The 55996-nt window shown below is 67.7% G+C and carries 56 protein-coding genes (2 of these 56 running past the window's edge); 22 read left to right on the top strand and 34 right to left on the bottom strand.

The features are described 5' to 3' along the window. Nucleotides 1-149: the 5' portion of an NAD(P)/FAD-dependent oxidoreductase gene (locus ACORJG_RS15070; protein ID WP_427790294.1), read on the bottom strand. 1066 nt of this gene lie to the left of the window's left edge; the window shows 149 of its 1215 coding nt (coding positions 1-149); its start codon is at nucleotides 147-149; its stop codon lies beyond the left edge, outside the window. 47 nt (nucleotides 150-196) lie between these two features. Between ACORJG_RS15070 and greA the strand changes: the two genes are divergently transcribed. Beyond that, entirely contained in the window at nucleotides 197-679 is a 483-nt protein-coding gene (gene greA / locus ACORJG_RS15065; protein WP_427790292.1) for a transcription elongation factor GreA, read from the top strand. 14 nt (nucleotides 680-693) lie between these two features. On the opposite strand, the gene ACORJG_RS15060 is transcribed toward greA, so the two are convergent. From ACORJG_RS15060 to groES, 3 genes are all read right to left on the bottom strand, one after another. Beyond that, nucleotides 694-2334 carry a leucyl aminopeptidase gene (locus tag ACORJG_RS15060; protein WP_427790290.1) on the bottom strand — a complete coding sequence of 547 codons (1641 nt, stop codon included), beginning with the start codon at nucleotides 2332-2334 and terminating at the stop codon, nucleotides 694-696. Between the two features lie 281 nt (nucleotides 2335-2615). After that, nucleotides 2616-4262 carry a chaperonin GroEL gene (gene groL, locus ACORJG_RS15055; RefSeq protein ID WP_427790288.1) on the bottom strand — a complete coding sequence of 549 codons (1647 nt, stop codon included), beginning with the start codon at nucleotides 4260-4262 and terminating at the stop codon, nucleotides 2616-2618. A 58-nt stretch (nucleotides 4263-4320) separates the two neighbouring features. Further along, the gene (groES, locus tag ACORJG_RS15050; protein ID WP_427790286.1) at nucleotides 4321-4608 is read right to left on the bottom strand and encodes a co-chaperone GroES; all 288 of its coding nucleotides are present in this window, start codon (nucleotides 4606-4608) and stop codon (nucleotides 4321-4323) included. A gap of 239 nt (nucleotides 4609-4847) precedes the next feature. Here groES and ACORJG_RS15045 point away from each other — a divergent pair, with 239 nt between their 5' ends. Next, nucleotides 4848-5303 carry a hypothetical protein gene (locus ACORJG_RS15045; protein ID WP_346529301.1) on the top strand — a complete coding sequence of 152 codons (456 nt, stop codon included), beginning with the start codon at nucleotides 4848-4850 and terminating at the stop codon, nucleotides 5301-5303. Nucleotides 5304-5423: 120 nt separating this feature from the next. Here ACORJG_RS15045 and pgi read toward each other — a convergent pair whose 3' ends face one another. After that, the gene (pgi, locus tag ACORJG_RS15040; protein WP_427790284.1) at nucleotides 5424-7028 is read right to left on the bottom strand and encodes a glucose-6-phosphate isomerase; all 1605 of its coding nucleotides are present in this window, start codon (nucleotides 7026-7028) and stop codon (nucleotides 5424-5426) included. Between the two features lie 165 nt (nucleotides 7029-7193). On the opposite strand from pgi, the gene ACORJG_RS15035 reads away from it, so the two are divergent. Then, nucleotides 7194-7670, top strand: coding sequence for a hypothetical protein (locus tag ACORJG_RS15035; RefSeq protein ID WP_427790282.1), 477 nt, complete (start codon nucleotides 7194-7196; stop codon nucleotides 7668-7670). Between the two features lie 90 nt (nucleotides 7671-7760). Here the strand turns inward: ACORJG_RS15035 and ACORJG_RS15030 are convergent, their stop codons facing one another. From ACORJG_RS15030 to ACORJG_RS15015, 4 genes are all read right to left on the bottom strand, one after another. Then, a complete protein-coding gene (locus ACORJG_RS15030) occupies nucleotides 7761-8435 on the bottom strand; it encodes a thioredoxin family protein (RefSeq protein WP_427790280.1) in 675 nt (224 codons plus the stop codon). 21 nt (nucleotides 8436-8456) lie between these two features. After that, complete coding sequence (locus ACORJG_RS15025) at nucleotides 8457-10676, bottom strand: protein-disulfide reductase DsbD family protein (protein ID WP_427790278.1); 2220 nt, start codon at nucleotides 10674-10676, stop codon at nucleotides 8457-8459. 113 nt (nucleotides 10677-10789) lie between these two features. Next, nucleotides 10790-11257 (bottom strand): OmpA family protein, encoded by a 468-nt coding sequence (locus ACORJG_RS15020; RefSeq protein WP_303719500.1) that lies wholly within the window; start codon nucleotides 11255-11257, stop codon nucleotides 10790-10792. A 125-nt stretch (nucleotides 11258-11382) separates the two neighbouring features. Then, the gene (locus tag ACORJG_RS15015) at nucleotides 11383-11751 is read right to left on the bottom strand and encodes a DUF3482 domain-containing protein (RefSeq protein WP_427790276.1); all 369 of its coding nucleotides are present in this window, start codon (nucleotides 11749-11751) and stop codon (nucleotides 11383-11385) included. Nucleotides 11752-11890: 139 nt separating this feature from the next. On the opposite strand from ACORJG_RS15015, the gene ACORJG_RS15010 reads away from it, so the two are divergent. Both ACORJG_RS15010 and ACORJG_RS15005 read left to right on the top strand, forming a co-directional pair. Continuing rightward, nucleotides 11891-12850 (top strand): diacylglycerol/lipid kinase family protein, encoded by a 960-nt coding sequence (locus ACORJG_RS15010; RefSeq protein WP_427790274.1) that lies wholly within the window; start codon nucleotides 11891-11893, stop codon nucleotides 12848-12850. Then, nucleotides 12850-13638, top strand: coding sequence for a metallophosphoesterase family protein (locus tag ACORJG_RS15005; protein WP_427790272.1), 789 nt, complete (start codon nucleotides 12850-12852; stop codon nucleotides 13636-13638). Before ACORJG_RS15010 ends, ACORJG_RS15005 begins: the two co-directional genes overlap by 1 nt. A gap of 90 nt (nucleotides 13639-13728) precedes the next feature. On the opposite strand, the gene ACORJG_RS15000 is transcribed toward ACORJG_RS15005, so the two are convergent. From ACORJG_RS15000 to ACORJG_RS14990, 3 genes are all read right to left on the bottom strand, one after another. Continuing rightward, nucleotides 13729-13905: a DUF1328 domain-containing protein gene (locus ACORJG_RS15000; RefSeq protein ID WP_427790270.1), complete on the bottom strand. Its 177-nt coding sequence runs from the start codon at nucleotides 13903-13905 to the stop codon at nucleotides 13729-13731. 104 nt (nucleotides 13906-14009) lie between these two features. Then, entirely contained in the window at nucleotides 14010-14420 is a 411-nt protein-coding gene (locus ACORJG_RS14995; RefSeq protein WP_427790268.1) for a hypothetical protein, read from the bottom strand. Then, on the bottom strand, nucleotides 14420-14764 hold the full coding sequence (locus ACORJG_RS14990) for a glycine zipper domain-containing protein (RefSeq protein ID WP_427790266.1): 345 nt from the start codon (nucleotides 14762-14764) through the stop codon (nucleotides 14420-14422). Before ACORJG_RS14990 ends, ACORJG_RS14995 begins: the two co-directional genes overlap by 1 nt. Before the next feature lie 171 nt (nucleotides 14765-14935). Between ACORJG_RS14990 and ACORJG_RS14985 the strand changes: the two genes are divergently transcribed. The 8 genes from ACORJG_RS14985 to ACORJG_RS14950 all read left to right on the top strand — a co-directional run bounded on the left by ACORJG_RS14985 (nucleotide 14936) and on the right by ACORJG_RS14950 (nucleotide 26360). Next, nucleotides 14936-15589 (top strand): fumarylacetoacetate hydrolase family protein, encoded by a 654-nt coding sequence (locus ACORJG_RS14985; protein WP_427790265.1) that lies wholly within the window; start codon nucleotides 14936-14938, stop codon nucleotides 15587-15589. Then, on the top strand, nucleotides 15586-16233 hold the full coding sequence (gene maiA / locus ACORJG_RS14980; protein ID WP_427790263.1) for a maleylacetoacetate isomerase: 648 nt from the start codon (nucleotides 15586-15588) through the stop codon (nucleotides 16231-16233). Before ACORJG_RS14985 ends, maiA begins: the two co-directional genes overlap by 4 nt. Nucleotides 16234-16303: 70 nt before the next feature. Further along, nucleotides 16304-17203 (top strand): aldo/keto reductase, encoded by a 900-nt coding sequence (locus tag ACORJG_RS14975; protein ID WP_427790261.1) that lies wholly within the window; start codon nucleotides 16304-16306, stop codon nucleotides 17201-17203. Between the two features lie 95 nt (nucleotides 17204-17298). Further along, entirely contained in the window at nucleotides 17299-19992 is a 2694-nt protein-coding gene (gene mutS / locus ACORJG_RS14970) for a DNA mismatch repair protein MutS (protein ID WP_427790259.1), read from the top strand. Between the two features lie 46 nt (nucleotides 19993-20038). After that, entirely contained in the window at nucleotides 20039-22729 is a 2691-nt protein-coding gene (gene glnD / locus ACORJG_RS14965) for a [protein-PII] uridylyltransferase (RefSeq protein WP_427790258.1), read from the top strand. Between the two features lie 30 nt (nucleotides 22730-22759). Beyond that, nucleotides 22760-24457: a murein biosynthesis integral membrane protein MurJ gene (murJ, locus tag ACORJG_RS14960; protein WP_427790256.1), complete on the top strand. Its 1698-nt coding sequence runs from the start codon at nucleotides 22760-22762 to the stop codon at nucleotides 24455-24457. A 173-nt stretch (nucleotides 24458-24630) separates the two neighbouring features. After that, nucleotides 24631-25668, top strand: coding sequence for a tryptophan--tRNA ligase (gene trpS, locus ACORJG_RS14955; protein WP_427790254.1), 1038 nt, complete (start codon nucleotides 24631-24633; stop codon nucleotides 25666-25668). A gap of 5 nt (nucleotides 25669-25673) precedes the next feature. Continuing rightward, nucleotides 25674-26360: a GNAT family N-acetyltransferase gene (locus ACORJG_RS14950; protein ID WP_427790252.1), complete on the top strand. Its 687-nt coding sequence runs from the start codon at nucleotides 25674-25676 to the stop codon at nucleotides 26358-26360. 9 nt (nucleotides 26361-26369) lie between these two features. Here the strand turns inward: ACORJG_RS14950 and ACORJG_RS14945 are convergent, their stop codons facing one another. Continuing rightward, nucleotides 26370-27263 (bottom strand): hydrogen peroxide-inducible genes activator, encoded by an 894-nt coding sequence (locus ACORJG_RS14945; RefSeq protein ID WP_427790250.1) that lies wholly within the window; start codon nucleotides 27261-27263, stop codon nucleotides 26370-26372. A gap of 229 nt (nucleotides 27264-27492) precedes the next feature. Here ACORJG_RS14945 and ACORJG_RS14940 point away from each other — a divergent pair, with 229 nt between their 5' ends. Both ACORJG_RS14940 and ACORJG_RS14935 read left to right on the top strand, forming a co-directional pair. Continuing rightward, nucleotides 27493-28047: a peroxiredoxin gene (locus tag ACORJG_RS14940; RefSeq protein ID WP_427790249.1), complete on the top strand. Its 555-nt coding sequence runs from the start codon at nucleotides 27493-27495 to the stop codon at nucleotides 28045-28047. Nucleotides 28048-28302: 255 nt separating this feature from the next. After that, complete coding sequence (locus tag ACORJG_RS14935) at nucleotides 28303-28836, top strand: carboxymuconolactone decarboxylase family protein (protein ID WP_427790247.1); 534 nt, start codon at nucleotides 28303-28305, stop codon at nucleotides 28834-28836. A gap of 76 nt (nucleotides 28837-28912) precedes the next feature. On the opposite strand, the gene ACORJG_RS14930 is transcribed toward ACORJG_RS14935, so the two are convergent. From ACORJG_RS14930 to ACORJG_RS14865, 14 genes are all read right to left on the bottom strand, one after another. Further along, entirely contained in the window at nucleotides 28913-29332 is a 420-nt protein-coding gene (locus ACORJG_RS14930) for a helix-turn-helix domain-containing protein (protein ID WP_427790245.1), read from the bottom strand. A 104-nt stretch (nucleotides 29333-29436) separates the two neighbouring features. Then, nucleotides 29437-31026: an apolipoprotein N-acyltransferase gene (gene lnt, locus ACORJG_RS14925; protein WP_427790243.1), complete on the bottom strand. Its 1590-nt coding sequence runs from the start codon at nucleotides 31024-31026 to the stop codon at nucleotides 29437-29439. Next, nucleotides 31023-31478: an rRNA maturation RNase YbeY gene (gene ybeY / locus ACORJG_RS14920; protein ID WP_427790241.1), complete on the bottom strand. Its 456-nt coding sequence runs from the start codon at nucleotides 31476-31478 to the stop codon at nucleotides 31023-31025. The genes lnt and ybeY overlap by 4 nt, the downstream gene beginning before the upstream one ends. Next, a complete protein-coding gene (locus ACORJG_RS14915) occupies nucleotides 31475-32485 on the bottom strand; it encodes a PhoH family protein (RefSeq protein ID WP_427790239.1) in 1011 nt (336 codons plus the stop codon). Before ACORJG_RS14915 ends, ybeY begins: the two co-directional genes overlap by 4 nt. 104 nt (nucleotides 32486-32589) lie before the next feature. Continuing rightward, entirely contained in the window at nucleotides 32590-33993 is a 1404-nt protein-coding gene (gene miaB / locus ACORJG_RS14910; RefSeq protein ID WP_427790237.1) for a tRNA (N6-isopentenyl adenosine(37)-C2)-methylthiotransferase MiaB, read from the bottom strand. 70 nt (nucleotides 33994-34063) lie between these two features. Continuing rightward, nucleotides 34064-34534, bottom strand: coding sequence for a Fur family transcriptional regulator (locus tag ACORJG_RS14905; RefSeq protein ID WP_427790235.1), 471 nt, complete (start codon nucleotides 34532-34534; stop codon nucleotides 34064-34066). A 37-nt stretch (nucleotides 34535-34571) separates the two neighbouring features. Beyond that, a complete protein-coding gene (gene rimI / locus ACORJG_RS14900) occupies nucleotides 34572-35006 on the bottom strand; it encodes a ribosomal protein S18-alanine N-acetyltransferase (RefSeq protein ID WP_427790233.1) in 435 nt (144 codons plus the stop codon). Then, nucleotides 35003-35704 carry a tRNA (adenosine(37)-N6)-threonylcarbamoyltransferase complex dimerization subunit type 1 TsaB gene (tsaB, locus tag ACORJG_RS14895; protein WP_427790231.1) on the bottom strand — a complete coding sequence of 234 codons (702 nt, stop codon included), beginning with the start codon at nucleotides 35702-35704 and terminating at the stop codon, nucleotides 35003-35005. The genes rimI and tsaB overlap by 4 nt, the downstream gene beginning before the upstream one ends. Nucleotides 35705-35760: 56 nt before the next feature. Beyond that, nucleotides 35761-36123, bottom strand: coding sequence for a helix-turn-helix domain-containing protein (locus tag ACORJG_RS14890; protein ID WP_427790229.1), 363 nt, complete (start codon nucleotides 36121-36123; stop codon nucleotides 35761-35763). A gap of 60 nt (nucleotides 36124-36183) precedes the next feature. Beyond that, complete coding sequence (locus tag ACORJG_RS14885; protein WP_427790227.1) at nucleotides 36184-36768, bottom strand: helix-turn-helix domain-containing protein; 585 nt, start codon at nucleotides 36766-36768, stop codon at nucleotides 36184-36186. 61 nt (nucleotides 36769-36829) lie between these two features. After that, nucleotides 36830-37387, bottom strand: a complete 558-nt coding sequence (locus tag ACORJG_RS14880) for a NifU family protein (RefSeq protein ID WP_427790225.1) — start codon at nucleotides 37385-37387, stop codon at nucleotides 36830-36832. A gap of 122 nt (nucleotides 37388-37509) precedes the next feature. Then, nucleotides 37510-37977, bottom strand: a complete 468-nt coding sequence (locus ACORJG_RS14875; protein ID WP_427790223.1) for a universal stress protein — start codon at nucleotides 37975-37977, stop codon at nucleotides 37510-37512. Nucleotides 37978-38184: 207 nt separating this feature from the next. After that, entirely contained in the window at nucleotides 38185-43047 is a 4863-nt protein-coding gene (locus tag ACORJG_RS14870) for an NAD-glutamate dehydrogenase (protein ID WP_427790221.1), read from the bottom strand. A gap of 429 nt (nucleotides 43048-43476) precedes the next feature. After that, nucleotides 43477-44646, bottom strand: coding sequence for an AI-2E family transporter (locus ACORJG_RS14865; RefSeq protein ID WP_427790219.1), 1170 nt, complete (start codon nucleotides 44644-44646; stop codon nucleotides 43477-43479). Between the two features lie 127 nt (nucleotides 44647-44773). Between ACORJG_RS14865 and ACORJG_RS14860 the strand changes: the two genes are divergently transcribed. Next, the gene (locus tag ACORJG_RS14860) at nucleotides 44774-46297 is read left to right on the top strand and encodes a helicase HerA-like domain-containing protein (RefSeq protein WP_427790217.1); all 1524 of its coding nucleotides are present in this window, start codon (nucleotides 44774-44776) and stop codon (nucleotides 46295-46297) included. 76 nt (nucleotides 46298-46373) lie between these two features. Continuing rightward, the gene (locus tag ACORJG_RS14855; RefSeq protein WP_427790215.1) at nucleotides 46374-46733 is read left to right on the top strand and encodes a DUF3060 domain-containing protein; all 360 of its coding nucleotides are present in this window, start codon (nucleotides 46374-46376) and stop codon (nucleotides 46731-46733) included. Between the two features lie 7 nt (nucleotides 46734-46740). Here ACORJG_RS14855 and ACORJG_RS14850 read toward each other — a convergent pair whose 3' ends face one another. Both ACORJG_RS14850 and timA read right to left on the bottom strand, forming a co-directional pair. Beyond that, nucleotides 46741-47886: an MltA domain-containing protein gene (locus ACORJG_RS14850; RefSeq protein ID WP_427790213.1), complete on the bottom strand. Its 1146-nt coding sequence runs from the start codon at nucleotides 47884-47886 to the stop codon at nucleotides 46741-46743. After that, nucleotides 47886-48503 (bottom strand): TIM44-related membrane protein TimA, encoded by a 618-nt coding sequence (gene timA / locus ACORJG_RS14845; RefSeq protein WP_427790211.1) that lies wholly within the window; start codon nucleotides 48501-48503, stop codon nucleotides 47886-47888. The genes ACORJG_RS14850 and timA overlap by 1 nt, the downstream gene beginning before the upstream one ends. A 254-nt stretch (nucleotides 48504-48757) precedes the next feature. Here timA and secB point away from each other — a divergent pair, with 254 nt between their 5' ends. Together secB and ACORJG_RS14835 are read left to right on the top strand one after the other, a co-directional pair. Then, nucleotides 48758-49285: a protein-export chaperone SecB gene (gene secB / locus ACORJG_RS14840; protein WP_427790209.1), complete on the top strand. Its 528-nt coding sequence runs from the start codon at nucleotides 48758-48760 to the stop codon at nucleotides 49283-49285. 143 nt (nucleotides 49286-49428) lie between these two features. Next, entirely contained in the window at nucleotides 49429-49728 is a 300-nt protein-coding gene (locus ACORJG_RS14835) for a putative quinol monooxygenase (protein ID WP_427793074.1), read from the top strand. On the opposite strand, the gene dnaQ is transcribed toward ACORJG_RS14835, so the two are convergent. Genes dnaQ through ACORJG_RS14810 form a run of 5 tightly spaced genes read right to left on the bottom strand, consistent with a single transcriptional unit; the run spans nucleotide 49686 to nucleotide 53356 of the window. Next, nucleotides 49686-50411 (bottom strand): DNA polymerase III subunit epsilon, encoded by a 726-nt coding sequence (dnaQ, locus tag ACORJG_RS14830; protein ID WP_427790207.1) that lies wholly within the window; start codon nucleotides 50409-50411, stop codon nucleotides 49686-49688. The genes ACORJG_RS14835 and dnaQ overlap by 43 nt on opposite strands. A 5-nt stretch (nucleotides 50412-50416) precedes the next feature. Further along, nucleotides 50417-51058 (bottom strand): dephospho-CoA kinase, encoded by a 642-nt coding sequence (gene coaE / locus ACORJG_RS14825; RefSeq protein ID WP_427790205.1) that lies wholly within the window; start codon nucleotides 51056-51058, stop codon nucleotides 50417-50419. Continuing rightward, a complete protein-coding gene (locus ACORJG_RS14820; protein WP_427790203.1) occupies nucleotides 51055-51894 on the bottom strand; it encodes a shikimate dehydrogenase family protein in 840 nt (279 codons plus the stop codon). Before ACORJG_RS14820 ends, coaE begins: the two co-directional genes overlap by 4 nt. Continuing rightward, nucleotides 51891-52490 carry a Maf family protein gene (locus ACORJG_RS14815; protein ID WP_427790201.1) on the bottom strand — a complete coding sequence of 200 codons (600 nt, stop codon included), beginning with the start codon at nucleotides 52488-52490 and terminating at the stop codon, nucleotides 51891-51893. Before ACORJG_RS14815 ends, ACORJG_RS14820 begins: the two co-directional genes overlap by 4 nt. Next, nucleotides 52487-53356 (bottom strand): pyruvate, water dikinase regulatory protein, encoded by an 870-nt coding sequence (locus tag ACORJG_RS14810; RefSeq protein WP_346529387.1) that lies wholly within the window; start codon nucleotides 53354-53356, stop codon nucleotides 52487-52489. The genes ACORJG_RS14815 and ACORJG_RS14810 overlap by 4 nt, the downstream gene beginning before the upstream one ends. A 484-nt stretch (nucleotides 53357-53840) precedes the next feature. On the opposite strand from ACORJG_RS14810, the gene hemE reads away from it, so the two are divergent. The 3 genes in view from hemE to ACORJG_RS14795 are tightly spaced (at most 10 nt apart) and all read left to right on the top strand, a layout consistent with a single transcriptional unit that may run on beyond the window. Next, the gene (hemE, locus tag ACORJG_RS14805) at nucleotides 53841-54875 is read left to right on the top strand and encodes a uroporphyrinogen decarboxylase (RefSeq protein WP_427790198.1); all 1035 of its coding nucleotides are present in this window, start codon (nucleotides 53841-53843) and stop codon (nucleotides 54873-54875) included. Continuing rightward, nucleotides 54872-55951 carry a ferrochelatase gene (hemH, locus tag ACORJG_RS14800; protein ID WP_427790196.1) on the top strand — a complete coding sequence of 360 codons (1080 nt, stop codon included), beginning with the start codon at nucleotides 54872-54874 and terminating at the stop codon, nucleotides 55949-55951. The genes hemE and hemH overlap by 4 nt, the downstream gene beginning before the upstream one ends. A 10-nt stretch (nucleotides 55952-55961) precedes the next feature. Further along, nucleotides 55962-55996: the beginning of a CopD family protein gene (locus tag ACORJG_RS14795; protein ID WP_427790194.1), read on the top strand. Its footprint extends 433 nt past the window's final position; the window shows 35 of its 468 coding nt (coding positions 1-35); the start codon lies at nucleotides 55962-55964; its stop codon lies off the right edge, out of view.

The raw sequence follows: 55996 nt of genomic DNA, 5'->3' as shown, positions 1-55996 counted from the left end.
CCGCGTCCGGCCATCAGGAATTTGCGCGCGACCGAGGGCATCCGCTCATGCACGATGACGCGTAGGCCCGCTTGAGCCAAACGTTCGGCGGCCATCAGTCCGGCGGGACCGGCGCCGATCACGGCGACTGTGGAGGAGGAGCGCGTCATCGACGCCTTTCTAGCCGGAATGACCGCCGCGGCCTATGCTGGCGGACATGAGCGTCGCCTTTACACGGGAAGAAGATCTGGAAGCCACGGCGGCGGACCTGCCGGACCGGCCGATCTCGCCACATCCGAATCTTGTCACGCCGCAAGGGCTGGCCCAGATCGAGGCCGAGCTGGCGGCTGCACGCGCGGCCTATACGGCGGCGCAGGCGGCAGGCTCCATCGAAGCCGACCGCACCGCCATGGCGCGGGCGACGCGCGACCTGCGCTACTGGTCCGCGCGCCGGGGCACGGCCCAGCTGGTCGAGGCGCCGCCGGACGGCAAGGTGCGCTTCGGCGACACGGTGACGATCGAGCGCGAGGACGGGCGCACCCAGACCTGGCGCATCGTCGGCGAGGACGAGGCCGACCCGACACAGGGCAGCGTCAGCCACGTCTCGCCCCTGGCCCGCGCCCTTATGGGCAAGCGCGAGGGGGATGAGGCGACGGTCGCGGGCCAGTCGGTCGAGATCGTCGCCATCAAGGAAGGCTAAGGCTGGGAACGGCTTCAGTAGCCGCCCGTGCCCTTCTCCTTCGCCACGGGCTGGAAGTCGCGCACGAAGCGTTCCAGCAGGCGCACGCTATAGCCCGCCGAACCGGCCGGTTTGACATCGTTGGCCGCGCCGAAGGCCATGTTGGCGATGTCCAGATGCGCCCACGGCGTCTCGGGCCGGGCGAAGGCGCCGATGAAGTGAGCGCCGGTTCCTGCGCCCGCTCCGCCGTCGCCTGAGTTCTTGATGTCGGCGATGGTCGAAGAGGTCGCCCGCACATAGTTGGGGTGCAGCGGCAGGCGCCACAGGGTTTCGCCTGTCGCATCGCCGGCGGCCTTCAGCTGATCGGCCAGGGCGTCGTGACGACTGAACAGACCCGCATAGTCGCCGCCCAGAGCGCCGCCGACCGCGCCGGTCAGGGTGGCCACATCGACGATGGCGGCCGGGTTCATCGTGGTGTCGGCCCAGACCACGGCGTCGGCCAGCACCAGACGGCCCTCTGCGTCGGTCGAGATGATCTCGATCGTTTTTCCATTCATGGCGGTCAGGACATCGCCGGGACGGATGGCGTTTCCGCCCGGCATGTTTTCCGACAGGGCGGCGACGGCGACCACATCCACCGCCGCCCCGCCCTTGGCCAGAGCCAGCACGGCGCCGACGACGCTGGCGGCGCCGGACATGTCCATCTTCATATTGCCCATGTTCGCGCCCGGCTTCAGCGAAATACCGCCGGAATCGAAGGTGATGCCCTTGCCCAGCAGCGCCACCGGCCCGGCCGAAGACGCGCCCTGGCCGCGATAGCGCACGGCCAGCATGCGCGGCGGCCGCGCCGACCCCTGACCCGAACCGAGGATGGCGCCCATGCCCAGCCGCTCCATGGCGGGCACGTCCAGCACGGTGATCTCGACCCCGGGAACACCGGCGAATGCGGCGCGGGCGCGATCGACGAAGGTTTCCGGATAGATGACGTTAGCCGGTTCATTGGACACGTCGCGCGTCCAGGCCATGGCCTCGACCAGAGCCGCGCCGCGACGATAGTGCGCCTGTGCGTTGGCGGCGTCGTCGGCCACGACGCTCAGGGCGCCCGGCGCCGGACGGTCGCGGCCGGTGGTGACATAGAGGTCCGAGCGATAGTGGCCGATGCCCAGACCGGTCGCCAGTTCCGACGCCATGTCGGCGGACAGGCCCGAGGTCAGCGCCGTCAGGGCGCCCGGCTGGCTGTTGAGCGCACGGCCTGCGACGATGCCGGCGGTCTGGATGTCTGCTGCCTTGGGCGCCTCGCCCAGACCGACGATCAGGATGCGGTCCCAGCCGCCGACGCCGTGTAGACTCAGGGTCTGGCGCGCCTTGTAGTCGAAGCGCGCGGCGCTCAGGGCTGCGGCGATCGCCTGACGCGTGCCTGCATCCAGAGCCGCGCCCCGCGTGGCCAGTTCGGCCTCAGACGCCAGCGGCAGGACCAGAGAACCGGACGGCGAAGCGGCGGAGACGAAGGTGACGGCGCGCGCCTGAGCGGGCGCGGCGCGCGCAGGCCAGTCGGGGCGCTCGGCAGCAGGCGCGGCGCGGCGCGATTGAGCCTCCGCGGAAACGGCGACGCTCAGACCGGCTGCGGCGATCAGCGCGGCTGCGGCGAAGGACGGAATACGGGTGGTGCGGCGCATCGATCAGGGCCCCCTCTGTGACGATGAAGCCGTCTTTATGGCTGTGGGCGAGGCGTCGGGGCAACGGCGCCGCTGGCGCCAGGGGAAAAGCGCGACGCCTTGTCGCGCTGGGTCGGTGTGGTCCTGAAGGTGCTCCAAAGAGAAAGGGCGGGACCTTTCGATCCCGCCCTTCCGTCGTCTTGGCTTTGAGAAGCCGGACTTGCTTAGAAGTCCATGCCGCCCGCTGGATCGACGTTAGTCGATCCAGCCACTTTGAGTGATGGGCGTCACGATGGACTTCCTTAGAAGTCCATGCCGCCCATGCCGCCCATGCCGCCCATGTCGGGGGCGCCGCCGGCTGAAGCCTTCTTCGGCGCATCGGCGATGGCGGCTTCGGTCGTGATCATGATGCCCGCGACCGAACCGGCCGAGGCCAGAGCCGAACGAACGACCTTGGCGGGGTCGATGACGCCCATTTCAACCAGGTCGCCGTACTCTTCGCTCTGGGCGTTGAAGCCGAACTCGGCCTTGTCCGATTCCAGCACCTTGCCGACCACGATCGAGCCTTCGACGCCCGAGTTTTCCGAGATCTGACGGATCGGAGCCTGCAGGGCGCGGCGGACGATATTGACGCCGGCGGTCTGGTCGGCGTTGTCGACCTTCAGCGCGGCCAGCACCTTGGAGGCCTTCAGCAGGGCCACGCCGCCGCCCGGGACGATGCCTTCATCGGCAGCAGCACGGGTTGCGTTCAGGGCGTCGTCGACGCGGTCCTTCTTTTCCTTCACTTCGACTTCGGTCGAGCCGCCGACGCGCAGGACGGCGACGCCGCCGGCCAGCTTGGCCAGACGTTCCTGCAGCTTTTCCTTGTCGTAGTCGGAGGTGGTGTCTTCGATCTGACGCTTGATCTGGCCGACGCGGGCCTCGATGCCGTCCTTCTCGCCCGAACCTTCGACGATGGTGGTGTCGTCCTTGGTGATCTGGACCTTCTTGGCCTTGCCCAACATGTCGAGCGTGACCGTTTCCAGCTTGATGCCGAGGTCTTCAGAGATCACCTGGCCGCCGGTCAGGATGGCGATGTCTTCCAGCATGGCCTTGCGGCGATCGCCGAAGCCCGGAGCCTTGACGGCGGCGACGCGCAGGCCGCCGCGCAGTTTGTTGACCACCAGGGTGGCCAGGGCTTCGCCTTCGATGTCCTCGGCGATGATCAGCAGGGGACGGCCCGACTGAACCACGGCTTCCAGCACCGGCAGCATGGGCTGCAGCGAGGTCAGCTTCTTCTCGTGGAGCAGGATGAGCGGCTCTTCGAGGACGGCCTCCATCTTGTCCGGGTTGGTGATGAAGTAGGGCGACAGGTAGCCGCGGTCGAACTGCATCCCCTCGACGATGTCGACGGTGGTTTCGGCGGTCTTGGCTTCTTCAACCGTGATGACGCCTTCGTTGCCGACCTTGGCCATGGCCTGGGCGATCAGGTCGCCGATTTCAGCGTCGCCGTTGGCCGAGATGGTGCCGACCTGGGCGATTTCCGAATTGTTGGAGACCGGCTTGGAGTTCGACTTGATCTCTTCCAGCACCGCTTCGACAGCCTTGTCGATGCCGCGTTTCAGGTCCATCGGGTTCATGCCGGCGGCGACGGCCTTCAGGCCCTCTTGCACGATGGCCTGAGCCAGAACCGTGGCGGTGGTGGTGCCGTCGCCCGCCTTGTCGTTCGCCTTGGAAGCGACTTCGCGGATCATCTGGGCGCCCATGTTCTCGAAGGCGTCTTCCAGCTCGATCTCTTTGGCCACCGAGACGCCGTCCTTGGTCGAGCGCGGAGCGCCGAACGACTTCTGGATCACGACGTTGCGGCCCTTGGGCCCCAGGGTCACCTTGACGGCGTCAGCCAGGATGTTGACGCCTTTCAGCATCTTGTCGCGGGCGTCAGTGTTGAACTTTACGATTTTAGCGGCCATGCGGGCTGCTCCTATCTAGATGTTTTTACGAGAGAATTCCGGAAACCCAGGACGCGTCTTACGACAGCACGCCCAGGACGTCGGATTCCTTCATGATGATCAGGTCGTCGCCGTCGATCTTCACTTCGCTGCCCGACCACTTGCCGAACAGGACGCGGTCGCCGGCCTTCAGCTCCAGGGCGACGAACTTGCCGTCTTCGTCACGGACGCCGGGGCCCACGGCGACGACTTCGCCTTCCTGGGGCTTTTCCTTGGCGGTGTCGGGGATGATGATCCCGCCCTTGGTCTTGGATTCTTCTTCAACGCGCTTGACCAGCACGCGGTCGCCGAGCGGACGAAACGCCATCTGAGTAACTCCCGTTAGGATGTTGGTTCCAGCCCTCGGAGCCCACGACTTTGGCAGTCGCCCTCCCCGAGTGCTAACGATCCGGGAGTTAGGCAGGGGGACGGGGGGCGTCAAGGGCAGGGCGAACCGAAATTCGGCGCCTTGATGAAGCGAAAATGAACAGACGCCCCCGGGCTTGTTCAGACAGGTCCGCTTAAAAGGGGGACAACGGATCAACCGGCTTTCGAAAGGAGCCCGCCATGAAGACCCTGTCCAAGATCGGCGTTGGCGCTATCGCCCTGACGATGCTGGCTTCGACCCCGGCTGCCGCCCAGAACTATCGCGACCGTGATCGCGACAACACCGGTCGCGACGCCGTTCTGGGCGCCGTGGTCGGCGGCGTCGCCGGGGCCCTGCTGGGGCAGGGCGACGGGCGCTATGTCGCGGGCGGCGCCCTGGCGGGCGCGGCGCTGGGCGCGGCGTCTTCCTCGAACAACGACAGCTGCGGCTATTACCGCGGCGGCCGCTGCTACCGGAACCAGGGCCACTGGGAGCGCGAACACGGCATCAACAGCCGCGACGGCTATTACAACGGCCGCTATGAGCGCAACGACGGCCGCTATTACCGTGATGGCCGCTACTGGCGGAACCAGGGCGAGTGGCGCAGCCATCAGAACCGTCGCGACCGCGACTATCGCTATGATCGCCGCTGGTAAGCGTTTCGCGATGACATGAACGAAGGCCCGGTTTCGTGACCGGGCCTTTTGCATAAAAGGTCAGGCCTGCACAGGCGACAGGTTCGCGGTCGACTGAACGTGCTGCCGCGACGATCGCCATCACGTCGTCAGTCTGTTCAAAAGGTCCGCCGTGGATGGATCCAGATCAGGCGACGGCGCGCCGCTTGCCGCGTCCTTCAAAAGCGCTCTGGCCAGCACCTTGCCCAACTCCACGCCCCACTGGTCGAAGCTGTTGATATCCCAGATTGCGCCCTCAACGAAGGTTTTGTGCTCATAAAGGGCCACCAGCGCGCCGAGGGCCTGCGGCGACAACCGCTTCAACAGAATCGTCGTCGACGGGCGATTTCCGGGAAACGCCTTGTGCGGCGCCAGGCGGTCCGCTTCGGCCGCAGAAGCGCCTGAAGCGATCAGTTCGGCATGGGCCTGAGCCTCGCTTTTGCCAAGCATCAGCGCCTGGGCCTGGGCCAGGGCGTTGGCCCACAGATAGGTCGAGGGCGTCTCCTCACAGGTGCGGGCGACGACGATGAACTCGACCGGGACGACCTGCGGCCCCTGATGCAGTTGCTGGAAGAAGGCGTGCTGGCCGTTGGCGCCCGGTTCGCCGAAGACGATCGGACAGGTCTGGCGGCCGACGGGCGAGCCGTCGCGACGCACCTGTTTGCCGTTCGATTCCATCTCAAGCTGCTGCAGAAAGGCGGGCAGGCGACGCAGGGCATGGGCGTAGGGCGCCACGCTGCGCGCCCCGCGATGCAGGCCGTCGACATTGTAGATTTCGGCCAGCGCCAGCAGCACCGGAGCATTCTTCTCCAGCGGCGCTTCGAGAAAATGGCGGTCCATATCCTTCGCCCCGTCCAGAAACGCCTGAAACGCCTCCCACCCCAGGGCGATGACGCACGACAGGCTGACCGCCGACCACAGGGAATAGCGCCCGCCGACCCAGTCCCGGAAGGCGAAGGTGCGGCCGCAGCCGAAGGCCTGCGCCTTTTCCGGCGCAGCGGTGACGCCGATGAAGTGTTTGGCCAGCCCCTCGGCCGGCAGGGAATCGGACAGCCACGTCTTGGCGGCCTGCGCGTTCAGCAGGGTTTCCTGGGTGGTGAAGCTCTTGGAGACGACAATGACCAGGGTGGTTTCCGGATCCAGCCCGGCCATGGCCTCGGCCATGTCGCGCGGGTCGATATTGGCGACGAAGCGCAGGTCGATATCCGGGTCCAGCGGCCGCAGGGCGTCCCAGATCAGGCGCGGCCCCAGATCCGAGCCGCCGATGCCGATATGAAGCACCGTGCTGAAGCGGCGTCCCGTAGCGCCTGTCTCATTTCCGCACCGCAAAGCTTCGGCATAGGCCTTCATTTTGGCGCGCACGGCCTCGACCTCGGCCGACACCGGCTCGCCCAGCGCCTGGAAGGACGCGCCGTCCGGCGCGCGCAGGGCCGGATGCAGCACCGCCCGCCCTTCGGTCAGATTAACCGCCTCACCCGCGAACAGGGCGTCGCGGCGTCCCTCAACATCCCTGGCCCGCGCCAGCGACAGGGCCGCCTCGAATCCCGCCCTGGTCCAGCTCTGCTTGGACAGATCCAGATGCAGCCCCGCCGCCTCCAGCGTCATTCGCGACAGCCGGTCAGGATCAGCCGTAAACTGGTCCTGGATGCGGGAATCCGCGTCCCGACGGGCGACGGCCTCCAGTTCAGTCCAGGCGACATGCGGCATCTTGGTCTCCCAAAGGGGCCTTGTTCGGAAGCGATCCGCATTCTGGCCCGGTGTTTGCAGGCTCTGGTTTACGGCTCAGGCCGAGAAGAGTTCAATCCAAGACTGGGTCAAGCAGGATTTCCTGTCGGAAGCCGATTGTCCCCGATCCTTTGTGAAAGGCACGCCATGTCCTGCGGAATAGTCCTCGCTGTCGCCCTGATGCTGGCCGACCCGGCGGTCGCTGAGGCCGCCGCACTGCCGCCCGTGGCGCCCTCCGCGCCCGTTTCGGTGGCGCAGGAGCCGTTGTTCGCCGATCTGGTCGCTCGTTCAGGCGCGTTGAAGTCGATTGTCGACGGCTGGATGGCCTCGGGCGAGGCGGACCGCTCGGGCTTCTTCACCGGCGCGGCCTATGCGGCGTTCAAGGCCCAGACGACGGATCTGGCCCAGCGCGACATGCAGGGCCACCTGATCCTCAAGGAACGCGGCACGGACAACGATCTGAAATGCATCCTGCGCGGCATTTCGGAAGACATTCCGGTCAAGGTCGCCGCGCTGGAAACCGCCAAAGACGCCGCCGCGCGTAAACTGGCGCTGGACGAGCTGTCCTATCTGCTGAACGACAACGTCGAGGTCATCACCTCACCGCCTCAACCGGAAGCTTGATGTTTGGGCCTGTCGTGCTTTGCGCTGCTTGAGGTCTGTTTTGGGCCTACCGCGCTTTGCGCTGCTTGAGGCCAGATTGGAAGATAAGGATCAGCCTTCGACCGTCTCGGGGTATTTGATGGCGCAGCCGTAGGGCGCGGCATAGGCGGTCTGCACTGCGCGCCCAGCCTTGGCGTCGACCAGGGCGGCGCGGACGAAGTTGTTCGCGTCGTTCAGATCCTCGACCTTGCTGGTCGGGCGGTTGTCGATGCCGCCGACGTAGATCAGCCGCCCTTCCGGGTCGATGACACGCATGTCAGGCGTGGTCTTGGCGTCATAGCGCTTACCGATCTCGCCTGTCGGATCGAGCAGCAGGTGAGTGAAGGCGGCCCTGTGTTTTGCCTTCCACCCTTGCGCCTCTTCACCCTCGACGAAGCCCTGCGTTCCCGGCGCCGAGGAGATGATGGTCAGCCAGATCACGCCGTCGGCCGTGGCCTCGCGTTGCAGGGCCTGCATGGCGCCGGTGTAGTGTTTCTGCACGAAGGGACAGCCTTCGTTGGTCCACTCCAGAACCACCGTCCTGCCGCGAAAATCAGCCAGCGAGCGCTGCTGCCCTTCGGCGTCGATCAGGGTGAAGTCGGGCGCCATCTCGCCGGGGCCGGGCGCTTCGGTCGCTTCAGGCGCGACGGCGGCGGTTTCTGATCGTTCCGGGGCAGCGGCCGACGGCTGTTGGCAGGCGCCGAGCAACAGCAGTGAAGCGGAAGCGGCGGTCAACAGGCGGAACATGGTAATCTCCCCAAAGAAATATCAGGCGGCGGCGTCCTTCAGGACGTCGATGACGACGCCTTCGGTCAGCAGTTGAGGCAGGATACGCGGCTCGGCCTTGCCCGGCGCATAGATCAGATACAGCGGCACGCCCGAACGGCCGTGGCGCTGCAGTTCGGCGGTGATGGCGTCGTCGCGTCGCGTCCAGTCCCCGACCAGATAGACGGCGTTCGCCTGTTCCAGCGCCAGCGCCGTGCGGGCGGACGACAGGGCCGTGCTTTCGTTGACCTTGCAGGTCACGCACCAGTCGGCGGTGAAGTTGACCAGAACCGGCCGCCCCTCGGCGAGAGCCGCCTGCACCGCCTGTTCGGACCAGGCGTCAGAAGACAGATGGGCCGAGGCGCCCGCGCCATCGGCCTTTGCAGGCGCAGCCTTCGCCGCCAGCGCGCCCAGACCCAGCGCCGCGATCAGGGCCAGCAGGGCGCCGATCCCCGCCGGCCGGCCCTTGCCCGGCCCGGCCGCCTGAACCCGGCCATAGAGCCAAAGCGCCAGCGCCAGCATCAGCCCCGCCCCGAACAGCAGGGCGAGCGCATCGGCGGTCTGGCGGCCATAGACCCAGGTCAGCCACAGGGCCGCTCCATACATGGGGAAGGCCAGCAGGTTGCGAAGCGTCTCCATCCACGGGCCGGGTCTGGGCAGGCGGGCCAGCAGGCGCGGATTCAGGCTGATCAGCACATAGGGCAGGGCCAGTCCCAGCCCCAGCATCAGAAACACCGCCAGCGCCATCGGCCAGGGCATGAACAGGGCGGCGCCCAGCGCAAAGGCCATGAAGGGCGCCGTGCAGGGCGCCGCGACCACCACCGCCAGCACTCCGGTGAAAAAGGCGCCCGCCGCGCCGGGCAGGCGCGACAGCGGGCCCTGCCCAGCGCCCTGCAATCCGGCGCCGATCTGGAAGACACCCGACAGGTTCAACGCCACCGCCAGCATCAGCAGGGCCAGCGCCGCCACCACGGCGGGCGACTGCAACTGAAACCCCCAGCCCAGGGCCTGACCGCCCGCCCGCAGGGCCAGCAGCCCTCCGGCCAGAACCACAAAGGTCGCCAGCACTCCGGCCAGAAAGGCCAGTCCGTCGCGACGCGCCTCGGCCGGGTCATGGGCGGTACGGCTGAGCGAGGCGGCCTTCATCGCCAGAATAGGGAAGACGCAGGGCATCAGATTCAGGATCAGCCCGCCCAGCAGGGCGAACAGCGCCGCCTTGGCGAAGTCCGCTGATCCGCCGGCCGCATTCGTCTTGACCTGAAGACCTTCGCCGTCGCCGAGCGCGCCTTCGCCCGCGACGCCGGTCAGGGCTGCGCCCGGTTCAGCGGTGATCTCCCACGCGCCCAGATCGGTGGACAGGACGCCGCTGATGGCGCCGGTCAGGCCGCCAGTGGTCAGGCCGCGTCCCGCGGCGACGCCGAGCGTCAGCCCCTGCGGGCCGCGCTCGCCTGACTGGGGGGCGGCGTGGTCGATCACCCCGCCCTCGAAGGGGAAGAAATAAGCCCATTTCGGCGCCGCGCCCGCCAGCGGTCCGCCGCTGGCCGTCACGATCAGCTTTCCGTCTGTCAAAGCGGCGCGGGCCTCGATCGCGGCGGGGCGGGGGGCGCTGGCGACGACGTCCTGAATCGCCTGACCGAAACGTGCGTCCAGCGGCACGGCGCCCTCGCGCACCGGCAGGTCCAGCGCCAGATCCAGATCTTCGGGCACGCACATCTCGTCGCTGCAGACGTAGAAGTGGGCGGTGACGCGCAGCGACAGGCTCTGACCCGGCGTCGCGGCCGCCGGAATCTCGATCGTCGCCGGCAGGAAGACCACGCCCGAATAGCCGTAGTTCATCAGGCTCTGCAGACGCTGGCGCTCAGGCAGGGGCCACAGGATGTCGCCCGCCGTAACGCCCGCAGGCAGGGACCATGTCAGACTGGTCGGCCCGCCGGAATCGCCCTGATTGCGCCAATAGGTGTGCCAGCCCGGCTTGATCGACTGACGGATGGCGACCACGGCGGTCGAGCCGGGAACGGCCCATGCGCCCATGGGGACCAGTTCCGCCTCAATGCGTTCAGTGCGTTGAGGACCGGGCGAGACCGGCGTCTTGGCGACGGGCGTAGCGCCTGCGGCCAGCGCCTGACGCAGGGCGGCTTCCGATGCGGGCGCAGACGCCGCCGCCGGAAGGGCGGGGACGAGCGCCAGCGCGCACCAGGTCAACAGCAGAAGCAGGATACGCAAGACAATCGCCGCCGGGACTACAGGTCGGGAAAGACGCGACCTTAGCCTGTCGCGCCACCGTCATCCACAGGCCGCGACGGCGGGCCGCAGCCGCATCGGCCTTGCGGTGAAAGTCAGCGCGGCGCGACGACCTCGATCAGAACTTCGGTTCGGCGGCGCAGGGGATCATTGACCCCGCCGACCACGGCGCCCTCGGCCCCGGCCGCCTCGATATCGAAGGCGGGGGCGGGCAGACCGGCGCCCGCCAGCGCCTCGGCCACGGCGCGGGCGCGACGTTCGGAGATGCTCTGGTTGGCGGCCGCCGTGCCGGTGCGCGCGTCGGCCAGGCCCGTCACCTTGACGTGTTTGATCTGACAGCCCTGAAGCTGGTCCGCCGTCATGCCGATGGCCATGCGCGCGGCGTCGGTCAGGGTGGCGCGGTCGGGCACGAAATAGACCTCGAACCGCTTGTCGGCGCAGGCCGAAGGATTGGTCACCAGATCACTGCGCGTCTTGTAGGCGCCGGTCGGGGCGCACCCGGACAGGGCGACGACGGCGATTAGAGCAGCAGCCGGCAAAACGGCGACGGAAACGTGTTTCATCTCAAGCCCCATGCGCCCGCCGTGCGGCGCGCGCCCTGTCCAGCAAAAAGGGCGACCCGCGCCATGCGGATCGCCCTTCAGATTGTCCCGAAAACGCTTCGGGCGCCAGAGGCGTAACGCCGGGATCAGTAACGGCGCTGGCCGTTTTCCCAATAGCATTCGGTCTGGCGGTTATCGTAGCAGTAGTAGTAGCGGCCCTGGTTGTCGCGATAGCGCTGCTGGTTGTTGCGGTCCTGGTTGGAGCCGCGCACCACGCCCGCCGCGCCGCCCGCCAGGGCGCCGAGCGCTGCGCCGGTGCTGGCGCTGCCGCCGCCGACGTTGTTGCCGATGATGGCGCCAGCCACGGCGCCGAGAGCGGCGCCGGTGGCGCCTTGACGCACGGCCTGGCTCGAACCGGCGCCGCCGCCGTAGTACGGATCACTGGCGCAGGCGGTGACCAGAAGTCCGGCGCCGGCAATGGCGATGATCGCCTTGTTCATGGTTCTGTCCTTCATCCCTTAGGGGGCTCCCCTGAAGTTCAAATAACGCAATCGGAAGACGGCGGTTCCGAGGCGAAACGCCACAAGCTTCACTTTAATTCATGCGTGGGGCCTGCGAGGCGGAACTGGCGCGGGGGACAGACGTTCGCCGCCCATGGCCGATACCCTCAACGCACCCGAGAATTCTCCCGCCGATGCGACGCCAGCGGGCAACAAAGCGCGCACCCTGACGGACGCAGTCCGGCTGGAGCGGATCATTCTTCTGGTCAATCCCCTGTCGGGCAGCGTCGGCCCCCATGCGGCGGACGAGGCGAAAGCCCTGCTTGCCGACTATCCCTGTCAGTCCGAGGTGGCGCCGCTGGACGGGTCGCGCATGTCCGAACAGATTGATGAGGCGCTGGCCGCAAAACCTGATGTCCTGTTCGTGCTGGCGGGCGACGGCACGGCGCGTTCGGTCGCTGCGCGGGCCGGAGCTGACGGGCCGCTGGTCGCGCCCCTGCCGGGCGGCACCATGAACATGCTGCCCAAGGCCCTGTACGGCACAGCTGACTGGAAGGCGGCCCTGAAGCTGGCGCTGGAAGACGGCGCGCCTCAGCCCGTTGCGGGGGGAGAGGTCGAGGGCGAGGCCTTCTACTGCGCCGCCATCCTCGGCTCGCCCGCCCTGTGGGCTCCGGCGCGCGAGGCGATCCGCGAGGGCAAGCTGAAGATGGCCTGGACCTATGGCCGCCGGGCGCTGAAGAAGGCCTTCACCGGCCGGGTGCGCTACAGTCTGGACGGCGCCGAGCGCCAGAAGGCCGAGGCTCTGGTGCTGATCAGCCCCCTGATCTCCAAGGCGATGGATAAGGCTGACGGGCTGGAAGCGGCGGCGATGAACACCACGGACGCGGCCCAGGCGTTCCGGCTGGCGGCCCACGCCCTGTTCGACGACTGGCGTCAGGATCCGAACGTGACCGCCAAACCCGCGCGCCGCATCGTGGCTGAGGCGCGCTCGCGCATACCTGCGGTGATCGACGGCGAGCCGATGCTGCTGGGCCGCGAGGCGACGGTGACCTTCCTGCCGCGCGCCTTCATGGCCCTGGCGCCAAGACTTAACGCCGGAGGAGACGGCCTCTAGTGGGGCGGATTCTCCAGTTTTCGGACGTCCACTTCGGCTGCGAGCACCGTCATGCGGTCGCGGCGGCGCTGGACTACGCCCACAGCGCCGGGGCGGACCTGATTCTGGTCACCGGCGACATCACCCAAAAGGGCCTGCCTGCCGAGTTCACCGCTGCGGGCGATTGGCTGAAGGCCATGCCCCAGCCGGTCTTCGTCACGGTCGGCAATCACGACGTGCCCTATTGGGATGTGATGGCGCGGCTGTTCTGGCCCTGGCGCGCCTTTGAGCAGGCAACCGGACATCCGGCCCATGACCATGAGTTCCGCCACCCTGAACTGATGGTGCGCGGCGTGACCACGGCGCGCGGCTGGCAGGCGCGCCTCAACTGGTCCAAGGGCGTCATCGATCTGGACCAGACGCGCCGCGCGGCCGAGGCTCTGCGTCATGCGCCCGGCAACGCCCTGCGTATCCTGGCCTGCCATCACCCTCTGATCGAGATGGTCGGCGCGCCTATGACCGGCGAGGTCAAGCGCGGCGAGGCGGCGGCCCTGATCTTCGCCAAGGCAGGCGTGGATCTGATCGCCACCGGCCATGTCCATGTGCCCTTCGCCCTGCCGATCGGGGTGGGGGATCAATGCTCCTACGCCATCGGCTGCGGGACGCTGTCGCATCGCGAGCGCGGGGCGCCGCCCAGCTTCAACCGCATCGAATGGGACGCCGAGGCGGTAGTGGTGACGGTCGTGGCGTGGGACGGCCGGACCTTCGCCGATCAACAGGTGTGGCGTCTGCCGCGCCGCCGTCCCTGAACTCACGCAGGCCGCCCCCGCGAAGAGCAAGCATGAAAAAGGCCGCGCCCCGAAGGTCGCGGCCTCATTTTTCATAAGCGCAGCGTCAGGTCAGACGCGCGGTCCTCGCCCCTTCACGCCGCCCATCACCAGGGAGACGATGAAAAGGATGACGGCGATAATGGCGATGAATTTGGCGATCTCGAACGACATGCCCGAGATGCCGCCGAAGCCCAGGACGCCTGCAGCCAAGGCGACGATGAAGAAAATAATAGCCCAACGAAACATAGGCTTGACCCTCCGGTTCAGGTGTTGACGGGAGCGGGCTTTCGACCCCTCCCGTCGATAGCGTCGCCTGTTAAAACAACGCCCCGAGGGCTTGGCCGTTCCCGTTAGCGTCGACGCCCCGTGCGGCTGCTGCTGCGGCTTTTTTCAGAAAAGGCCGCGGCCACCATCGTCGCCAGGGCCGGATTGCGCAGGAAGATGAAGCCTCCCGCCAACGCCGCCGCCGCGCCCAGGATCGGACGTTGCTGGAACAGACGCATGGCGCGCACGCCCAGCCCTTCAGGCTCGTCGCCATAGTCGTCATCATCCTCACCGCGCGCCTTGCGCAGGAAGACAAGCGCGACGATGGCCGCGATCAGGGCGAACAACAGAGCGGTCAACGCGGCCGAGATCAGCGGCGAAACCACCAGCAGCAACAGATAATAGACCGTAGCCCCAAGGGCGACGATGGACACGAAACTGGCGCCGGCGGCGATGAAGGTCGCAACCGCGCGTTTGATCAGCCCCTGCCCCACCATCAGCGGCGACGACCGGCGAGCAGCAGGCCCAGAACCACGCCGACGCCCAGGGCAATGGCGGTCGACTGGATCGGACGTTCCTGGACGCGTTCGACGACATAGCGCTGGGCTTCGTCGAACCGTTCAGCGGCGTCGTCATAATACTCGCGGCCGCGCACCTTGGCGTCTTCGTAATAGCCGCGGGCCTTTTCACGCAGTTCCTCGCCCTGTTCACGCAGGCGAGCCTCGGCGTCAGAAGCCTTTTCTTTCAGACGCTGGGTTTCCTCGCGAGCGCCGGCCTTGAGGTCCTCCTTCAGGGTCTTGAGATCGTTCTTGATGTCTTCGCGAGCCTTGGACGTGGCCATGATGCGCTCCGCTCCTTGTGTAAGCTTGACGATTAAATAGAGAAGCCCAGACCGGAACGCCACACCGACGATCAAGGTTCCTGCAACGCAATATGGGAACGGCCGCCGGATCGATCCTGTTGACGCTCCTGTCTGGCGCGCCGTCAGCGGCGCTTATATGAAGTCGACATCATGACCCAATGGCTGTTCCCGCCCGCCCCGACGCCGTCCCTGCCGATTGAAGGCGAGGCGCGTCGCCTGCCCGTGCGGCGCATCCTGTGCGTAGGCCAGAACTACGCCGCCCACGCCCGCGAAATGGGCGCCGATCCAGACAAGCCCGCGCCCTTCTTCTTCGCCAAGCCGGGCGACGCCCTGGTCGTGGACGGCGCCGACCCGGCCTATCCGTCGATGACGGAGAACCTGCACCATGAAGTCGAACTGGTCGTTGCGCTCGGCCCGGACGCCCGCCCGGTCGGCTGGGCCGTGGGCGTCGATCTGACGCGGCGCGACCTTCAGGCCGAGGCCAAGGCCAAGGGCCGGCCGTGGGAGGCCGGCAAGGCGTTCGACCAGTCCGCGCCCTGCGGCGCCCTTAGCTTGACGCCGCCTGCGCCGGACGCGGCCATCGAACTCAAGGTCAACGGCGCCGCGCGTCAGTCCAGCCGCCTGTCGGACATGATCTGGGACGTCGACGGCATCCTGTCCAAGGCCGCCGAACTGTGGGCGTTGGCGCCGGGCGACCTGATCTTTACCGGCACGCCCGAGGGCGTCGGCGCCATCCAGCGCGGCGATCATGTCGAGGCAGTCATCAGCGGTTTGCCGCCGCTCAGCTTTACGGTGAAGGCATGATCCTGCACGGCTACTGGCGCTCGGGCACCAGCTATCGCACCCGCATCGCCCTCAATCTGAAAGGGGTCGCCTATGAACAGTCGGCCCTGGACCTGCGCACCGGGGCGCAGAAGTCGGAACGCTATCTGACGCTGAACCCGCAGGGACTGGTCCCCGCGCTGGAGACCGGCGACGGCCAGGTGCTGACCCAGAGCCCGGCCATTCTTGAATGGCTGGAAGAGGCGTTTCCTGAGCCGCCCCTGCTGCCATCGGACGCAGGCGGCCGGGCGCAGGTGCGGGCGATGGCGGCCCTGATCGGTTGCGACATCCATCCCCTCAATAATATGCGGGTGCTGAAGGCCGTGCGGGCCCTGACTTCCGGTCAAATGGGCGCCGATCAGGCAGGCGTCGACGCCTGGGCCGGTCAATGGATCATCGACGGCTTTACGGCGCTGGAGGCGCTGGTCGCGCGTCACGGCGAGGGCTGGTGCTTCGGCGCGGCGCCGACGCTGGCGGACTGCTATCTGATTCCCCAGCTCTATTCGGCGCGGCGGTTCAACGTCGATCCGGCCGCCTTCCCGCGCCTGCTGGAGATCGAGGCGAGGGCCGAGGCCCACCCGGCCTTCATCGCCGCCGCGCCGGAAAACCAGCCGGACGCGGATTAAGCGTCTTCATTCACCAACAGCCTTGATTTCGGTCAATCTCCCTTAAGCTTTGGGTCGGATGATCGGGGTTGTGAGATTCGCCGTTCCGCCCTCTCCGGCCGACAAACTCGCCATCGCACTGGTGGTTGAGCCTGATCGGTCCCGCCCGCTGCCGCCCGGCCAGCGGGAGGAGGCGACGCGCCACCTGCTTCAGACCGCAGGCGACGCCGGGATCGGTCTGGTCGCCACCCGCCCCGAGGGCGACGTCGAGCGGATGCTGGGCCAGGCCTGGCCCTTCCCCTCGCCCTTCCGCGTCACCGTGCGCACCGTGCCGCTGGCCGACGGCCTGGACCGGGTCGAGGCCCGCGCCCGCCGCTCGCTGGAGCGGATGGGCCTGCCCCGCGGCGACGCCGTTCTGGTGCAGAACGCCGCCGATCTGGCCGGCGCCGAGGGTCGCGCCCTGTGGGACCGCCTTCAGGCGCTGAAGGCGCGCGGGGTCTTCCGCAAGGTCGGCTTCATCGCCACGGTCGAGGACGGACCCGCCCTGCTGGCCCGTCGCTTCCAACCGGATGTGGTGCAACTGACCTGCAACATCCTGGACCAGCGCGCCGCGCGATGCGGCGTTATCGCCGAGTTGGCGAGCCAGGGCGTCGAGGTGCATCTGGCCTCGGTCTTCGCCCAAGGCCTGCTGTTCGCCAATCGCGAGAGCCTGCCGCCCGAACTGGCCGCCCACGGCATGGCCCTGTCACGCACGCGCCGCCGTCTGGCCGAGGCGCGCGTCGACCCGATGCAGGCGGCGCTGGCCTACGCCCTGACCCTGCCCGGCGTGGCCTCGGTGATCGCCAGCGTGGCGTCATCAGCCGAGCTGCGCGCCATCATCGCCGCCTCGCACGCGCCGCGCCCCGACATTGATTGGGACGCCCTCGCGCTGGACGAGACGCCCGCCGCCCTGGCCTCGCGCCCTCGTCTGCGGCTGGTCAGCGCGGCCTGATCCACAGAGCTGTCCACAGGTCGCCTGTCGCCTGTGCATGACCGACGCCGCCCGCGCTTGAGACCGCCGTCCCGATCCGCCACCCTGCGGGCCAGATGAACGCGCCGCTTTCCCACCCGCCCAAAACCGACCTCAAGCCCGACGCCGGAACCACGCCGGTCATGGCGCAGTATCTGTCGGTCAAGGCCACCCAGCCGGAAGCCATGCTGTTTTTCCGCATGGGCGACTTCTACGAGCTGTTCTTCGAGGACGCGCAGAAGGCGGCGGCGGCGCTGGGCATCGCCCTGACCAAACGCGGCAAGCATCAGGGCGAGGACATCCCCATGGCCGGGGTGCCGGTTCACGCCATGGACGGCTATCTGGCGCGACTGATCCGTCAGGGCTTCAAGGTCGCCGTCTGTGAACAGCTGGAAGACCCCGCCGAGGCAAAGAAGCGCGGCTCCAAGGCCGTGGTCCATCGCGACATCGTGCGAGTGGTGACGCCCGGCACCCTGACCGAGGACACGCTGCTGGACGCGCGCGGCGCCAACCGTCTGGCGGCGGTGGCGATCCGTAAAGGAAGGGCCGCCGTGGCGGTGGTCGAGCTGTCGGCGGGGGTGGTGGATTCGGTCGCCTGCGACCTCAACGATCTGGGCGCGGCGCTGGCGGCGTTCCGCCCGTCCGAGGTGCTGGTCCCCGACCGTCTGTTCTCGGACGAGACGATGAAGGGGGCGCTGGACGGCTCAGGCGGGGTGGTTCAGGCCATGCCGCAGGCCTTGGCCGAGCCGGTCGGAGCGAAGGATAGGGTCCAGCGGCTTTACAGCGTCTCGGCGCTGGACGGGTTCGGCGCCTTTGAAGAGGCTGAGATCTCGGCGCTGGGCCTGATCGCCGCCTATCTGGAGACGACGCAGGCGGGCAGGATCCCCGCCCTGACGCCGCCGCGTCGTTCGGGCGAGAGCGGCTTCCTGGCCATCGACCCGGCGACACGCCTTAGCTTAGAGATCGACCGCACACAACGGGGCGAGCGCGACGGCTCCCTGCTGCACGCCATCGACCGCACCGTGACTTCGGGCGGGGCGCGGGCGCTGGCCGAACGCATCTCGCGGCCCTTACGCGATCCGGCGGCGATCAACGCCGGGCTGGACGCGGTGGAGTGGCTGCTGGAGCGGCGCGATCTGCGACGCGACCTGCGCGACGCCTTGCGCGCCTCGGCCGATGTGGCGCGGGCGACCTCGCGTCTGGCGCTGGGGCGCGGCGGGCCTCGGGATCTGGCGGCCATACGTTCGGGGCTGAAGACGGCTGAGGGTCTGAGCGCCCTGTTCGCCGTCTCGGCCAATGATCCGCTGGCCGGGCCGCCCGCGCGGGTGACGGCCTGCCTCGATCAGCTGGCGCTTGAGGGCGACCTGTCGCACCTGCTGGCCGAACTGACCGACGGCCTGATGGACGAGCCGCCGCATTTGGCGCGCGACGGCGGCTATGTGAACCCAGGCCATCGCCCTGAACTGGACGCCGCCCGCACCCTGCGCGACGACAGCCGCAAGATCATCGCCGAATTGGAGGCCAAGGCCGTCGCCGACAGCGGCGTCGCCTTCAAGGTGCGCCACAACGCCGTCCTCGGCTACTTCCTCGAGACCAGCGCCAAGGCGGCCGAACCCCTGCTGCGCGCGGGACCCGACAGCCCCTTCATCCACCGCCAGACCCTGGCCAGTCAGGTGCGCTTCACCACCGTCGAACTGTCGGAACTGGACGCCAAAATCAGCCAGGCCGGGCACCGCGCCCTGGCCATCGAGGCCGAGACCTTTGAGAGCTGGCGCCGCGAGGTCGCGCGTTTGGCCGGGCCGCTGCAGGGCGTGGCCGAGGCTCTGGCCGAACTGGACGCCCATGCCGCCCTGTCCGAATGGGCCGAAGAGGTCGGGGCCGTGCGCCCCAGTGTCGACGACAGCCTGTGCTTCGCCGTCGAGGCGGGCCGCCACCCCGTAGTCGAGGCGGCGGTGAAGGCGCAAGGCCTGCCATACACCCCCAACAACTGCGCGCTGGCGGGCGACGGCGTCGGGGCCTCGCGCCTGTCCATCGTCACCGGCCCGAACATGGCCGGTAAGTCGACCTTCCTGCGCCAGAACGCGCTTCTGGTCGTGTTGGCGCAGGCCGGGGCCTTCGTCCCGGCGCGGTCGATGCGGCTGGGCGTGGTCGACCGTCTGTTCAGTCGCGTCGGCGCGGGCGACGATCTGGCGCGCGGCCGCTCCACCTTCATGATGGAGATGGTCGAAACCGCCGCCATCCTGACGCAGGCGACCGGACGCAGCTTCGTCGTTCTGGACGAGATCGGGCGCGGCACCGCCACCTATGACGGTCTGGCCATCGCCTGGGCCACGGCCGAGGCCCTGCACGAAACCAACCGCGCGCGAACCCTGTTCGCCACCCACTATCATGAGCTGGCCCAGCTGGAGGAACGGCTGGACCACGTCTGCAACCTGTCGATGAAGGCGCGTGAGTGGAACGGCGAACTGGTCTTCCTGCACGAGGCGGCGCCGGGTGCGGCGGACCGCTCCTACGGCGTGCAGGTGGCGCGTCTGGCCGGTGTGCCGACCGCTGTCGTCGGCCGCGCCCGCGAGGTGCTGGAGCGGCTGGAGAATGAGAAGGCGTCGACCGCCCGTCTGGACGACCTGCCCCTGTTCGCCGCCGCCGAGCCGCCTCCGCCGCCGGTGAAGTCCATGCTGGATGAAGCCGTCGCCGCCATCGACCCCGACGAACTGACCCCGCGCGAGGCGCTGGAGGCGCTCTATCGGCTGAAGGGCTTGGCGAAGGGCTAAAACGCCGGGATGAGCGGGAAGAAAAGGGCATGCTATGTTTCCCGCCGTGACCGTCCCGCTTCCGCTCCCGTCCGTCGTTCTCGACGCCGCCACGGCGCCGGACCCGCGCGCCGCCGTCACCGCCGCCTTGCGCGAAAGCTTCGACGCCGATCGCGCCCGCGCCGCACGCCGGGCCGAGAGCGCGACCGACGGGGCCGAGGCCGCGCGTCTCTATGCGGAGGCCGCCGACGCCATGCTGTCGACCCTGTGGCGGTTCACGACCGAACAGGTCCACCCAGCGCCTGACGAACGGCTGACCCTGCTGGCCGTCGGCGGCTATGGGCGCGGGGTGCTGGCGCCGTTTTCGGACCTCGATCTGCTGTTCCTGCGGCCGGGGCAGGCGATCAGCCCGCGCGCCAAGGCGGTGATCGAGTTCATCCATTATATCCTGTGGGATCTTGGGCTGAAGGTCGGTTCGGCCTTCCGCTCCATCGGCGAGACTCTGGCGCTGGCGCGCGACGACATGACGGTGCGGACCGGCCTGTTGGAGGCGCGGATCGTGGCGGGGGACGGCGGGCTGGGCGAGGGCCTGCTTAAGCGGTTCCGCACCGCCGTCGCCCGCGCCGACCCGCGTCCCTTCATCGCCGCCAAGATGGCCGAGCGCGACGTGCGCCTGCAGAAGACCGGCGCAGTCCGCTACCGCGTCGAGCCCAACATCAAGGACGGCAAGGGCGGGCTTCGCGACCTCAACACCCTGTTCTGGATCGCTCGCTCCCTGGCGCCGGACAGCGAACGGGGGCAGGCGGCGCTGGAAGGCCTGCTGACCGCGCGCGAGATGCGCAGCTTCCGCGAGGCGATCGGCTTTTTGTGGCGCGTCCGCATCCTGTTGCACCTCAGCGCCGGTCGGGCCGAGGAGAAGCTGACCTTCGACTTCCAGCCGGAAATCGCCCGACGCATGGGCTGGCGCGGGCGCGGCGACGAACTGGCGGTCGAGCGTTTCATGCGCCGCTATTTCCAGGTGGCGCGCGAGGTCGGCGCCCTGACCCGCGCCGTCTCCGCCCAGCTGGAGGCCCGTCAGCAGAAGAAGGCCGAAGGTCTGGCGCGCGGTCTGTCGCGGCTGATCCGTCGCCGCCGGATCAAGCTGGCCTTCGACGGTCTGGCTGTGGAGGAAGGGCGGCTGACCGTGACGGGCGCAAACGTCTTCGCGCGCGATCCGGTGCGCCTGCTGCTGCTCTTCGTCGAGGCGGATCGGCTGGATCTGGACCTGCACCCCGACGCCTTCGCCGCCGTGATCCGCTCGCTGACGCTGGTGACGCCCGCACTGCGGCGCGATCCGCGCGCGGCCGAAGCGTTCCTGAAGGTGCTGGCGCATGGGGCGCGCCCCTATCGCGTCCTGTCGATCATGAATGAGACGGGCTTCCTCGGCCGGTTCCTGCCCGAGTGGGGGCGGATCGTCGGCCAGACCCAGTTCAACATGTATCATGCCTATACGGTGGACGAGCACACCCTGCAGGCGGTCGGCATCATCAACGACATTGCGCGCGGCAAGCTGGAGGCGGACCACCCGACCTCGACCGGCGTCATCCACCGCATCGCCGATATCGAGGCCCTGATGCTGGCCATGCTGTTGCATGACGTCGGCAAGGGCGGCGACCGGGGCCAGCTGGAAGACGGCGCCATCGCCGCGCGCCGGGCGTGCGAGCGGCTGGGCGTCGATCCGCGCCGGATCGAGCTGGTCGTCTGGCTGGTGCGCCACCACCTGCTGATGAGCGACTACGCCCAGAAGCGCGACGTGTCCGACCCCTCGACGGTGCGCGCCTTCGCCGAGGCGGTGGGCGACCCGGAGCGCTTAAGGATGCTGATGGTGCTGACCGTGGCTGACATCCGCGCTGTCGGGCCGGGGGTCTGGAACGGCTGGAAGGGCCAACTGATGCGCGCCCTGTTCGAGGCGACCGAAGCCCTGTTCCGGGGCGACGCCGTGACGCGCGAAGACCCTCTGACGGACCATCCGGCTCTGGTCGAACGGGCGCGGCGCGAGAGGGCGGCGGTCGAGGCCCTGCCCGCCGAGGGGCCGCTGGAATCCACCGCCCGCGTGGCCGTGGCGGCGCGCGACCGACCCGGCCTGTTCGCCGATCTGGCGGCCACCCTGTCGATGGCGGGGGCCGACGTGGTGGGCGCGCGTTTGGCCACGGCCGACGACGGCATGGCGCTGGACGTGTTCGAGATTCAGGACGGGGCGGGCGAGCCCTATGGCGGGCGCGAGCCTCGGCGGCTGGCCATTCTGGTCAAGGCGATGGAGCGGGCGGTGCTGAAGGGCACCCGGACATCCGCTCTGGAGGCGCCGCGTGTCAGCGCCCGCCGCGCCGTGTTCGAGGTGCGCCCCGTGGTGCGGATCGACGCCGATACGGGGACCAGCGCCGTGGTCATCGAGGTCTCGGGCGCCGACCGGCCCGGCCTGCTGGCCGATCTGGCGCGGACGATTTCGGCGCATGGCTATTCGACCCGCTCGGCCCACGTCGCCAGCTTCGGCGAGCGGGCGGTGGACGGCTTCTACATCACCGACGCCGATGGCCGGAAACCGAAGAGCAAGTCGAAGCTTGAGGCGCTGAAGGCTGATCTGCTGGAGGTGCTGGACCGTGCGCCACAAGGCCCGGCGGGGCGGCGCATCATCCCGGTGCGCGCCAGCGTGCGCGATGTCTCGGATCTGGAAGGCGCGCTGGGCCGCTCGCCCGTATCCAGCGGCCCGCAGGCGCGCTAAGGCGTTTCGGGACCGAGCGCAGGAATAGCCGTGAACGACAAGATCGACCCAATAGAACCGGCCGCGCCGATCGCGGCCGCAAACGCTACGGTCGAGCCGGTGGTCCAGCCGCCCGCCTCCGTTGCGACGGCTAAGGCGAAATCGGGCGGGGTGGCGCGGTCATCGGCCATCTTCAGCGCCATGACCCTGCTTAGCCGTCTGGCCGGGTTTGCGCGCGATCTGGTCATCACGGCGGCGCTGGGCGCCTCGGCGGGACCGGCGGCCGACGCCTATTACACGGCGCTGAACTTTCCCAATCTGTTCCGGCGCGTCTTCGCCGAAGGCGCCTTCGCCGCCGCCTTCGTGCCCGCCTACGCCAAGACGTTGAAGACCGAAGGCGAAGCCGCAGCCGACAAGGTGGCGACCGACGCCCTGGCCGCCATCGCCGCCGTCACCGTGGCCCTGACTATCGTCGCCCAGCTGACGATGCCGTGGCTGATGATGGTCATCAACATCGGCTTTCTGGACGACCCGGTGCGGTTCAAACTGGCGGTGATCCTGACCCAGATCACCATGCCCTATCTGCCCTGTATGGCCATCGCCGCCCTGCTCAGCGGGGTGCTGAACGCGCGCGGGCGCTTCATTGTCTCGGGCGCCTATCCGATCCTGCTGAACCTGATCATGCTGGCCGCCGTCATCCCGGCGAAGGGCGACCAGATCGAGGCCGCCTACGCCGCCTCCTGGGCCGTGCTGGTCGCGGGCGTGGCGCAGGCGGGTCTGTGCTGGTGGGCGGCGCGCCGCGCCGGGGCGAACATCCGCCTCAGCCTGCCGAAAATGACCCCGGCGGTGAAGTCCATCATCATCACCGCCATCCCCGCCGCCATCGGCAACAGCGCGACCCAGATCAACGTCTTCATCTCCGGCAACCTGTCCAGCTTCGTCAACGGCGGCCGCACCTGGCTGGCGACGGCGGACCGGCTGTATCAACTGCCGCTGGGTCTGGTCGGGGTGGCGATCGGCATCGCCCTTCTGCCCAAGCTGTCGTCGGCCGTGGCGTCCGGCGACAGGGGCCAGCAGCAGGCGTCGATGGACGAGGCGCTGATCCTGTCGATGGCCCTGACCCTGCCCGCGGCGGCGGCGCTGATGGCCATGCCCTATTTCCTGATCGACGCCCTGTTCACGCGTGGCGCCTTCCTGCAGGTCGACGCCGTCAACACAGCCCACGCCCTGCTGCATTTCGGCTGGGGCGTGCCCGCCTTCGTCCTGATCCGCATTCTGGCCCCGGCCTTCTTCGCGCGCGGCGATACGCGCAGCCCGATGACCTTCGCCCTCGTCTCCGTGGCGGTGAATGCGGCGCTGGCGATCGGTCTGTTTCAGGCAGGCATGGGGGTGTCGGGCATAGCGGCGGCGGTCAGCGCATCGGCCTGGACCAATGTCATCCTGCTGGGCGCGACCCTGTGGCGGCGCGGCCATTACCGGCCCGGTCCGCGCGCCGTCTGGCGTCTGGGCCGCATCGCCCTGGCCAGCGCGGGTCTGGCGGCGGTCGTCGGCGCAGCGTCTTGGGCGCGGCCCATGCTGCAGGCGCCGGTCGCCGACCTGCTGACCATGGCGGGCGCCAGCCACGGCGCCAAGGAGTTCACCCTGTTGCTGGTCGTCGCGGCAGGGGGTCTGTCCTATGTCGCGCTGGCCTTCCTGACACGCGCCGTGACGGTCTCCGAGGTCAAAGGTCTGGTCCGGCGGTCGCGGTGATCTTGCCCTTCCTGTCCCGAACCGATAATCGCGAGGGCATGGCGCTTTCGGGACGACAGATTGCTCATGGACGATGGCGCGGCTGATCCGCCGCCCTTCACTTCTGCACGTCCTTTTTTCGCACGCGAAACCGTGCGCCGACATCCGCCTTTCGAGTTCCGAGATCCACAATCATGACTGACCAGACCCCGGCCCCCTACACTGGCCCGCGCCGCATCCTGTCCGGCATTCAGGCGTCCGGCGCCCTGCACCTGGGCAACTACCTCGGCGCGCTGAAGCGCTTCGTCGAGATGCAGGACGCAGGCGACCCCTGCTATCTGTTCGTCGCCGACATGCACGCCATCACCGTCTGGCAGGACCCGGACAAGCTGACGGCCCAGACGCGCGAGATCGCCGCCGCCTATCTGGCGTCCGGCCTCGATCCGGCCAAGTCGGTCATCTTCCCGCAGTCGGCCGTGCCCGCCCACGCCGAGCTGGCCTGGATCTTCAACTGCGTCGCCCGCCTCGGCTGGATGGACCGCATGACCCAGTTCAAGGAGAAGTCGGGCAAGCACAAGGAGCGCGCCAGCGTCGGCCTTTATACCTATCCGGCGCTGATGGCGGCGGACATCCTGCTGTACAAGGCGACCGAAGTGCCGGTCGGCGAGGACCAGAAACAGCATCTGGAGCTGACCCGCGACATCGCCGCCAAGTTCAACAACGACTACGGCGTGCCCGGCTTCTTCCCTCAGCCCGAGCCTCTGATTCAGGGTCCGGCGACACGGGTCATGTCCCTGCGCGACGGCGCGGCCAAGATGTCCAAGTCCGACCCGTCGGACCTGTCGCGCATCAATCTGACCGACGACGCCGACGCCATCGCCAACAAGATCCGCAAGGCCAAGACCGACATGGAGCCCCTGCCGGAAACGCTCGAGGGTCTGGAAGGCCGCGCAGAGGCCAAGAACCTGGTCGCCATCTACGCCGCGCTGGCCGACACCACGCGCGAGGCCGTTCTGGCCGAGTTCGCGGGCCAGGGCTTCGGCGCCTTCAAGCCCAAGCTGGCTGAATTGGCCGTGTCTTCCATGGCCAATGTCACGGCCGAGATGCGCCGCCTGATGAACGACCCGGCCGAGATCGACCGCGCCCTGTCCGCCGGCGCCGAAAAGGCCCGCGAGATCGCCGAACCGACCATCGCCGAGGTCAAGAAGATCGTCGGCTTCTGGCAGGCGTAACCGGTATGGCGCATCCGCTTGACCGCCCGATCTGGAGCGCCCTGACGTCCGCGCGTCAGGCGTCGCTGGCCGTCGGCAGGGGGGGCGCCCTGCGCCTGGCGCCCGGCTATGGCGTCTTTGCGGCGGCGGTCGATCCGTCGCCGCAGAGCCTGACGGCCCTCTCTGCGCTGGAGCAGCCCGAAGGGATGCTGGCCACGGTCGAGGCCGACCACACCCCGGTCCCGCCCGGCCTGAACGTGCTGAAGGAGGCGGTTCTGGCGCAGATGGTGCTGGTCGATCTGACCCCTGCCAGGGCGCGCGACATCGCCATTGAACCGCTGACCGAAGCCGACGCCCCCGCCATGCTGGCGCTGGCGACCCTGACGGAACCCGGCCCCTTCTTCGACCGCACGCACCAGTTGGGCGACTTCTTCGGGGTCAAACAGGACGGACGGCTTCTGGCCATGGCGGGCGAGCGTCTGAAGCCGGATGGCTTCACCGAGGTGTCCGGCGTCTGCGCCCACCCCGACGCGCGCGGACGGGGTTATGCCGGAACCCTGATGCGGGCGGTGATCGAGCGCATTCTGGCGCGCGGCGAGACAGCCTTCCTGCACTCCTATGCGGACAACGCCGGGGCCATCGCCCTGTATCACTCGCTCGGCTTCACCATCCGCGCCGAGATGCAGATGCGGATGCTGACTAAAGGCGCCTGACGCAGCGCCTCAGTCCAGCTTGAGCGCCTCGGCCAACAGGCGAGCCTCGGCGGCGCGGCTGGAGCCTGCACGCCAGGCGACGACGATCTCGCGGCGCGGGGCGTCCTTGGAGATGGGGCGGATCACCACCCCGGGATCATTGGCCAGTCCCGCCTGAACCGCCATCTGCGGCAGGAAGCTGACGCCCAGACCCGAGGACACCATCTGCACCAACGTATGCAGGGATGTGGCGGCGAAGACATCCTCGCCGCGCGGCGCCTCTATGTTGACCGCCGCCAGCGCCTGATCGCGCAGGCAGTGACCGTCCTCCAGCAGGATCAGGTCTTCCGCCTTCAGCAGTCCCTCGGGGATCGGCCCGGCGCCCGCCAGCGGGTGGTCCACGGGCGCAGCAGCCATGATCTCGTCGTCGCCGATCCGGGCATGGTCGATACCCGGCGCATCGTAGGGCAGGGCGATGATGGCGGCGTCCAGTTGCCCCGCCTTCAGGCCTGCGATCAGGCGCGGCGTCAGATCCTCGCGCAGGAACAGCCGCAGCCCCGGATAGAGCGCCTTCAGCCCCGGAAGGGCGCGCGGCAGCAGGAAAGGCGCAACCGTCGGGATGATGCCCAGCCGGAACCGGCCGGACAGGGGCTTGCCCGCATTCTGGGCGGCCTCGACCAGATCTTCGGCGCGGGCCAGCACATCCTCGGCCCGGCGCACCGCCTCGGCGCCCACGGCGGTCAGGATCACCGCCCCGCGTGCGCGTTCGACCACCGCTGCGCCCAGCACCCGCTCCAGCTCCTGCACCCCGGACGACAGGGCGGGCTGGCTGACATGGGCGGCTTCGGCGGCGCGGCTGAACGAGCCGTGCTCGGCCAGAAGCTTCAGATATTGCAGCTGACGCAGGGTAGGCAGAACGGACAAGGCTTCACGCGGATCTGAAAATGGAACGGTCCCGAACGCCGCAACGCCAGGGCGGACGGAGATCATGAACGCTGTTTATGACGACACGGCGTTGATGATAAGAGAAATCTATCCTCGAGTTCAAAATGATCGATTTGACTTAAGCTCTGCCAAAGCCCATCTCATGACCTCGACGGATCGCACTCCCCGCGTTCCGGCGGTCCAATCTTTCGCATCTAGGAGAAGCGCTATGCTCGGCGTCGGTCAAAAACTGCCTGATTTCAAAATTATCGGCGTCAAGCCGGGCTTCAACAGCCACGAAGAAAACGGCGCTTCCGCCTTTGAAGCCGTCACGCAGGACAGCTTCGAGGGCAAGTGGAAGGTCATCTTCTTCTACCCGAAGGACTTCACCTTCGTCTGCCCGACCGAAATCGCCGCCTTCGCCAAGCTGGGCAAGGACTTCGAGGACCGCGACACCGTGGTTCTGGGCGGTTCGACCGACAATGAGTTCACCAAGCTGGCCTGGCGCCGTGACCACGCCGACCTGAACGCCCTGCCGATCTGGCAGTTCGCCGACAACGGCGGCAAGCTGGCCCGCGCCCTGGGCGTGTTGGATGAAGAAGAAGGCGTGGCCCTGCGCGCGACCTTCGTCGTCGACCCGCACAACGTCATCCAGCACGTCTACGTCACCAACCTGAACGTCGGCCGTTCGCCGGAAGACACCCTGCGTGTCGTCGACGCCCTGCAGACCGACGAACTGTGCGCCTGCAACCGTCCGGTCGGCGGCGACACCCTGGCTGCCTAAGACAGGCTTCCAAGGCCAGGCCCGGACCGTCTGAACAGGGTCCGGGCCGCCCCTCGAAAGAGGCGGCGGCGGGCGACTGTCGCCGCCTTTTTCATGCCTGATGCTTTTATTTGGGCGCTATGCTCGGCTCGCGGAGCCTCGCGGCTTGAGCGCCCAACACGAAATGCTGCTCAAAAAGGCGGCTCAAGAAGTAAGCGACCGCGTCGCGAACGATAGCCGCTTCTTTGAAGCGTCGCTTCCTGAAAGGAACCAAGAATGTCCATCGACGCCCTGCGCGACCTGATCCCGGCCTACGGCAAGGACATCTCGCTGAACCTGTCCTCGCTCGCCAATGAGACGGTGCTGAACGATCAGCAGAAGTGGGGCAGTTTCCTGGCCTCGGCCCACGCCATCGGCGTCGGTCCCGTGGTCAAGCTGATCGAGGCTCAGGCCGCGACCGTCATGACGCCCGAGGCCATGAACGCCGCCAAGGCCGCCGCCGCCATCATGGGCATGAACAACATCTACTACCGCTCGCTGCACCTGATGAAAAATCAGGAATACACGACCCTGCCGGCCAAGCTGCGGATGAACATCATCGCCAATCCGGGCGTCGAGAAGCTGGACTTTGAACTGTGGTCCACCGCCGTCTCGGCCATCAACGGCTGCGGCGCCTGCATGGACGCCCACGAAGGCGAACTGCGCAAGCACGCGATCCCGGCCCTGCAGATTCAGGCCGCCCTGCGCATCGGCGCCGTGGTCCACGCCGCCAGCCGCATCATCGCCTCGGAAACCGCGCTGAAGGCCTGATGGTGGATACGAAAAAGGCGCGGATCGCTCCGCGCCTTTTGCCTTCCCCCCGGTAAGGCCGATCGAACCCCCCGGTTCAATCGTCGCCGTTCGCCCCTTCTTCGACCAGTTCGCGCATCAGGTCGACCACCAGCTTCTGCTGGCGGGACGACAGACGCGGGGCGATCCGGCCGATCTCGATGGTCTGGCGGGTGGCGGGGAAGTCGTGCACGAACGGCTCCGCTTCCGCCTCCCCCATGCCCGGCTGTGCGGCATGGGTCAGACCGTCAAAGAAATAGCCGATATCCACGCGGAAGAAGCGCGCGATATCCCAAAGCTTGGACGCCGAAATCCGGTTGGCGCCCTTTTCGTATTTCTGGACCTGCTGGAAGGTGACGCCCAGCGCCTGTCCCAGATCCGTCTGATTATACCCCAGGGCGATGCGCTTCTCGCACACGCGCCGCCCGACATGACGGTCCACAAGATGTGGCCCCTCAATCCCCGCACCCTTGGCCATAGACTACCCCTCATCCCGTTTTTTTATCGGAGACGCATACGCCTCCTGCCGGAACCAGCGCCTCGCAGCGACCGGACCCACAAAACTGAAGACGATCTCATATTTTAACGCAAGAGTTGTCGATATCCAGCGCTTCGACGCCCAAACGCCAAAAAAAATAGCAGAACGACCGCAAAACCTAGATCTCCCCAGCGACCGTAGGGCGTCGGTTTCGCGGCCTGCGGCAAGTGAACATCGATCACCCCGGCCTGCCCCGGATCCAGCCGCTTGCCATCGACGATACGCCCCCAGGGATCGATCATGGCGGAGACCCCTGTCGGCGTCGCCCGCGCCACCGGCAGGCCCGTCTCAAGCGCGCGATAAGAGGCCAGGTTCAGATGCTGGCGCGGACCGGACGTCTTGCCGAACCAGGCGTCGTTGGAGACGTTGACGATCCACGCCGGGCGGGTCGCCGCCGTCGCGGGCGTGAAGCCCGGATACAGGCTTTCGTAGCAGATCAGCGGTTGCACCGCCGGGGCGTTGGCCAGGCTGATCGGCGCAGGCGGCGGACCGGGGCTGAAATCAGCCGGAACATGCACCAGACTGCGCACGCCGATCCGGCTCATCAGATCGCCCAGCGGCAGGTATTCCCCGAACGGCACCAGTCGGTGCTTGTCGTAAATGGCGTCGAGATTCAGCTGATCGGCGCCCATGTCGCGCAGGACAAGCATGCTGTTGTAATAACGCGCGCCGGTTTCGGCCGTCGGGTCCGGTTTGCCCCGGCTCAGGCCCGCCAGCAGGGTCTGCCCCGTCTGCAGGGCCATCGCCACCGCATGGGCGTCGGGACCGGCCAACAGATCGTTGGCTGTGGTCGGCAGGGCGCCTTCCGGCCAGACCACCACATCGGGCAGGGCGTCTGCAGGCTGGGCCGTCAACGCCAGATAGCGGCCCAGAATGGCGTGATAGGCCTCAGGGCTCCACTTATAGTCCTGCGCGATGTCGGCCTGAACCAGACGCACCAGCGTCGGCGTCTCCACAACCCGCGCCGCAGACAGACGCGCCGCCCCGAAGGCGAACAGACCAGCCAGCGTCAGCACGCCCAGCCCCGCCGCGATCAGGCGCGGCCGTCGCGGTCCGGCGTCGACCAAGGGCGCAAACGCGCTGACCGCCGCCACCGTGACCAGACCCAGCCCATAGACACCGCCAACCGAGGCGAACTGCGACATGGCTGACCCGGCCGCCCAGCCCGCGCCTGCCGGATTCCACGGAAAGCCGGTCAACACATGGCCGCGTGTCCACTCCAGCAAGGCGAACAGGGCCGCGAACAACAGGACGCGCCGCGCGCCACCGGGGCTGAACCGGCGATAGGCCAGCGTCGCCTGCCCCCAGAACAACCCCATGCCCGCCGGCAACAGGCTGGCTGCAAAAGGCGCCATCCACGCCTGCGCCGGATTGACCAGAAAGGCCTCAGCCACCCACCAGCAGCCGATGAAGAAATAGGCGAAGCCCGCCAGCCAGCCGACCCAGAAACCGCCCTTCATCCCTGACGCGCGATCGGCCAGCAGCAACAGCAGCGGATAGCCCAGCAGGCCCGGCAGGAAGCCGAACGGCGGATGCACCAGGGCGGCGCCCGCCCCGGCCGCAAGCGCCAGAGCGATCCGGCCCCAACGGTTGTTCAGCAGACCCGAAAACCGGGCGGCCAACGCCCCGCTCACGCGGCGCCCTCATGCTCGATCGCATAGGGATCGGCAACGCCAAGTTCGGCCAGAATCTCGCGTTCCTCGGCCTCCATCTCCTCGGCCTCGGCGTCGTCCTCATGGTCGCGGCCCAACAGGTGCAGGACGCCGTGGACGACCAGATGGCTCAGATGGTCCGACAGGCTCTTGCCCTGTGCTTCAGCCTCCGCCGCGCAATAGGCATAGCCCAGCACCACATCGCCCAGATGCGGAAAGGCGCTTTCCGCCGCCGGGAACGACAGAACGTTCGTCGGCCGGTCCTTGTCGCGGAAACGTTGGTTCAGATCCTGCACCGCCGCATCGTCGGCCAGCAGCACCACGACATCGCCCTCAATCGTTCCAAGGGCCGCCGCCGCCGCACGTTTAACCATCGCCGCCGCGTCAGGCAGGGCGTCGGTCCAGGCGTCGCTGTCGATCTCGACTTCAATCACTTGGCGTCGTCCTCAAGGTCGGGAAAGGAACGACTGCGCGCCGCGTCGCTGTCATAGGCGCGCACGATGCGCTCGACCATGGCGTGGCGCACCACGTCCTCGGCCTTGAACTGCTGCACGCCGACGCCCTCAACGTCCTTGAGGATGCGCAGGGCGTGAGCCAGGCCGGAATCGCGCGGGTTCAGCAGGTCGACCTGCGACGGGTCGCCCGTCACCACCATGCGCGCGCCCTCGCCCAAACGGGTCAGCACCATCTTCATCTGCATCCGCGAGGTGTTCTGCGCCTCATCGACGATGATGAAGGCGTGGCTGAGGGTGCGGCCGCGCATGAAGGCGATGGGGGCGGCTTCGATCTCGCCCTTCTCGCGGCGGCGACGCACGTCGTCAACGCCCAGAATGTCGTTCAGCGCCTCCCAGATCGGGGCCAGATAGGGATCGACCTTCTCGTTCAGATCGCCGGGCAGGAAGCCCAGTTTCTCGCCCGCCTCTACCGCCGGACGGGTGATGACCAGCCGGTCTACCTGCCCCCGCTTCAGCAGGGAGGCGCCATAGGCCGCCGCCAGGAAGGTCTTGCCCGTGCCGGCAGGGCCGACGCCGAAGGTCAGTTCGCACCGGCCCAGCATTTCAAGATAGCGCGCCTGAGACGCCGTCTTGGGCGCGATGGCGCCGCGACGACCGACGGGCAGGGCGGCGCCTTCCGGCACGCTGCGCCCGACACTGCGGCTCGCCGGTTCGGCGCGCGGCTGGGTCACAGCGGCGCCCAGCGCCGTGCGCACGTCGGCCTCAGTGATCTCGGCGCCCGCCTCAGCCCGGTTCGACAGGGCCTCGATGACGCGTCGCGCCTGCGCCCGATCCCGCGTGGAGCCGTTGATCGACACGCCGCCGCCCGGCGTCTCGACCAGCACCTTGAAGGCGTCCTCGATCAGGGCCAGGTGGCGGCTCTGCGGCCCGATGACGGCGCGCAGGGCCGTATCGCTGAGGGACAGGAACTCGGACTCTCGCGCCATGAAGTCTCCTTAAGCGTCCCTATCGCCTCGCGCGCGGCGCGAGGCTGCTTGAGGGACATGATTACGTGTTCCTGTCCCACACACGGCGCGTGGCGAAACAGGCGTCAGTTGGTCTGGATCAGGCGGCCCGACAGGCTGTTCTGCTGGCCGCTGATGATCTCAACCGGAACGATCCGGCCGATCAGTTGATCCGCGTCCTCGACGTGAACCGATTGCAGATAGGGCGAGCGGCCGATGGCCTGGGCGCCGTGGCGACCCTTCTTCTCGAACAGCACCGGCAGGACGCGCCCGGCCAGCGACTGGTTGAACGCGACCTGCTGCTCGCTCAGCAGGCCCTGCAGGGCGTGCAAACGTTCTTTGGCCACGGCGTCGGGCACCTGGACCGCCATGGTCGCGGCGGGCGTGCCGGGACGCGGTGAATACATGAAGGAGAAGGCGCTGGCGTAGTTCACCCGCCGCACCAGATCCATCGTGTCCTCGAAATCCCGATCCGTCTCGCCGGGGAAGCCGACGATGAAATCGCCCGACAGCGCCATGTCCGGCCGCGCCGCGCGGATGCGGTCGATCAGATCGAAATACTTCTGACGCCCGTGCTTGCGGTTCATCAGCCGCAGGATGCGATCCGAACCGGCCTGAACCGGCAGATGCAGATACGGCATCAGGGCGTCCAGATCGGCATGGGCGGCGATCAGGTCGTCCGACATGTCGTTCGGATGGCTGGTCGTATAGCGGATGCGCTCGATGCCGGGGATGTCGGCCAGAGCGTAGGCCAGCTTGGCCAGCGTAAAGGGTTTTCCGTCCGGCCCTTCGCCGTCATAGGCGTTGACGTTCTGACCCAGCAGGGTGACTTCGCGCACCCCACGATCAGCCAGCGCCCGCGCCTCGTCCAGCACCGCCGCGACCGGGCGCGACCACTCGGCGCCGCGCGTATAGGGCACCACGCAGAAGGTGCAGAACTTGTCGCAGCCTTCCTGCACGGTCAGGAAGGCGGTCACACCCTCGGTCCCGCGCGCGGCGGGCAGGGCGTCGAACTTTTCATTCGGGGCGAAATCGGCGCCGATGCGCTCGCCGCGCGCCCGTGCGGTGCGGGTCAGAAGTTCCGGCAGCTGGTGATAGGCCTGCGGCCCGACCACCAGATCGACCGCCGGCTGGCGCTTCATGATCTCTTCGCCCTCGGCCTGGGCGACGCATCCGGCGACAGCGATGGTCATGGCGCCCGCGCCCGCCGCCGCCTTTTCCTCTTTCATCATCCGCAGCTTGCCAAGTTCGGAATAGACCTTCTCGGCCGCCTTCTCGCGGATATGGCAGGTGTTCAGGATGACGAAATCGGCACCTTCGGCGGTATCCGTCGGCGCATAACCCAACGGCCGCAGCACATCGGCCATGCGTTCGGAGTCATAGACGTTCATCTGGCACCCGTAGGTCTTGATGAACAGACGCTTGGGCGCGGCCCCGCCGTCAGACACGGCGAGGTCCGGCAGCGCGGGCTTTACGGACGTATCGGTCATGCTCGGCTTATGATCGCCGAAACGGAAGACGGCAAGCCGCCGCGCCGTTCACGACAGGCGACGGCCGGGATCAGTCTTCGCCCTCATCGCGCGGGCGGCGCTTATAGATCAGGCCCTCGCGATCGACAGGTTCGGCGCCCGGAATGACGTGGCCGTACAGTTCCAGCTTGTGGCCGACCAGCTCATAACCCAGCTTGCGCGCGATCTCGGTCTTCAGCCGCTCGATCTCGGCGTCGAAGAATTCGATGACCTCGCCCGTCTTGGTGTCGATCAGGTGGTCGTGGTGATCCTCGCCCGCCTCTTCATAGCGGCTGCGACCGTCGCCGAAGTCGTGCTTCTCGACCACGCCCGCCTCTTCGAACAGGCGCACGGTGCGATAGACGGTGGCGATCGAAATGTGCGGATCGATCGCCGAAGCGCGGCGATACAGTTCCTCGACATCGGGGTGGTCTTCGGCATTCGACAGGACGCGGGCGATCACCCGACGTTGCTCGGTCATGCGCATGCCGCGCTCGGCGCAGAGTTTTTCGATCCGGTCCATGGCGGCGAAGATAGGATGGACCGCCCGCTTATGGAAGCTATTGAGAGAAGTTCAGGACAAGCGTCAGCGCATCCTCCCGGCTTCCGTCCGCATGCGAATAATAGCCGCGCCGTCGCCCCATCTCAACGAAGCCGCTTCGGGCATAGAGGGCTCGGGCTACCGAATTGCCTTCCGCCACCTCCAGGAACATCCGATCGGCGCCCAGTGCGGCGGCGCGCACCACCGCCGCCTCGACCAGACGCGCGCCCAGCCCCGCACGACGCGCCGCAGGCCGGACCGCCAGGGTCAGGATCTCGGCTTCATCGACCACCACCCGGATCAGGATGAAGCCGTCGCCCTCAACCACCGCGAACACGCCCGGCGAGGTCGACAGGTCACTGAACGCCGCCTCGTCCCACGGCGTATCGAACGCCTCGGCGTGGATTGCGGCCAGCAGGGCGGGATCAACCGCGGGGAAGAGCGGCTCGTTCATGCCGCAGGCTGGCGCGGCTGACCGGGCAGGCGACTGGGCGGCGTGGCGTCCGGCGCCCGCAGATACAGCGGCTGCGGCGGCGAAGTCGCCGGATCGGCGGCCAGCGTCAGAGCCGCCAGCGCTTCGAGCGAAGGCGCGGGCAGGGGATGCAGCACCGCCTGCGCCAGTTCGGGAAAAGCGTCGGCCAGAACCGCAGCCCCGCTGCCGACCAACACCGGCGTTGTCTCGGCGGCTTCGGCCAGAATGCGGTCGCGCGCCGTCTCCAGCGGCAGGGCCGCCGCCTCGCCCAGCGCCACGCCATCGCGGAACAGACGCGCATAGACCTGCCCCCGGCGCGCATCGATGACAGCGGCGACCAGCCCCTGATCGCCCTGTGCAACCGAGGCCGCCAACGCATCCAGCGTCGAAATCCCCACTACCGGCCGATCCAGCGCCGCGCCCAGACCCAGGGCGAACGCCAGCCCGACCCGCAGCCCAGTGAACGACCCCGGCCCCACGGTCACGCCGATACGTTCAATCCCGTCAAAGCCGCCTGCATCAGCCGCTGCATCACGCGCCAGCCCCCCCAGTCTTTCCTGATGCCCCTTGGCCATGACTTCAACACGCACGCCCAGAGGGCGCAGAGGAACGTCGTCCCCTCCTTCAAAAACACCCGCAACGCAGGCGCCTAGCGCCGTGTCGATGACCATGATCTTCATGGCCCTGTCCCTAATGCGAAATCCGGCTGGACGCGACCGCTTCCGTCAGGTCGCCCCTAGGCCCGCGCCATGGCCTGCGCGACCCGGGTCAGGGCGCGTCGCGCAGAAACGTCGGGAATGCGAGCGAAAGCCGCCGCCAGACCGCGCCCCTCGATGCTGGCCAGCGTCGGGTGCAGCCATTCTTCATCGCGCCGTCCGGGCGTATCGGGAAAGAAATCTCCCACTGAACAGCCCAGCGCCATCGCGGCCTGATGCAGGCGCGAGGCCGACACCCGATTGGCGCCGGTTTCATACTTCTGAACCTGCTGGAAGCTGACGCCCAGCTTCTGCGCCAGCGCCGACTGGGACCAGCCCAGCGCCGCGCGACGCGCGGCGATACGCAGGCCGACGGCCTGATCGATAGGATTGATACGCGACATGACTCCTCCCGTTTCAACCAGAGCGTTTCATGACCTCGCACGAAATACAACTATTATGTTTCATTCGTCGTCAAATCGGCCAATGACCGCCGACATCAACAGAATATCCTGGCGCGCTATGCGCTCTGTCTGGTCAAACCCGCCTGCGCCTGAGACCACGACGACCACATCGTCGGCCCTGTCGTAAAGACGGATACGGGTGAGGCCGTCCGCCATCTGGATGACGCAGCCCTGCCCACGGCGCGGCCAGCGTCCCAGCACATATTCCAGCACCGTGCCGGCAGACGCCCAGGGCGCCAGTTCGTCCGTTTCAAGCCGCAACCGCCGCGTTTGCACAGGGGCGCCGTCAAACGCTCGCCCGCGTAATGAAACCCCTGTCGCAACAACCGCTTCAGGTATGTCGGGCGAGGCGGAGGATTGAAGCGCCAACGCCTCTGGCGTGGCGTCCAGCGCCCCGGTCAGACGGCGTTGAACATCGGGACGAAACAGGCTGGAGCGCTTGCCCGCCTCATACAGGCCCCAGCCCTGACTGGTCATGCCGATCCGGGCGCCCGCTTCCGCCTGACTGAGGCCGCGGTCGCGTCTCAGCGCCGCCAGGGCCTCGCCCAGGGCGCGTGCTTGTGAACTCTCGTCCGAACCGCTCATGACGGCATCATGCCCGACGCCGCGTCGCCGGACGAGTGTTTCATGTGAAACAGGATGCGATCTACAGAACCTGTTCGACGCTGGTCACTTCGGGGACGTAGTGGCGCATCATCTGTTCGACCCCGGCCTTCAAAGTGGCCGACGACGACGGACAACCCGCACAGGCGCCGCGCATCCGCAGACGCAGGACGCCGGTCACTTCGTCGAAATGGTCGAACAGTATGTCGCCGCCGTCCTGGGCCACGGCCGGACGGATGCGGCTGTCCAACAGCCCCTTGATCTCAGCGACAATTTCGCTGTCCTCGCCGGCGTCCTCGACCACGGCTCCGCCCGCTCGCACCAGAGGCGCGCCCGAAACGAAATGATCCATGATGACCGACAGGATGGGCGCCTTCATCCCGGCCCAGTCCGGGCCCTGATCCGCGCGCGTCACCGACACATAGTCGGCGCCGAAGAAGACGCCCTCGACCCCTTCCAGTTCAAACAGAGCCTCGGCCAAAGGCGAGGCGGCGGCCTCGTCGATGGTGCGGTATTCCAGCGTCTCCTGAACCGCGACGTCGCGGCCGGGCAGGAACTTCAGGACGTTGGGGTTGGGCGTGGCTTCGGTCTGGATGAACATGGGCTTCAGATGCGCCCTGCCGCGCCCCGGTTCAAGGGGCGTCCGGATCGCCGCCATCGCCCTGATGCTCCCACCCACGTCGCTCAAGTCGCGAGGCCCGGGGCCGAGCATAGCGACCCCAATCAAGCCAGATCCATGATCTCCGCCTCGGTCAGTTCGCCGGGAACGATGGTGACGGGCAATTTTCGGCCGGTGAAGGCGGCGCCCTGTTTCAACACCGCCGACACCAGCGGCCCGGGACCGCGACCATTGGCCCCTGCGGCCAGGATCAGGATCTTGATGTCGGGATCGTCGCCCACCGCCTTGCGGATGGCGGCCTGAGGGTCGCCTTCCTCGATCAGATAGACCGGCGGTGCGCCCGAGGTTTCCGCCACCCTTTCGCCCAGTCGCGCCAGCAGGTCTTCGGCCTCTTCGCGTTGCTGACGGCGGATTTCATCACGGACGCCGGACCAGTGCTCGTCCGATCCGCCGGGCAGGGCGCGCAACAGCACCACATGGCCCCCGGTCGAGCGCGCACGGCGCGCGGCATAGGCCAGGGCGGCGTCCAATTCAGGACTGTCGTCGACGACGACGAGGAACTTCCTGGGCATGGGCCCTCCGGTTCACTGAACAGCAAGGGGCCACCTAAACCGACCCCGCCTAAAACGCCAAGGCCCGCCCGCCTCGCCAGACGACGAAACGGACGGGCCCTGATTACAACGCCGACGTCAGCAGCGCTCCCAAAAGCGCTCAAGCAGCGAGCCGCCGCGCGGCAAGCGTAGCGCGTGACGGCGGGCTTTCGCCCGGCGTCACTCTGCTTAAGAAGCCGAAGCCAGGACCTCGCGGATCGCGCCGTTGGCGATGGTCAGCTTGGCGAAAGTCCAGCCGGAGCCGGACGTCTCGATGCCGTCGACCGAGGCGCGCAGGGCTTCGACCTGATCCATGCGGGCGCCGATCCAGGCGTCGACCGCCTGTTCCGCGCTGTCCTCGCCCGCGCCCGCCGCCTGGGCCGAGGCCTTGGCCACGGCGCGGGTCAGCTGCTGCTGCTCGGTCATCAGGTCCTGGATCAGGCGACGCACGGCCAGGCGATCGAAGTGATCGTCCGACTGAACCGAGCCGGCCGCCACGCGCAGGCGGTCGAAATCGAAGGCGGCGCCGACCTGGTGATAGACGCGGGCCATGGCCGGAGCATCCCAACCCAGTTCACCGGCCAGATCGCCGATATCGGCCGTGGCCACCATCGGCCGCAGCATGGCGATGTCGCGGGCCAGCTCTTCGGGCGCGCCGAGGCCGATGAAGGTCTGGACCCGGCCTTCGTAACGGGCGTGCTCATAGCGCGACAGCACTTCCGAACCGGCGGCGCGCAGGGCGTCGGCGGCGGGCTGATAGGCGGCGATCATGCCGCCCACCGTCGTCTCGGTGCGGGCCGCGCGGCGCGCCAGCCAGAAGGTCTGACGACGCAGGACCAGGGCGATCTCCTGATACAGGGCCGTCTGGGCCTCGGCCGGGATCTTCAGATCCAGAGCCTCAACCGCCTTCCACGCCTCGTCGAGGCGGAAGACGTGACGCGCGGTCTCGAAGGCCGTGACCATGGCGGCGGTGTCGCACTCTGCGGCCGCACGCAGGCGGTCGGGGAAGGTCGGCCCGGCCATGTTGACGATCTCGTTCGACAACACGGTGGCGATGATGTCGCGACGCAGGCGGTGGCCCTTCATGTCCTCTTCAAAGCGAGCCAGCGGGGTCGGGAAGTAGTCGACCAGCATCCGCTCGAAGAAGGCGTCGTCCGGCGCCGTCGAAGCGACGATCTCATCGAACAGTTCCAGCTTGGAATAGGCGGTCAGCACCGCCAGTTCCGGCCGCGACAGCGGCTGGCCCTGCAGCTTCATCTCGGCCATGCGGGCGTCGTCGGGCAGATATTCGACCGCCCGGTTCAGCTTACCGATCGAAACCAGGTGCTGCATGAAGGCCTGTTGGGCGTCCAGCGCCGCAGCGCCTTCGGCCTGTTGCAGGGTCAGAGCCAGCGTCTGGTCGTAGTTGTGACGCAGGACGTTGTCGGCGACTTCATCGGTCATCGACTTCAACAGGGCGTTGCGATCCTCGGCCTTCAGGTGGCCCGAGGCGATGGCGCCGCCCAGCAGGATCTTGATGTTCACCTCCTGGTCGGAGGAGTCCACGCCGGCCGAGTTGTCGATGGCGTCGGTGTTCAGGCGAACGCCCGCGCGTGCCGCCTCGATGCGGCCCAGCTGGGTCATGCCCAGATTGGCGCCTTCGCCGACGATCTGGGCGCGGATGTCGCCGCCGTTGACGCGGATGGCGTCATTGGCCTTGTCGCCGACCTGCAGGTTCGTCTCGCCCGAACCCTTGATGTAGGTGCCGATGCCGCCGAAGTAGAGCAGCTCGGCGCGGGCCTTGAGGATGGCCTGCATCAGGGTGACCGGGTCGACCGTATCGGCCTCGATATCCAGCAGTTCCTTGATCTGCGGGGTCAGGGTGATCGACTTGGCCGAGCGCGAGAAGACGCCGCCGCCTTCCGAGATCAGACCCTTGTCATAATCCTGCCAGCTGGTGCGCGGCGTTTCGAACAGACGCTTGCGCTCTTCCCACGACTTGGCGGGGTCCGGGTTCGGATCGATGAAGATGTCGCGGTGATCAAAGGCGGCCACGACCTTGGTCGCCTTGGACAGCAGCATGCCGTTGCCGAAGACGTCGCCGGACATGTCGCCCACGCCGACCACGGTGAAGGGCTCGGTCTGGATGTCCTTGCCGACTTCGCGGAAGTGGCGCTTGACCGCTTCCCAGGCGCCGCGCGCGGTGATGCCCATTTCCTTGTGATCGTAACCGGCCGAACCGCCCGAAGCGAAGGCGTCGTCCAGCCAGAAGCCGTAGGACTGGCTCACACCGTTGGCGATGTCCGAGAAGGTCGCCGTGCCCTTGTCCGCCGCCACGACCAGATAGGGGTCGTCGCCTTCCCAGGCCACGACATCCGCCGGGCGCACCGGAGCGCCTTCGCCGACGATGTTGTCGGTGATGTCCAGCATGCCCGACAGGAAGGTCTTATAGGCGCGGATGGCCTCGGCCTGCATTTCCTCACGCGTGCCGCCGACCGGCAGTTGCTTGGGATAGAAGCCGCCCTTCGAGCCGACCGGCACGATGACCGAGTTCTTGACCTGCTGGGCCTTCACCAGACCCAGAACCTCGGTGCGGAAGTCGTCACGTCGATCGGACCAGCGCAGGCCGCCGCGCGCTACCGGGCCGAAGCGCAGGTGCGAGCCCTCGATGTGCGGCGCCCAGACGAAGATTTCGCGGAAGGGCTTGGGCAGGGGCAGGTCGGCCAATTCCTGACCGGCGATCTTGATCGAGATGTGCGCCTTCGGCTGACCCTCGGCGTCCACCTGATAGAAGTTGGTGCGCTTGATGCCGTCGATCAGGGCCGCGATCCGGCGCAGGGCGCGGTCGTGATCCAGGCTCTTCACGTCCTGCAGCAGGGTTTCGATCCTGGCGTCCAGTTCGGCCACAGCCGCTTCACGCTCAGCGGCCGAGCCGCCGTGAGCCGGATCGAACTTGGCCTTGAACAGGGCCAGAATGGCGCGCGCCACGTCGGGATATTCGCGCAGGGCCGCTTCCTGCACCGACTGCGACGGGTCCAGACCCGTCTGCTGGCGATAGCGGGCCAGGGTGCGGATCAGGGCCGCCTCGCGCCAGTCGACGCCCAGTTCCAGCACCAGACGGTTGAAACCGTCGCTCTCGGTGCGGCCGTTCCACACGGCCTTGAAAGCGTCCTCGAACGGCGTCTTCAGATCGGCGAACACCAGGTCGGCGCCGCGCGGGTCTTCCAGCAGGAAGTCGTGGATATAGATCGGATCCTGCCCCGGCGCGCGCACGACGTGGTCGGATTCTTCAAGGGTCTTCAGGCCCATATCCGCCAGAATCGGCAGCACGTCCGACAGCGGCACGGCCGAGCCGCGGCGATACAGTTTGAAGCGGAACTGCAGATTGGTCTCGTCCGCCGTGCGGAAGGCGCGCACGGCCACTGGCTCGGCGTGGACGCCGTCTGCGGCCGAACCGTCGTTCAGGCGGTCGAACTGCTCCAGATCGGCCACGGCCTCGGCCGCGTCGTAACGGGCGCGGAAGGCGACGCCGAACCCTTCGGCCCAGCGCGCGCTGGTCGGGCCGACAGCGGCTTCATCCACCCCGGCCTTGCGCAGGGCGCGCTCAAAGCGGTCGATCCAGCTGCGGCCGGCCTCGGCCACCTCGGCTTCAAGCGCCTTGAGGTCGGGGATCGGGTGATCGCCCGGCGTCACGCCGATGATGTAGTGGACGCGTGTCAGCGGCTGGTCGCTCAGCTGCGGATACCAGGCTGAGATACGTCCGCCCCAGGCCTTGGCCAGAATGGCGCCGATGCGTTGACGCAGGCCGGCGTCGAAACGCTCGCGCGGGATGAAGCACAGCACCGAAACGAACCGGTCGAACGGGTCGCGGCGCGTGAACAGACGGATACGCGGACGGTCATAAAGGTGCAGGATGCCCAGCGCCGTATCCAGCAGCTCGTCCTCGCCGATCTGGAACAGCTCGTCGCGCGGATAGTTTTCGAGAATGGTGCGCAGGCGCTTGTGATTGTGGCTGCCCGGCGCCTTGTCGGCGCGGGCCAGGGCGTTGTCCACCTTGCGGCGGATCAGCGGCACCTCATGGGCCATGACGTCATAGGCTTCATGGGTGAACAGGCCGACGAAGCGCGTCTCGCCGGTGGCGCGGCCCTGATCGTCGAAACGCTTGACGCCGATGTAGTCCATATAGGCACGGCGGTGGACGCGTGAACGCATATTGCCCTTGGCGACCGTAACCGGCTCGCTCTGGTTCAGCTGGGCCTGCATGGCCGGGGTCAGAACCGCCGGCTCATTGGCCCGGCGCAGGACGCGGCGCTCGGGATCGCTGAGAACGCCCAGACCGTCGCTGGACTGGCTGAGGGGCGCCTCGGCCTCATAGGCGCCGTCGGCGCCGCGCGGATAGTCGTACTGGCGCGCGCCCAGGAAGACGAAATGCTCGTCCTCGACCCAGCGCAGGAAGGCCACATTCTCCTGAAGCACGTCCGCCGCCACGCCGACCGGCGGGTGGGCTTCCAGACGGGCGATCTCGGCGCCCAGCGCCTCCAGCATGGCGCCGTGGTCGCGCACGGCGACGCGAACGTCGGCCATGGCCTGCGCCAGACCTTCGCCGAGTGCGTCGCGGCGCTCCTGCGGCAGGGGGTCGATGACGACGATGATCAGAGAGTCGCGACGGCCCGCCTCGACCTCGACGACGGGGTGGAACAGGGCGCGGACGGTGACGCCCGCCTCAGCCAGTTCGCCCAGCACGCTGTCGACCAGGAAGGGGCCGTCGTCCTGCAGAATCAGAACCTGATCATAGCCGGTGTTGACGCCGGTCGCGTCGACCAGCGGGCGCACGATGATGCGGGCGGGCTCGCCGCCCTTGCGGGCCTTGGCCTCGGTCCAGGCGCCGCCCAGCAGGACGGCCAGATCGTCGCCGCCCAGTCCAGGCGTCTCGTCCGAGGCGTAGTCGTCGAACGCCTGCGCCAGCATGGCCTTTTCAGCCGCGCCCGGAGGGGCCGTGATGCGCGCATAAGCCGTTTCCAGCGCCTCCAGATCTGCTGGAATGGCGGGAACGATGCGCGAAGCGGCGGGCATGACTGAAGTCTCGGACAGCGCGGCCGGAAAGCCGCTGGGAAAAAAGCGCCTGCACCTTAGCGTGGCTGGCGGTCCTGACTAGGCCGTGATGGGGCTCAAACGCCCGTATTTTCAGTGTGCAGCGCACCATGTGGCCTTCGAGGCCCACAAGATGGCGACTTATGGTCAGGCCGCCTTCATCCTGAGACCGAAACGCCCCATTTCAGCCGCGATCAGGCGATCCTGCCGCCAAACCCGGCTCCAGAAACGAACAAGGCCGTCGAACGATGTCCGACGGCCTGCTCGGTCCGGCGCTCAGGAGGGGGGAGGGAAGCACCGGCCTGGGACGTCGCGATCCGGGAGGGGGAGGGGAGGACCGCGTCGTCGTGTGAGGATGAGATAGGCGACGATTGCGGCAGTTCAAGGACAAGAAGACGAATATTTCTGGATTTAAGCCTGCGGCGGGACGTCGCGCCCCAGTATACGATTCAACAGGGCAGAACCGCCCCGATTCTTGGGTTTCGCCTCAGTTTTCTTGTCGCTCTTCTTCGATTTCTTGTCGACATAGGGCTCTCCATCGCCCGACAACAGCACGGCCATCCAGCGCGATCCCTTGAACTCGGCCAGGATGGCCATGGCCATGACCGCCAGCGGCGTCGACAGGAACATGCCCGCCACGCCCCACAGCTTGCCCCAGAAGGCCAGGGCCAGCAGGACGACGATGGGGTCGATGTTCTGGTTGTCGCCCTGCATCCGCGGCTGGACCAGATTGCCCACCAGGAACAGCAGGGTCTGAAGCCCCACGAACAGGATCAGCGCGGGCCAGTAGCTTTCAAACTGGACCAGGGCGAACATCGGCGGGGCGCAGCCCGCCACGGCCCCGCCCAGCATGGGAATGAAACCCACGATAAAGATGACGAAGGTCCAGAACTCGGCGTTCTGAAGCCCCACCGCCCGCATCAGCACCCAGGCCACGGCGCAAACCATGGCGCCGGTCACGGCCTGAACCCACAGATAGCCCTCGACGCCGCCGCGCACGCGCTCGAACACCGCCAGCGCCTCCTGACGCGGGCCGCGTTCGGGGAACATGCCGACCATCTTCTTGCGGAAGCCCGCCTGCGAGGCCAGCAGGAAGCCCAGATAGATCATGACGAAGAAGGCGCCCGTCGCCGCTCCCTGAACCTGAAAGGCGGCGCTGGTCAGCCAGCCGCGCAGGTCGATGCCCGCGATCATGTCGTTCAGCGTCGGCGGCTCGCTGATCCCGAACAGGTTGGCGACGTCACGGCTGATCTGGTCGATACGCGGGCCGATGCTGCCCGCCACGCCCGAAGCGTCGGTGAAGAAACCCGCCGCCCCGTCGACGATGATCCAGATCGAAGCCAGAAAGCCCAGAACCACCACCACCAGAGCCGCCGCGCCTGCGAACCGGGGCGGGATGGGCGTGCGCCGCTCGATGGCGCGCTTCACCCCGTCGATCATGATCATCAGGAACAGGGCCATGGCCAGCGGGGTCAGTATGTCCCTGAGCCAATACAGGGCGGCCCCGCCCGCCACGACGGCGATCAGCACCACCGCATTGGCGGCCGGAGAAGAATGACTGACGGTGATGGGAAGCTTCATGATTCAACTTGTCGCCACGGCCGGGAACCGCGTCAATCGCTGTAAACCGCAGAGGTTCCGTCTTGCAGCCGGGGCGCGGACGATTAAGCATGGCGCGACAGTCTGGCCAGGCCGCAGGAGATCCCGCATGACCGACGCTTCCGCCCTGTTTCTGGGTCAGTCCTTTGAGGGCGCGCCCGAGCGCCTGCTGCTGAACCGCGCCAACCGCCACGGCATGGTCGCCGGGGCGACCGGCACCGGCAAGACGGTGACGCTGCAGATCATGGCGCAGGGCTTTTCCGAAGCCGGGGTGCCGGTCTTCTGCGCCGATGTGAAGGGCGACCTGTCCGGCATCAGCCAGGCCGGGGGCGTGGACAAGTTCGCCGAACGCGCCGCCAAGATGGGGCTGACGCTGAACGGCCAGGCGGCGCCGGTCGTCTTCTGGGATCTGTATGGCGAGAAGGGCCACCCCGTGCGGGCCACCATCTCGGACGTCGGCCCGGTCCTGCTGGCGCGGATGCTGGAACTGAACGACGTTCAGGAAGGGGTGCTGACCGTCGCCTTCCACGTCGCGGATAAAGAGGGCCTGCTGCTGCTGGACCTTGAGGACCTGCGCTCGCTGCTCGCCTATGTCGGCGAGAACGCCCAGACCATCGGCCGAGAGGTGGGCAATGTCTCGCCCCAGTCGATCGCCGCCATCCAGCGCGCCCTGCTTCAACTGGAACAGCAGGGCGGCAAGGCCTTCTTCGGCGAACCCGCCCTGCGACTTGAGGACATGATGCGCACGTCTCTGGACGGCCGGGGTCAGGTCAATGTGCTGGACTCCACGCGGTTGATGAACAATCCGCGCCTGTATGCGGCCTTCCTGCTGTGGCTGCTGTCCGAACTGTTCGAGCGCCTGCCCGAGATCGGCGACCCGGAAAAGCCGCGCCTGGTCTTCTTCTTCGATGAGGCCCACCTGCTGTTCCGCGATGCGCCCAAGGGTTTGCTGGAAAAGGTCGAGCAGGTGGTGCGCCTGATCCGCTCCAAAGGCGTCGGCGTCTACTTCGTGACCCAGAACCCGGCCGACATCCCCGACAGCGTCCTGGCCCAGTTGGGCAACCGCATCCAGCACGCCCTGCGCGCCTATACCCCGGCCGAGCAGAAGGGCCTGCGCGCCGCCGCCCAGAGCTTCCGCGTCAACCCGGCCTTCGACACCGCCGAGGCCATTCAGGCGCTGGGCGTAGGCGAGGCGCTGGTCTCGACCCTCGATGAAAAGGGCGCCCCGACCGTCGTGGCCCAGACCAAGATCCGCCCGCCGGACTCGCGCCTCGGCCCCGCCACCGACGCCGAGCGCGCGGCCATCGTCGCCGCCAGCCCGGTGCGCGGCCTGTATGATACTCCCATCAACCGCGAGTCCGCCGAAGAGGTGCTGAAGGCCCGCCGCGCCCAGGCCGACCGCGTCGAGGCCGAAGCTGCCGGCGCCGCCGCTGAAGCCAAGGCCGCCGAGAAGGCCGCACGCACGCCAGCCGCCCGCGCGCCGACGGCCAAGGCGCCCGCGACGGCGCGCCCGCGCGCCTCAACCCGCCAGACGCCGATGGAGGCCCTGACCACATCGGTCCTGCGCACAGTCGGCACGACCGTCACCCGCGAACTGCTGCGCGGCGTGCTGGGGGGACTGAAGAAGCGATAGGCGCGGCATAGCGGAACCCGGCGGGACTTCAGGGCATTTACCGCCGGTCTTCCACCAGACCGTTCAGGAATCGCCCATGCTGCTGTCGCCCTTCGCCCCCCTCGCCGTCGCCGCCCTGGCCCTTCTGCCGACGCAGATCGGCTCGGTCGAGATCGGCCCGGAAGTCATCGAGGTCTCCGGGCTGGGGCACAAACGGACCATCCCGTGCGAAGGGCGCCGCGTTGATGTCGGAGGTTCGGGCCATGACCTGACTTTCACCGGCGTCTGCTCGGGTCTGGAACTGGCCGGGACCGACAACAAGGTGGTCATCACCCTGGCGCCCAACGCCGTGCTGGACGTCGCCGGAACGGGACAGGTCGTGCGCTGGCGCTCGTCCGGTCAGCCGCGCCAGGTCCTGAACGGCGTCAACAACAGCGTCACCCGCATCCGCGACTGACGACAGCTCAACCGCGCGGGATAAGCCGCCACATCCGCAAGGGGTGGCGCACCGCGCCCGCCTCATGCCCCGCTGCGTCGCCACGGCCCATATAGAGGTCCGCGCGTACGGGGCCGCGAATGGCCGATCCCGTGTCCAGCGTCATGACCAGACCGCGATAGCTGGCCCGGGCGCCGCGCAGATTGCCGCCGTCCGCCTCGATCCAGGCCGCCTCGCCATAGGTCCAGCGTGACGGGTCGACCGCCACCGAACGTCGCGCGGGCAGGGGCACGCCCGCAGCGCCCGTCGCCTCGTTTCCGTCTTCCGGGCTGGTGGTGAAGAAGATGTAGCGCGGATTCAGCGCCATCACCCGGCGCGCTTCAGGGCCGCGATGTGCGGCCAGCCAGCCGCGGATCGCCTCGCCCGAGGTTCCGTCGCGTGGCAGCAGTCCCTGTTCCGCCATCGGCCGGGCGATGCCGACGAACTTGGCCCCGTTGTCGGCCGCATAGGCGGCGCGCAGGCGGCCCCCATCCGGGAAGGTCAGCGTCCCCGATCCCTGAATCTGCAGAAAGAACAGATCCTCGGCCCGCATCCACGCCAACACCGAAGACCGGGCCGAACCCGCCTCGATCGCAGCGCGGTCGCCGACGCCCGCCAGATTGTCCGGACGGCTGAGAACCGGGGCGTCGAACTCGCTGTCCGGGGTGCGGCGGGCGGGATACTCCGGCGCGAAATAGGCGGTCAGCAAGCCGCGCCCGCCATCATCGGTGCGCACCTCGGCGGCCGTGAAACGGCTTTCCAGAAAGGCGCGCGCGTCGCTGGGATTGGCGCGGGCGATCAGGGCGCGGGCGTCGCGGCAGGTCTCAACCGCGATGCGCGACGGACCGCAACCCTCGGCATAGGCGCGCAGGGCGGCCAGATGATCTTCCTCAGCCCAACCAGGCAGGGCGGCGAGATTGAGGTCGCCCGACACCGGCGGGGTGACAGGCGGCGGAAGCAGGGGGCCGGGATCAACGACGGGACGCGGCGCCGAGGCGCAGGCCGCCGCCAGCATCGTCAGGGCCAGAACGCCGGACAGGCGCCCCATCCGCTGCGACGAAACCGTCCCGCCAAGCGGAGCCGTAAGGAGACGGGCCGCGCCCGTCTGATCGAGGGGCGCGGACCGTGTCGTCATCAGGCGGTCGCCGGCTCGACGCGGGCCAGAGCCCAGTTCGGGTCCGAGGCTCCGAGGCGGCGCTCGAAGGTCCAGACCTCTGCGGTGCGGCGTTCGTCCGTGACAGCCTCGCCGCCGGCGGGGGTCACGGTGCTGCGCACCTCGGCGAGGAAACGCACCTTGGCCTGGGCGCGATCGCCCTCGACCGTCGCCAGCTCGAGGTCGGCGCGCGGAGGGTGCCGCAATTCGACAACCTCGGCCTCACCGCGTGTTTCGCGGGCGGCGATGCCGGCGTCGAACGACCCCATGACCTTTTCCGTCAGCAGGGGGCGCAAAGCCTCGCGGTCGCCACGCGCATAGGCGGTGACGATGGTCTCATAGGCCTGACGCGCGCCATCCAGAAAACGATTGGGGTCGAAGTTCGGATCACGCGCCTTCAGTCCGGCGATGGCCGCCGTCATCGCGGGGTCGAGCACAGGACCACGCGGCGCTTCCTGCGCGCCGTTGGGAATAACGGAAACCGGCGCGGGCTTGGGGTTGTCCTCGGGCTGGCGGCCGACCTTCTTGCCCAGCACATTATAGAGCTGGAACAGCAGCACCGCCGCGATAACGGCGAAAATCACAATCTGAAAGGTCACCGGCACGGGTGCGTTCCTCGGTTGGTCAGGCCCCGTCTTCCCGAAAGGGGAAGCGCCTCGGATTCTCTCCAGAAGCGAAAAGGCAGGTCGTACAATGTGATTAGGGGGCGATCCGGGCGGGCGCAAGGCGAAGCAGGGGCCGAACACGGGTCTGATCATTGCGACACAGGGTCCCGCCATGCTACCGCCGCCCCCTCATGCCCGTCTCAGCAGTGAGCGGGACGCCTCATTTCTGCAAGACGGTTTCCAGACTCATGACCGACGCCACGCCGCCCGCCGACGCCAACGGCCAGACCCCCGACCAGGCCCAGCCGCAGGACGGTCAGCCGCAAGGACCCGGCTTCCGCATCCTGGCCCAATACGTCCGCGACCTGTCCTTCGAGAATCCCAAGGCCCCGGACAGCCTGCGCATGGACGGCAAGCCCGCCATCGACATGGGCGTCGAGATGAACGCCCAGGGCCGCCCCGACGGCCTGTTCGAAGTCGACCTGAAGCTGTCGATCAAGGCCACGGCCGAGGACAAGACCCCGGTGTTTCACGTGGAACTGCTGTACGGCGGCCTGTTCGCCCTGCAGGGCGTCCAGCCCCAGGATATCGAGCCCCTGCTGCTGATCGAGTGCCCGCGCTACCTGTTCCCCTTCGCGCGTCAGGTCATCGCCCAGGCCACGATGGACGGCGGCTTCTACCCGCCCTTCATGGTCGACCCGATCGACTTCGCCGCCATCTACATCGCCCGCCAGCAGCAGATCGCCGGCGCCCCGGCTGAAACCGGCCAGGCTTGATAGAGGGTCGCTAACGCGAGGCGCGCGGCGCCTCGCTGCTTAAGCGATCTATATGAGATGAAGGGGCGTCCGATCGGGCGCCCCTTTTCTTTCGGAGAGACAGCGGAATGCTCAAGGTCATCGGCGGGTTCTGACCCGAACACATAGAGGCGGTCCGGCCCCTCTATGCCGAACTCGTGCGACTGACCCGGCAGGAGCCCCTGTGCCTGGCCTATGACCTGTTCGAGGATCGCAAACAGCCCGGCCACTTCATCTTCATCGAGGAATGGCCCGATCAGGCCGCGCTGGACGCCCACTGCGCCAGCGAACATTTCCGCCGTCTGGTCCCGCAGATCGACGCCCACCAGATCCGACCCGGAACCTATATCCTGATGAACCCGGTCGTGACGGAGCCGGCAGATCAGGTCGTAGGTTCAGCCTCGGCCTCAACCGTCACGCCATAGCCCGCCCACAGGCTGTGATCCTTGATCGTCGCTTTCAGGAAGGCGATGTGGGCGGCGTCTTCGTCGGGCGTCACGAAAGAGGGCAGGGGGCGCGGCCGGGCGCCATAGGTCGCGCGCTTGGCCGTCTCGGCCACGCCGCCGCGTGTCGAGGTCAGGTCCAGCGCCCGCTCCTTGCCGCCGCGCAACTCCAGATAGACCTCGGCCAGCAGGCGGGCGTCGATCAGGGCGCCGTGCAGGGTGCGCTCGACCAGGCTGATCTTGTAGCGCTTGCACAGGGCGTCCAGCGAGTTGGGCATCCCCGGGAACCGTTTCTGGGCCAGGGCCAGGGTGTCGATCCAGCGATCCTGCGGCGGCGGCGTGCGGCCGATGCGGCTGATCTCGAAATCGATGAAGTTGCGGTCGAAGTTGGCGTTGTGTGCGATCAGGGGCGCATCGCCGATGAACGCCATCAGATCGTCGATGACCTCATGGAATTTGGGCGCGTCCTTTACCTTGTCATCAGTAATGCCGTGAACCTTGATGGCGTCCGGCGGGATCAGCCGTTCCGGATTGACGAAGCGGTGAAAGGTCCGGCCGGTGGCCAGCAGGTCCTCAATCTCGATGCAGCCGATTTCAATCAGACGGTCGCCGGTCTTGGGATCGAAGCCGGTGGTTTCGGTATCAAGGACGATTTCGCGGGACATGGCCCTTAATGCCGGGCTTCGGAGGTTTGGAAAAGGCCGCCGCGTGGCGGTTTCCACGATGGCGACAGAACCATCCCCACAACGGAGCGGACCTGATCGCGTGCGGCGTCCAGACCCCGGCCGGTATCGATCAGGAAATCAGCGCGGGCGCGCTTTTCGGCGTCCGGCGTCTGGCGCGACAGGATGGCGTCCAGACGCTCACGCGTCATGCCTGGACGGGCCATCACGCGCTGGGCCTGAACCTCCGCATCAGCCGTCGCCACAACCACGGCGTCGACATAGGCGTCTCCGCCCGTCTCGAACAACAGAGGCACATCGACGATCGCCAACCGGGCGCCGCCCTCGGCCGCCGTTTTCAAGGCCTGCGCCCGGTCTGCCGCAACCAGAGGATGGACGATGGCCTCCAGCCGCTGAAAGGCGCCTTCGTCGCGGCCCAGCGCCTCGGCCAGACGTGGGCGGTCGACGGCGCCGTCCACGACTACGCCGGGGAAGGCCTGCTCCAGCGGCGCCACGGCCGCGCCGCCTAAACCATAGAGGCGGTGAACCGCCGCATCGGCGTCCCACACCACCGCGCCTTCATCGGCGAACATCTGGGCCGTGGTCGACTTGCCCATGCCGATCGAGCCGGTCAGGCCCAGAACGATCACGCCGCTTCCCCCAGATGAGCCAGCAGCAGGGCGCGCAGGTCCAGCGGCGGGGGCGGACGGCGGAAGATGGCCTCGAACGACGGCGCCGCCTGACCGATCAGCATGGCCAGCCCGTCCACCGTCGTCAGCCCGCGCGCGCGCGCCGCCGCCAGCAGGGGCGTAACGACCGGCTTATAGGTCATGTCCATGACCACGGCCGAGGGCTTCAGCGTCGACAGATCAATGTCCGGCGCCACGCTCAGCGCATTGATGACCAGATCGGCGCCTTCCAGCACGCCTGCATCCGGCGCGACCGAGACAGCCGGTCCCAGATCAGCGGCCAGAGCCTCGGCCCGTTCGCGCGTGCGGTTCAGGATGGACAGGGCGGCGCCCGCCTCGATCAACGCGCCTGCGCCCGCCCGCGCCGCGCCGCCCGCGCCCAGAATGACGACAGAAGCGCCCTTCAGCGTCAGCTGCGGCGCCTGTTCGGCCAGGGCGTAGAGCACGCCTGCGCCATCGGCGCTGTCGGCGCGCACACGGCCCCCCTCAAAGACCAGAATATTGGCTGATCCGGTTGCACGCACCGCCGTCCCTGCCTCGTCGGCCATGGCGAAGGCCTGTTCCTTAAACGGGGCGGTGACATTGACCCCGGCGATCAGCCCGGCACGGCCCGCCACGACCAAGGCCTCAAACCCCGCCGCGTCAGCGGGTGCGAAGGCGGCGTAGGTTCCGTCTATCCCGCCCGCCTCCAGCCAGGCGTTGTGGATCACCGGGCTGAGGGAATGGCTGACCGGCTGGCCGACGATCCCGCCCAGCAGGGCGGCTCCGGTGATGCGTCCAAGAGGCGTGGGGCTCATACTGTGATCACTCCTGCCCGGCGCAGTTCGGCCAGAACCGGCCACAGAGGCAGGCCCAGCACGGTGAAATAATCGCCCTCGACGGCCTCGAACAGCTGCGAGCCCAGCCCTTCCAATCGGTAGGAGCCGACACAGGACAGCAGGGCCTCGCCCTCCGCCGCCAGATAGGCGTCGAGGAAGGCGTCGGAGAAATCGCGCATCTTCATCTCGACCGTGTCCACGCCGGACCAGACCACCTGGCCATTGCGGGCCATAGCAGCCCCGGAATGCAGCTGATGCGTGCGGCCGCGCATGGCCGACAGCCGTTCACGCGCGGCCTCCAGCGTCGGCGCCTTGGACACCAGCCCGCCGTCGAAGGCGAGGGTCTGGTCCGCGCCCAGAACCCAGGCGTCCGGGTCATGGCGCGAAACGGCCAGCGCCTTGGCCCGCGCCAGTTCGACAGCCAGTTCGACCGGATCGACGCCCGGCGTCTTCAGCGCGTCTTCGTCCACATCGGCGACCTGAACGGCGAAGGGCACGCCGGCATCGGTCAGCATGGCGCGGCGCGCGGCGCTCTTGGACGCCAGGATCAGGCGTTCGCCGTCGGTCGTGGTCACATCGGGGCTCCCGGATTGCGGCTGCGCCGCTCGCTCAACAGATTGACGATGGCGGCCGCCGTCTCCTCGACCGAGCGGCGGGTCACGTCGATGGTGGGCCAGCCGCGCCGCTCGAAGGCGCGACGCGCCTTGATGGTTTCCTCGCGCACGGCGTCATGGTCGACATAGGCCGAGGCATGGCCCGCATTCAGCCCGTCCAGACGGTTGCGTCGGATCTGCACCAGACGGTCGGGCGAGACCGTCAACCCGACCACCAGAGGATTCTTCAGCGCGGTCAGCCGTTCGCCATCCTCCTGACCCGGCACCAGCGGGACATTGGCCGCGCGAATGCCCCGGTGCGCCAGATAGATGCAGGTCGGCGTCTTGGACGTGCGGCTGACCCCGCACAGCACCACATCGGCCTGTTCCAGCTGTTCGACCGTGCCCTGACCGTCGTCATGGGCGATGGCGTAATCCAGCGCGCTCATGCGATTGAAATAGCCGGTGTCCAGCGCGTGCTGAGCCCCGACCCGCGCCGAAACATCGGCCCCCAGATAGCGCGACAGAGCGCCGACCAGCGGGTCCAGCGCCCCGATCTGCGGCATCTGCAACTGGCGACAGCCTTCTTCCAGCTGTTCGCGCAGTTCGCGATCAACCAGGGTGTGCAACACCACGCCGGGCGCCGCGGCGATGGTCTCCAGCACCCGCTCCATCTGTTTGGGCGAGCGGACCAGCGCATAGATGTGTTCAATCGGAATGACGCCGTCGAAACGGGCGACCACGGCCTTGGCCATGGCGTTCAGCGTCTCGCCGGTCGAGTCCGACACCAGATGGACGTGGAAATAGGTGGCCAGGCGCGATGCGCCGATCGGGCGGGCGGGGCTCATCAGGGCGGCGTCTCCTTCCAGTCAACGGTCGGATCATCCCCGCGCCCTGTTGAAAAGCCGGGGCGCCGTTCGTGAAAGACCGGGCGCCGAATCCTCTAGCAAGCCTGGCCGCCGGTCGCGAGCGGGGATCGCGGGCGCCGTTGGGGCGATCGGCGCCGGAGTCGTCCGCCTGGGCGCCGACATTTCATCCCGTGCTGGGGGCAGGACATATTGTCCAACAACGGCGCCTGCGGATTCACCCACAATGGCGCCCAGAGGCAAGCCCGAGTCCCACGGGTGTTTCACGGCTTATCCCCATAACCCACAGCCCGCGCTGTAAACGCCCGGGTTTCTGCGGTCCGGACAGGGGACAAACAGGAGTCGAACCGGGACTGTCCGCAGTTATCCCCGTGCTCCCCGGCCCTGCTTCCACCTACCAATTCTTTCAATTCTCAAATCTAAATAGGGATTGAGGCTTGGGGGTGTGCATCCTAAAGCCCGAAGCATGAGCACGCCCCTTCTGATCCAGGCTCTTCAGGGCCGAATCCTTTCCCGCCCGCCCGTGTGGTTCATGCGTCAGGCCGGGCGCTACCTTCCGGAATACCGTGAGCTTCGGGCCAGGGCGCCCGACTTCATCGCCTTCTGCCTGAATCCGGAAATGGCGGCCGAAGCGACCCTGCAGCCGATGCGCCGTTTCGGTTTCGACGCCGCCATCGTCTTCGCCGACATCCTGCTGATCCCCGGCGCCCTGGGCCAGAAGGTGTGGTTCGAGGCGGGAGAGGGGCCGCGCCTGGGCGCCCTGCCGTCGGTGGAGTCGATGGCCGACAAGGCTCAGCAGGCAGGAGAGGCCCTCAAGGCCGTGGGTCAGACACTCAGCCTCGTGCGCGCGGAACTCGAGCCTGAACGCGCCCTGATCGGTTTCGCCGGGGCGCCGTGGACGGTCGCCACCTATATGCTGGACGGCGAACATCGCACCATGGGCAAGGGCGAGCGCGCCGCCGCCCGCACCTATGCCTACACCCAGCCCGAACTGGTGGCGGGCGTGCTGGATGTGCTGGTGGAATCCACCGCCCACTATCTGAAGATGCAACAGGACGCGGGCGCGCAGGTGCTGAAGATCTTCGAGAGCTGGGCCGAGGGCCTGCCCGAGGACCTGTTCGAGACCCTGGTGCTGAAACCGCATCAGAAGCTGGTCGCCCGCGCCCGCGAACTGGGCGTCACTGTGCCGCTGATCGGCTTCCCGAGGGGCTCGGCGGCGCTGGCTGAACGCTATGCGCGTGAATGCGACGTGCAGGGCGTGGCGCTGGACACCGCCTGTCCGCTGGAGGTCGGCAAACGGGTTCAGGCGATCAAGCCCATTCAGGGCGCGCTGGACCCTCTGCTGCTGCGGGCCGGGGGCGACGCTCTGGATCGGCGCGTCGATCAACTGATGGAGGCCTGGGGCCAGGGGCCGTGGATCTTCAACCTGGGCCACGGCATCCTCCCGGACGTGCCGATCGCCCATGTCGAGCAGGTTCTGAAGCGGATCGGCGCCCAATGAACCAGACCGCCACGAAGCTTAAGGAACGGCCCAACCGGCGCGTGGCGGTCGTCCTGACAAATCTGGGCGGTCCTGATCGTCCCGAAGCGGTCAAACCCTTCCTGTTCAACCTGTTCAACGACCCGGCCATCATCGGCCTACCGGGGATTTTCCGCACGCCGCTGGCGAAGCTGATCTCCAGTCGCCGCGAAGCGTCGGCGCAGGCCAACTACGCGCTGATGGGCGGCGGTTCGCCTCTGTTGCCGGAAACGCAGAAACAGGCCGAGGCCCTGTCGCGCGCTCTGGCGGACGCTTCGCCGGGCGACGACACCCGCGTCTTCATCGCCATGCGCTACTGGCATCCGATGACCGAGGAGACGGCGGCGGCGGTCAAGGCTTTCCAGCCGGACAGGATCGTCCTTCTGCCCCTCTATCCGCAGTTCTCGACCACCACGACGGCTTCGTCGCTGAAGAAGTGGACCGAGTGCTATGACGGCCCGGGCGAGACGCACGTTGTCTGCTGCTACCCGGACGCCGAGGGTCTGATCGAGGCGCAGGCGCGCCTGATCCGCCAGACGCTGGACAAGGCTGACGGCAAGCCGGTGCGCGTGCTGTTCTCAGCACACGGCATTCCTGAAAAACTGGTTGCGGCGGGCGATCCCTATCAGGCGCAGATTGAGGCCACCGTGGCGGCTGTGGTCGAGCGCATGGGGCTGACCGACTGGGCCATCTGCTACCAGAGCCGGGTCGGGCCGCTGAAATGGCTGGGCCCTGCCACGCCGGACGCCATCGAACAGGCGGCGAAAGACGGCGTGGGCGCCGTGGTCGTGCCGATCGCCTTCGTTTCCGAACACATCGAAACCCTGGTCGAACTGGACATGGAATACGGCGAGCTGGCCCATAAGGTCGGCTGCGCGCCCTATCTTCGTGCGCCGACAGTCAGCGCCGATCCGGTCTTCATCACCGCCCTGGCCGATGCGGTCGAGCGGGCGCTGGAAACGCCGGGCGCAGCGCCGCAGGGCGTTTCTCAGGGTGGACCATGCGCCCACTTGAAAGCCTGTCCGTCTGGCTGTTCAAAGGCCTCCAGGGCGGCCTGAGGGGATCGACATGGACTATTACAACCTGGCCCGCGGGCTTCACAT

This window comes from Brevundimonas diminuta, from assembly GCF_050310045.1.
Classification (GTDB): domain Bacteria; phylum Pseudomonadota; class Alphaproteobacteria; order Caulobacterales; family Caulobacteraceae; genus Brevundimonas; species Brevundimonas diminuta_F.
This window is presented reverse-complemented; position numbering and strand designations above follow the sequence as displayed.

Coding starts and splice junctions, on each gene's coding strand:
- greA (WP_427790292.1), top strand. CDS start 197: ATGAGCGTCGCCTTTACACGGGAAGAAGATCTGGAAGCCACGGCGGCG.
- ACORJG_RS15060 (WP_427790290.1), bottom strand. CDS start 2,334: ATGCGCCGCACCACCCGTATTCCGTCCTTCGCCGCAGCCGCGCTGATC.
- groL (WP_427790288.1), bottom strand. CDS start 4,262: ATGGCCGCTAAAATCGTAAAGTTCAACACTGACGCCCGCGACAAGATG.
- groES (WP_427790286.1), bottom strand. CDS start 4,608: ATGGCGTTTCGTCCGCTCGGCGACCGCGTGCTGGTCAAGCGCGTTGAA.
- ACORJG_RS15045 (WP_346529301.1), top strand. CDS start 4,848: ATGAAGACCCTGTCCAAGATCGGCGTTGGCGCTATCGCCCTGACGATG.
- pgi (WP_427790284.1), bottom strand. CDS start 7,028: ATGCCGCATGTCGCCTGGACTGAACTGGAGGCCGTCGCCCGTCGGGAC.
- ACORJG_RS15035 (WP_427790282.1), top strand. CDS start 7,194: ATGTCCTGCGGAATAGTCCTCGCTGTCGCCCTGATGCTGGCCGACCCG.
- ACORJG_RS15030 (WP_427790280.1), bottom strand. CDS start 8,435: ATGTTCCGCCTGTTGACCGCCGCTTCCGCTTCACTGCTGTTGCTCGGC.
- ACORJG_RS15020 (WP_303719500.1), bottom strand. CDS start 11,257: ATGAAACACGTTTCCGTCGCCGTTTTGCCGGCTGCTGCTCTAATCGCC.
- ACORJG_RS15015 (WP_427790276.1), bottom strand. CDS start 11,751: ATGAAGGACAGAACCATGAACAAGGCGATCATCGCCATTGCCGGCGCC.
- ACORJG_RS15010 (WP_427790274.1), top strand. CDS start 11,891: ATGGCCGATACCCTCAACGCACCCGAGAATTCTCCCGCCGATGCGACG.
- ACORJG_RS15000 (WP_427790270.1), bottom strand. CDS start 13,905: ATGTTTCGTTGGGCTATTATTTTCTTCATCGTCGCCTTGGCTGCAGGC.
- ACORJG_RS14995 (WP_427790268.1), bottom strand. CDS start 14,420: ATGGTGGGGCAGGGGCTGATCAAACGCGCGGTTGCGACCTTCATCGCC.
- ACORJG_RS14990 (WP_427790266.1), bottom strand. CDS start 14,764: ATGGCCACGTCCAAGGCTCGCGAAGACATCAAGAACGATCTCAAGACC.
- ACORJG_RS14985 (WP_427790265.1), top strand. CDS start 14,936: ATGACCCAATGGCTGTTCCCGCCCGCCCCGACGCCGTCCCTGCCGATT.
- maiA (WP_427790263.1), top strand. CDS start 15,586: ATGATCCTGCACGGCTACTGGCGCTCGGGCACCAGCTATCGCACCCGC.
- mutS (WP_427790259.1), top strand. CDS start 17,299: ATGAACGCGCCGCTTTCCCACCCGCCCAAAACCGACCTCAAGCCCGAC.
- trpS (WP_427790254.1), top strand. CDS start 24,631: ATGACTGACCAGACCCCGGCCCCCTACACTGGCCCGCGCCGCATCCTG.
- ACORJG_RS14950 (WP_427790252.1), top strand. CDS start 25,674: ATGGCGCATCCGCTTGACCGCCCGATCTGGAGCGCCCTGACGTCCGCG.
- ACORJG_RS14940 (WP_427790249.1), top strand. CDS start 27,493: ATGCTCGGCGTCGGTCAAAAACTGCCTGATTTCAAAATTATCGGCGTC.
- ACORJG_RS14935 (WP_427790247.1), top strand. CDS start 28,303: ATGTCCATCGACGCCCTGCGCGACCTGATCCCGGCCTACGGCAAGGAC.
- ACORJG_RS14930 (WP_427790245.1), bottom strand. CDS start 29,332: ATGGCCAAGGGTGCGGGGATTGAGGGGCCACATCTTGTGGACCGTCAT.
- ACORJG_RS14915 (WP_427790239.1), bottom strand. CDS start 32,485: ATGGCGCGAGAGTCCGAGTTCCTGTCCCTCAGCGATACGGCCCTGCGC.
- miaB (WP_427790237.1), bottom strand. CDS start 33,993: ATGACCGATACGTCCGTAAAGCCCGCGCTGCCGGACCTCGCCGTGTCT.
- ACORJG_RS14905 (WP_427790235.1), bottom strand. CDS start 34,534: ATGGACCGGATCGAAAAACTCTGCGCCGAGCGCGGCATGCGCATGACC.
- rimI (WP_427790233.1), bottom strand. CDS start 35,006: ATGAACGAGCCGCTCTTCCCCGCGGTTGATCCCGCCCTGCTGGCCGCA.
- tsaB (WP_427790231.1), bottom strand. CDS start 35,704: ATGAAGATCATGGTCATCGACACGGCGCTAGGCGCCTGCGTTGCGGGT.
- ACORJG_RS14890 (WP_427790229.1), bottom strand. CDS start 36,123: ATGTCGCGTATCAATCCTATCGATCAGGCCGTCGGCCTGCGTATCGCC.
- ACORJG_RS14885 (WP_427790227.1), bottom strand. CDS start 36,768: ATGAGCGGTTCGGACGAGAGTTCACAAGCACGCGCCCTGGGCGAGGCC.
- ACORJG_RS14880 (WP_427790225.1), bottom strand. CDS start 37,387: ATGTTCATCCAGACCGAAGCCACGCCCAACCCCAACGTCCTGAAGTTC.
- ACORJG_RS14875 (WP_427790223.1), bottom strand. CDS start 37,977: ATGCCCAGGAAGTTCCTCGTCGTCGTCGACGACAGTCCTGAATTGGAC.
- ACORJG_RS14870 (WP_427790221.1), bottom strand. CDS start 43,047: ATGCCCGCCGCTTCGCGCATCGTTCCCGCCATTCCAGCAGATCTGGAG.
- ACORJG_RS14865 (WP_427790219.1), bottom strand. CDS start 44,646: ATGAAGCTTCCCATCACCGTCAGTCATTCTTCTCCGGCCGCCAATGCG.
- ACORJG_RS14860 (WP_427790217.1), top strand. CDS start 44,774: ATGACCGACGCTTCCGCCCTGTTTCTGGGTCAGTCCTTTGAGGGCGCG.
- ACORJG_RS14855 (WP_427790215.1), top strand. CDS start 46,374: ATGCTGCTGTCGCCCTTCGCCCCCCTCGCCGTCGCCGCCCTGGCCCTT.
- ACORJG_RS14850 (WP_427790213.1), bottom strand. CDS start 47,886: ATGACGACACGGTCCGCGCCCCTCGATCAGACGGGCGCGGCCCGTCTC.
- secB (WP_427790209.1), top strand. CDS start 48,758: ATGACCGACGCCACGCCGCCCGCCGACGCCAACGGCCAGACCCCCGAC.
- dnaQ (WP_427790207.1), bottom strand. CDS start 50,411: ATGTCCCGCGAAATCGTCCTTGATACCGAAACCACCGGCTTCGATCCC.
- ACORJG_RS14820 (WP_427790203.1), bottom strand. CDS start 51,894: ATGAGCCCCACGCCTCTTGGACGCATCACCGGAGCCGCCCTGCTGGGC.
- ACORJG_RS14810 (WP_346529387.1), bottom strand. CDS start 53,356: ATGAGCCCCGCCCGCCCGATCGGCGCATCGCGCCTGGCCACCTATTTC.
- hemE (WP_427790198.1), top strand. CDS start 53,841: ATGAGCACGCCCCTTCTGATCCAGGCTCTTCAGGGCCGAATCCTTTCC.
- hemH (WP_427790196.1), top strand. CDS start 54,872: ATGAACCAGACCGCCACGAAGCTTAAGGAACGGCCCAACCGGCGCGTG.